The organism is Methylophilus sp. DMC14 (genome assembly GCF_056314085.1).
In genome coordinates this window covers 286340-343143 of record NZ_JBQUZA010000003.1, presented here as the reverse complement: position 1 = coordinate 343143, position 56804 = coordinate 286340, and the positions used below count along the sequence as shown (strand labels likewise).

Below are 56804 nucleotides of genomic sequence, written 5' to 3'. Positions count from 1 at the left end.
AGCTGCGCGCGCATCACGTGCTTTATCAGATCAATCGATTTTTTGTGCATAATACAGAAAAGGATCTTCAAGGCTACTGACGAATAAGGACAATAAGCGGGTACACATTGTAAGCGCGCCCATGCACGAGATAATAACGACATTGAGAATGTCGATTTTTTGCGGGAAAAATTTAACAATTTGCATAGGAAACCTGAGTGGGCGATAGTTTAGAATCTTCTCTCAAATGAGTAAACAGATTTAAACATTTTAAAACATCATTGAATGCTGATCACGGCTCAATGTATTTTATTTTTACCGGGATACCCAAATTTGAAACATGCCTGCCCTTGTTACAGCGGAAATGCTTATGCAGCCTGCTGCCAGCCTTTACACCAAGGCTTACCCGCCCCCGATGCCGAGCGTCTGATGCGCTCTCGCTATAGCGCTTATGCCCTCAGATTGCCTGACTATATTTTACAAACCTGGCACACTGAGACACGGCCGAATAGCCTGACACAAGCAGATTTGCAGGGAATTAAATGGTTAAAACTCGAGGTGCTTGCGCATCACCAACAGGATGCCACCCATGCTGAAGTCGCTTTTGTGGCGACTTATCAAAGTGGTCAGCAAAAGAAGGCGACCATGACTGAACACAGTCGGTTTGAATATCTAGACGGGCGCTGGCTGTATTGCGGCCAGGTAGAGGCTTAAAAACGGCTGCTACGCCCTGATGCAAACAGATTAGTGCGCAGGGCCGTAATCACTGACCAATCGGGCAAACAGGGGACTGACCGGTGCCTGCCTGGACTGCAGTTGAGTCTGACTCAACCAGTCGATAATCGCCAGATTGAGTTCATAAGGGGAAATGCGGTCATCCCCATCTTGGTCCAGCCTGTGGAGCAGACTGCGCACCTCTGCTTGGCTGAGGTCTTTCAACGCGCGCTGCAAGGCACGCTGATCCAAAAAGCCACAGTGTTCCAAATCGATGCGCGAAAAGATGTTTTGTGTGATCTGCGCACTCACAGTACAAAGAATACTCGCCATGTCGCCACCTCCTGCTTGATGTCATCATCACCAGGTCATTGTAAGCGCGGCATAACGGCAACGGTGTATCGTAATGTAGCGGTTTGTATCGAATGGCGATTGTCCGGCCCAGGCATGACCGGACAATCGGAGACTAATGCTCGCGCACCAGCACGCCAACCCGCGGCGCCCAGCCGGCATTCGCCTGCTTCTTGGCGGTGACCAGCGTCAACATCGAAGGGTCATACACATCGACGTTATGGGTCACCGGCGTCGTGAGCAGGTATTGTGCCTTGGTCGCCTGCAGGAACCTGGCCACGCGCTTGATGTTGAAAATATCCAGGTGTGCAAACGGCTCGTCAATAAAGACAAACCCACCTGGCCGGGTTTCTTCCATCATCAGCGCCACCAGCAAAATCAGTGACTTCATGACCTGCTGGCCGCCAGAAGCATCCCCATCATTCATGCCAGACAAGCCTTTGTCGTCAAAACCAAACCGCACTTCGAGCCCGGCTTGTGACAAGGTCAGATCATCTGCCTCCAGCGCGACCGGCGCACAATCGACGTCGACATCGGCCATTTTGGCCAGCTCTTTAAGGTTTTTGCTGTACTTGCTCACCGAGTAACGCAAGCGGCCAATATAGGCTTCACGGGCATGTTCGGTTTGCGTTTGTGCAGCCCGGTTGTCACGTTCGCGGCTTTCAACATCCTCTTTTTGCGTCAGGTAATCCGCCTGCATTTTGTCGCGCATAGCGATTACATAAGGGTCGGTCTCCCAACTTTGCGTTTCCAGTCGCTTGGCTATCTGTTCAATTTGAATATCCACCAAGCGTGGGCTCTCCCACTTTTCGAGCAGCTGCTTGTTAGCAAAAGTTTCCTGCCAATCTGCGGGCAACTTCTGCTGGTCGTGACGGATACGCTCCAGCCGACGCTCTTGTTCAGCCCAGCCTTCCCGGTTTTCTTTATCGACAATGTCTTTTTGCAACTGGGCAATCTTGTTGCGTATGCTTTCCTGGGCGCGGATAGAATCGCGGATACGCTCCTCCAGCTGAGTATTCAGTTGTGACACTTCATACAATTTCTCGCCGACTGCCTGCCGTTGTGCCTTGACGTCCGCATACTGTCGCTCAATGCTGGCAAACTGCTCGGCACGAGCTGCCAGTTGCGCGGCCGCATCGACCCCGGCCAGCGCATTTTTGAGGGTTTGAATCTGCTGTCGCAACGGATGCAGTTCATCCTGCAAGACATTGATCTCGGTTTCGATCTGTTGCAGGTTCTGGCGCAAACTGTCCAGCCTGGCTTTACCAAACCTGGGTTCATTCGGGGCCGCATGCCGGCCACCACGACGCTCACGCAAGTAGCCCTGACGCGTCACCCAGTCTTCACCGCGTGGCAAGGCAACGCCGGCGGCAGTATCTTCCACCCGTTGCGTACGTTCCAGCATCGCCAGCATCCAGGGCGCCACCGGTTGTTTGAGTTTTATCACTTCCAGCAAAGAGCCTTTGGGCGGCAAACCGGCCAACTGTCTTTCCGGCACAATCAAGTGACGGTACTTCAGACTTTCACCCAGGGCAAAGGCCGTCTCGGCCTGTTTTTCACTGTGCAGCATGATGACATGCGCAAACGGTGCCAATACGGCCTCAACGGCTGTTTGCCAACCGGCATCGGTCACTTCCAGAATATCGGCCAGTGTGTCATGCGCAATATTGGCCTTACTCAGCGCCTGCCTGAACTCCGTCACTTCGTGTGGATCTGCCCGGCGCCCGCTGCTCAGGTTTTCCAGGGTATGTTGCCATTGCTGCTGCTGTTGCTGTTTGGCCCATAACCGGTTTTGCAAGGCACTACGCTGCTGCTCAAGCTGCCCCAGCTCGGTCGTTGCTTGCACCACGTCGGCACTCAATGCCGCTTGTGCTTCAAGCTGCTTCTTCTGCTCGAGGACCGCTTCCAGCTTGCCCTCTTCCTTGTTGAGCTGGTTAACCTGCTGGCTCAAGTCGGCTTCATGCAGACGCGTGGCTTGCTGCTGGCTCTGCAAATGCTCGGCCTGGGTTTTGTGATAGTCCAGTTCACTGGTCTTGGCCGTCAGGTCTGCCTGCAGACCTTCACGCTCTTTACGGTTGGCATCTAGGCTGCGGGCTGCACGCTCCGCTTCTTCCTGCAACTGGTAAAACTCCAGCCGGGGTTTCACCTCATCCACCAGCAAGGCCTGCTCCTGGGTCAGCTGCTGCCATTCGAGATAGCGGTTCACACGCTGCTCCTGGGTTTGCAGGCTGTGTTCCAACGCCTTAAGGTTGTTTTGTGTGTATTGCAACTCCTGTTCGGTGGCCCGCTGATGCTGCCTGGCCTCCTGATAGCGTGTCAGAATCTCCTTGTCACCAAACACATCAAACACCAAATCGAGCAGCTCACGCGGCTTGTATTCACACAACTTGTCGGTCTGGCCTTGCTCGAGTGACAGCACACGGGCAATGGCGGGCGACAATCCGGCCTCATGCAGCAGACGCTGATAGTCACGTACCCCAAACTCCTGGCCCTGTTGTGCTATGTCCTTGAGTGCCACTTCACCATCGGCCACCCAGTAATGCCGCACCCAGTCACCGCCTTTTTTCTCGATATGGCAAGCCAGTGTGATTTTGTCCTGCATGAACGGAATGCCGAATGGACGCTTGCTGCTCCCGACAGGGCGACTGTTGTCTACCACGCCCAGCAACCAGCAAAAATCTTCGCCGTTGCGGCGCACATAGCGCTTGTAATCCCGCTTTCCTGAACCAGAGCCTGAGCATTCCAGCGCCAGCAAAGTACGCATGGCATCCAGCAGCGTGGTTTTGCCCGAGCCATTGGGCCCGACAATAGTAATAATGGAAGCATCCAGCGGCACCACAAAACGTTGCCAGTAATCCCAATGTACGACTTCCAGTCGATTTAGCCTGAACATCTTATTGATCGTCTTTCTGTGTTCATTGATTTAAGAAGTTGCCTGACCCGCGCCAGCGCTCTGCGACTGTTCGCGGATCAGATCACCCAGGGCGCCCTGGATGATGCGCGGGGCCATTTCGGCATAGTCAAACACCAGGTCGAGTAAAGGACCTTCATAAATAATCTTGTTACGGCGTTCGATGAGTCCCAGGCGCGATAACTGTGGCAAGGCAAAATTACTGATACGGCCTTTGCCGCCTAGCAACTTGCCAAAATCCTCAAGCAACACGTTTTCGGGGATGCCGCGTGACAACTCCTCTGACGGCTCGGTTTTAACCAGCGTGCCAAACAACTCGCCTTGAGACTCCAGTGCGGCTTCCCGCCCCAACTGACGTTCGCGCTTGGGCAGGATAATCAAGGCCCACAGCACCACGGTCAAGGCTAATGTATCTTTGGGCAACCCAATATTGTTACTCAGCCATTGCTGACCATCATCCATCACGGCACGCTCTGCGTCCTGGTGCAGACCTACCGCCACGTGGCTGGCATAAGGGTTGTCCAGCAAGCGCAAACCGCAAGCCTTGAGGTTGTTTTCGAGCGAGACCCGAAAGTCCAGGTCGAACAGCACGCGCCTGATGACTTCATCAGAACGCGGTAAATAACGATGAGCAATCAGTCTGGCGGCCAGTTGTTCGCTTGTTTGTTGCATGCGGTTAACCCTCCTTGGCTGGCGTATGTTTAATTAATTGACCGGCGGTCATGGCGGCCACCTCGTTTCGATGTACGGCTTGCAATGGCGCATCCAGTGCGTGCGCTAGACGGAACGGTTGTTCTGCCAGCGCATTCAAGTCGGCATCCTCATGTTTTTCACCTAAAAAGGTCAGCAGGGAATAGCGGTAAGACGCCTGGGCAAAGCCACCACCAACGACCACGTCTGGCAATGCGCTATCGTCCTCGAGTTGTGCCAGCACACGCGTGAGGTCGGTGAGTTGTGGCGGGTAAGAAAAGGCTTCGGTTTGCGCAGGGGTGACTTCCACATCCGGGGGCATGACAGAGACTTTAGGCACTGCCACTTCACGTTCTAGCACGTCATCGGCAATATCCAGCATCACGTCGGGCAGTACAAACAGCGGTTCTGGTGTCACCGCCATCCGCGCGCCTATTTGCGCCAGCGACTCAACGCTGCGTTGCTGCAACCAGGCGGATAACTCAGTGGAGCTCAGGCCGCCTTGCGACAGCATGACCCGCTGCCTGGCCACTTTGGCCAGTTCACGCTGAAAGACCGAGGCCATATTGAGTAAACGCGACTGCTGGCTGGCAATTTTATGCACAATTTGCCAACCGGCATCATCCATGCCGTTTTCTGAAATGGTATTGATCAGTGCCGTAGCTTTTTCAATCCAGGGTTGCGCCTTGCTCAATCTGGCCTGCGCCGACTTGAGCCTGAACTCGGAACCTGATGCAATCGCTTCCTGGAAAAAATGTTCGTATTCGGTGAGTTTGGCCAGCACGTGACTCAAGTGCTCGGCACTGAGTTCACCGACGGCACTGCCGCCCGCCGCCTGCGACATCAGGTAGCCCAACTCGTCATCGGCCTCGCCAAACCGCAACAAGCCACTGATGGCAGACAACACCATGCGGCCCGCGGCAGAAATCTGGTATACGCGGCGGTCTGCGTCCCATTGCAGCAGGTCGTGGCTGCGCAAGCGGTGCAACACGGTTTCCAGCTTGGTAGCATCAATAAAAGAAAGGTGATTTTGCAACTGGGCTGGCGTCCACTCGGGCAACTCTGCCCGGGCTGCAATTTCACGCATCACGGCGAGGCGAATCATGACTTCATCACGGCCGCCGCGGAACAGCCCGATCAGCACATCGATGATGTGTGAGGACTGCAACAGGGGAAACAATGCATCAATATCCTGAACATAGACTCCCGGTTTGAGGAACTCCTCAAACGCGTTTACATCAATGACTTCTGACATCTATTACAGGCCCTGCTTTAAGCTTTCCATGATAAATGGATCGAGATCACCATCGAGCACGCCTTGCGTATTGCCGATTTCAACATTGGTACGCAAGTCTTTGATCCGGCCTTGATCCAGCACATAGCTACGGATCTGGTGACCCCAACCAATATCGGTTTTGGCATCTTCCAGCGCCTGCTTTTCTTCATTACGCTTGCTGAGTTCCAGGTTATACAAGGCGCCTTTCAGCATATTCATCGCTTCTTCTTTGTTTCTATGCTGTGAACGGTCATTCTGGCATTGCACGACCACCCCCGTTGGCAAGTGGGTAATCCGCACGGCAGAATCAGTCTTGTTAATATGCTGACCACCGGCACCACTGGCGCGATAAGTATCAATGCGCAAATCTGCAGGATTGATTTCAATTTCAATCGAATCGTCCACTTCCGGGAAGATTTGCACGCTGGCAAAACTGGTATGTCGCTTGGAGTTGGCATCGAAGGGCGATTTACGGACCAGGCGATGCACGCCGCTTTCGGTACGCAAGGTGCCAAACGCATAATCCCCAGTCACTTTAATCGAGGCGCCTTTAATCCCGGCAATGTCGCCTTCAGACTCCTCAAGCACCTCGACTTTGAAACCTTTGCGTTCTACGTAACGCAAATACATGCGCAGTAACATGCCGGCCCAGTCTTGTGCTTCAGTGCCACCGCTGCCAGACTGAAACTCAATAAAGCAATTGTTGGCGTCCATCGGCTGCGAGAACATGCGCTTGAACTCCATCTCGGCAACGATTTTTTCTATCTTCTGGGCATCAGTCTCCACACTCAGCAATGTGTCGTCATCACCCTCTTCACGCGCCATGTCAAACAATTCACGGCTATCGGACAATGACTGAGACACATCATCCAGCGTCATGACCACGCTTTCAAGCATGCGTTTTTCCTTGCCCAGATTTTGTGCTTTTTCGGCGTTATCCCAGACTTTAGGATCCTCGAGCAGGCCGTTAACTTCGGCTAAGCGTTGCTGCTTGTTCTCGTAGTCAAAGATACCCCCGAAGCGCTTCGTGGCGTTGGGTCAGGTCGCTCAGTGCATTGGCAATACTATTTAGGTGTTCGGCTTCCATTTTCTGTGAGTATAAAAATGTAAAAACCAGCATTATAACGCAGCTATGCCCTTGGTTCAGGCGTAACTTACGCTGCCCACACTCAGACGGCCCCATATTTTTGTCACAATTGTTGTCACAAAATAGTAAAATTACTGTCACAAAACTTTTGAACATATAGGGAGTCCTCAATGGCGAATGCCACTTTCGGCCGCATCATGGCCGCGATCAGTCCCAGAAACGATAACTATTTTGTCCTGTTTAACCGTTTGGCTGATTGTGCAGTCCGTGGCTCCAAAGTCCTTGCGCTGATGGCGGCCGTTGTTGATCAGGCAGGCTTTGAAACGCATTTTGCCGAAATCCGCAAAATCGAATCCGAGGCAGATGAATACACCAAGGAAATTTTGCTTTCGCTGCATAAAACCTTTATTACCCCGTTTGACCGCCGCGAAATCCGTGAACTGGCGATGGCGCTGGATGACATCATTGACTTTATGGAAGCGATTCCGCAAAGCGCCGAGATTTATGGTCACAGCAAGTTCACCCCCGAAATGGTCGCCCTGGCACAGATCTTACTAAGGGCAGCAGAAAAGGTAAGGGATGCGGTGCATATGCTGTCAGACATGAAAAATGCCGAACGCATTCTGCGCACCTGTGAAGAGATCAGCCAGATCGAAGGCGAAGCCGATCACATCATGCGCTCAGGCATGCACAGGCTGTTTGCCGAAGACAGTGACGCACGCAGTCTGATCCGCTCACAAAAACTCTACGACCTGTTTGAAGAAGCGGTCGACAGCTGTGAAGACGTCGCTGACGTGATTCACGGTGTCGTGCTAGAACGCATCTAGGACAACACCATGGATCATGTGATTTTGGTCATGGCAGTGCTGGTCGTAGTCGCGCTGATCTTTGATTTTATGAACGGCTTTCACGATGCCGCCAATTCGATTGCGCTCATGGTATCTACCCGTTTACTGACGCCACAGGCGGCCGTCATCTGGGCCGCGTTCTTTAATTTTGTTGCCTTTCTGTTTTTTGGGCTACATGTGGCCGACACGGTTGGCAAAGGCATCATAGACCCGAACATCGTCAACAATACCGTAGTGTTTGGTGCCTTGTTCGGGGCGATTGCCTGGAATGTCATTACCTGGTGGTTCGGCATCCCCTCCTCGTCCTCGCATGCATTGATCGGCGGTCTGATTGGCGCAGGCATGGCCCACTCCGGCACCCAAGGCGTCATTTTAGGCAGTAAGCTCATCAGCACCGGCATTGCCATTATCTTGTCGCCGTTATTTGGCATGTTGCTGGCGCTGTTGCTCTCTATCGGCATCATGTGGGCATTCCAGAAATCTTCGCCCTATAAAATCGAAAGCCGCTTTAACAAGCTGCAATTTATCTCTTCTTCTTTATTCAGCCTTGGCCATGGCGCCAACGATGCGCAAAAAACCATGGGCATCATTACCGTGCTGCTGTTTGCTAATGGCTATCTGCAAGGTGACTTTCATGTGCCCTTCTGGGTGGTGATTGCCTGTCAGCTGGCCATGGGGCTGGGCACACTGTTTGGTGGCTGGCGCATAGTGCGCACCATGGGCATGGGCATCACCAAAATCCGCCCCACTGGCGGCTTCGCAGCGCAGACCTCCGGCTCGATTGCGCTGTTCCTGGCCACCAGCCTGGGCATTCCGGTATCGACCACGCACACCATTACCGGCGCCATTGTCGGCGTCGGCCTCTCGCGTCGCATGACCGCGGTGCGCTGGGGCCTGGCGTCACGCATTGTCTGGGCATGGGTGCTGACGATTCCTTGTGCCGCCATCATGGCAGCCATTGCCTACCATATTGGCGAAAGTGTGCTCTAAGCCGGACGTAAGCTAAAAAAGACCTGCCCAAGGTCTTTTTTAGCTTTTGTCACATTTCTGTCATATTAAGTTTTTATGATTCCGTCATCACAAACAAACCACACTCAAATACAGGAGTCTCTAGATGAAAACCCGTTTGTTCCGCAATACCATGATAGCCGCACTGGTCGCACAGGCCTTTACCTTCGCGAACACCGCAGCGGCTGCGGACAAAATCATCAAAATTGATGGTTCCAGCACGGTTTACCCAATCACCGAAGCCGTTGCCGAAGAGTTTCAACGCAGCAAAGGCGTGAAAGTCACTGTTGGCGAATCTGGCACTGGTGGCGGCTTCAAAAAATTCTGCCGCGGCGAAACCGATATTTCCGATGCTTCCCGCCCGATCTCACAAAAAGAAATCGATGCCTGTAAAGAAGGTGGCGTTCAATTTATCGAACTGCCTATCGCTTATGATGCACTGACTGTGGTTGTGAACAGCAAAAACGACTGGGTGAAACAAATCACCGTCGCCGAACTGAAAAAAATCTGGGAACCAGGTTCCAAAGTGAAAAACTGGAAAGAAGTGAACGCCACTTACCCAGACAAAGCCATCAACCTGTACGGTCCAGGCACGGCTTCCGGTACGTTTGACTACTTTACCGAAGCCGTTAACGGCAAGGCAAAAGCCAGCCGTACAGATTACACACCGTCAGAAGATGACAACGTACTGGTGCAAGGCGTTGCCGGTAACGTGGGTGGCATGGCCTACTTCGGTATGGCCTACTATCAAGAAAACACTGACAAGCTGAAAGCGGTGCCAGTGGTTGCCAAAGAAGGGGCTAAACCTGTTCTGCCTTCTGAAGCGACTGTGATGGACGGGACTTACCAACCATTGTCACGCCCACTGTTCATTTACGTGAACGCGACAGCCGCAGCGTTCAAACCAGAAGTGAAAGCGTTTGTGACTTACTACCTGGAAAATGCGCCACAACTGGTGAAAGAAGTGAAATACGTGCCACTGCCAAAAGAAGATTACGAAGCAGTGAAAACACACTTTAAATCGCTGAAACCAGGCACAGGGTTTAACGGCACATCAGAGGTCGGTATCAAAATTACTGATTTGTTGTCCCGAATCAAGTAACGATGACAAAGGGGCTGAAATGCCCCTTTTTTACTGACAAGCCGGCCTGAATAACCGATTATCCGCTAAAATCCACCCCTGACAGATCACACTATGGCGACTCAAGCAATGCAAGTACCTGCGCAACTGACTATCAGCCCAAGACTGGCGAAGAACATTCGCCGTAACGTCAAAGAACGTATTATTGAATTCATCCTGATGACCGCCGCGCTGGTCGCAGTGGCAACCACGTTTGCAATTGTGGGGGTTTTGCTGTTTGAATCATTGAGTTTTTTTAAAACAGTGTCTGTCGTCGATTTTTTAACCGATAGCCAATGGACGCCACTGTTTGAAGATGCGCACTACGGCATCATGCCGCTGGTTTCCGGCACTTTGACCACCTCCGCGATTGCGCTGGCCGTTGCTGTGCCAATTGGCACCGTTTCGGCAATTTTCCTGTCTGAATTTGCTTCACATAAAACCCGTGAAACCATCAAGCCGATTCTGGAATTGCTGGTGGGTGTGCCTACCGTTGTCTTTGGTTACTTTGCCTTGTTTTTTGTCACCCCCATGCTGCAAGCCATTTACCCTCAGCTACCCAGTTTTAACATGCTGGGCGCCGGCATCGTCATGGGCGTCATGATTATTCCTTACATTGCTTCCATGTCCGAAGATGCCATGCGCGCCGTGCCCATGAGCATGCGTGAAGGTTCTTATGCCATGGGTGCTACCCGTTTCCAGACCGCGATTAAAGTGGTCACACCCGCCGCAGTCTCAGGCATTGTGGCGGCCTATATTTTGGCGATTTCTCGTGCAGTGGGCGAAACCATGGTGGTTGCCATTGCGGCAGGCCAACAGCCTAACCTGACGTTTAATCCGCTAGACAGCGCGGCCACGATTACCGCCTACATCGTACAAGTGGCCATGGGTGACTTGCCGCATGGCAGCATAGGCTACCAGAGTATTTTTGCCGCCGGCCTGGTACTCATGATCATGACACTGTCTTTCAATATCGTGGGTCACTGGGTACGCAAGAAATACCGCGAGAATTACTAAACAAAGACTCGTAAAGTCTGCCCGTTGTCTTATTACTGAAATATCACCACCATACACTGCCGGTAACCCTTGCTTACCGGCACTTGCGGAAGTTATACCAAATGGAACATAAAGCCTCAGTCCTCGAAAATCTGGCCGAAGTCCGCGCCATGATTAAACGTCATAAGCGTAATGATGCCCTGTTTGCCGCCATCGGCCTGATCTGCCTCATGCTGGGCCTGATTACGCTGATGCTGCTGTTCTGGCAACTGATTGCGGATGGCTATCCAAAATTCAATCTGGACTTTTTGACTGAATTCCCGTCACGCCGTGCGGCCAGAGCCGGCCTGCTGTCTGCCTGGGTAGGTTCTTTGCTAGTGATGTCCGTTACTTTCCTGACCGCAGTCCCTGTCGGGGTTGCTGCTGGCCTTTATCTCGAAGAATATGCGCCGAAAAACTGGTTTACCGACCTGATTGAAATTAACGTGTCCAACCTGGCCGGTGTGCCTTCGATTATCTACGGCCTGCTGGCGCTGGGTCTGTTTGTCTACATGCTGGACTTTGGTCAAAGCATCCTGACCGCAGGCCTTACCCTGGGGTTGCTGATTTTACCGATTGTCATTGTCTCAACCAGAGAAGCGATCCGCTCTATCCCGCTGTCTATCCGTGAGGCGGCCTACGGCGTTGGCGCAACCAAATGGCAAGTCGTCTATGACCACGTGTTTAAATACTCTTATGGCGGTATCCTGACCGGTATTATTATTGGCATGGCACGTGCGTTGGGTGAAACAGCCCCCATCATTACTATTGGTGCGCTGACCTTTATTGCCTTCCTGCCACCCAGCCCGATCACGCTGGAGCCGCCTTTCCTGAATTTCGAATGGTTATCTTCAGGCTTTACTGTGATGCCGATTCAAATGTTTAACTGGTTGTCCCGCCCTGACCATGCGTTCCATGTCAATGCGGCAGCCACCGGGGCGCTGATCATCATCGTCACACTGTTAATGAATGGTACAGCCATCTGGTTGCGCTATAAAATCCGTAAAAATATTAAATGGTAATGCCACACAAGAATTAGGAAACTTCATGGCCACTGTCACTACTGCAATTAAAGCCGAAGCACGCGATTTAAACTTTTTTTATAGCAACGGCGCACGCGCACTCAAAGGCATCTCCATGCCTTTGTACGAGAACAAAATCACCGCGCTGATTGGCCCTTCAGGCTGCGGAAAGTCCACTTTCCTGCGCTGCTTCAACCGTATGCATGATTTGTATCCTGGCAACAAATACCAGGGCCAGATCGTGATGCATCCAGACAACACCAATGTGCTGGATTCAGGCGTAGACCCCATTGAAGTGCGTATGCGCATCAGCATGGTGTTTCAGAAGCCTAACCCCTTCCCAAAATCCATCTATGAAAACGTGGCTTATGGCCTGCGTGTGCGTGGTGAAAACAACAAACGCATTATGGATGACAAGGTTGAAGAAGCTTTAAAAGGCGCGGCGTTGTGGAACGAAGTCAAAGACCGCTTGCATGACCTCGCTTTTAACCTGTCTGGTGGTCAGCAACAACGGTTATGTATCGCCCGTGCCTTGGCCACTGATCCAGAAATCATGCTGTTTGACGAGCCCACCTCTGCGCTGGACCCGATCGCAACAGCCAACATTGAAGAGCTGATGGTCGAACTGCGCAGCAAACTGACCATTCTGGTGGTGACGCACAACATGCAGCAGGCAGCTCGTGTGTCCGACTACACCGCTTACATGTATCTGGGTGAGTTGATCGAGTACGATGATACTGACAAGATCTTCACCAACCCCAGCCGCAAGGAAACCGAAGACTACATCACCGGCAAGTTTGGTTAATTGCCCGTGCTATAAAAAACGCCGCAGATTGCGGCGTTTTTTATGCGCGTTAATCATGCGCTTTCATAACACGTGTTGCGCAGTGAGCCGCCTTCAGCCCAACGGCTAATCCAGCATGCTTGGACTCCAGAACGCCTGCGAGACATAAGGTGAGGTCAACAATTGCTGAATCACCGCTTCCAGCTCGGCTTCACGGATGGCACTGGCCAGCAACATGGCCTCAATTTCAACACAATCGTTACCAAACGCATGCATCTGCAAATGCTTGGTCGGATATTTGGCTTGCTCCAGCGTGCTTTCAAGCAAGCTCATCGCCTCTTTCTGATAACGGCGCGCAGCAATCACATACACCGTCGTTGTCGCCTCCACATGCAAGGTATTGATGGGTTTGCGGTTGATCTGATTGACGACCGGGCGTAACAAGGTATTGGTCGCCAGCACAAACAAGGTACCCAAGAAGGCTTCCAGCAACAGGTCAGCACCGGCACACGCCCCCACGGCCGCAGAACCCCATAGCGTAGCCGCCGTATTCAAGCCTCGCACATTGCCCTCTTCACGCATGATCACGCCCGCGCCCAGAAACCCGATACCGGAGACCACATAGGCCACCACGTGCACCGCACCATCATGCGACATAAGCCGGTTGGCCATATCCACAAAAATGGCGGCGCCAATGGCCACCAGCACATTGGTGCGTAAACCGGCGGTGCGTTGGCGATATTGCCGCTCAAAGCCGATAATAGCCCCGCAAACAAAAGCCGTCGACAAGCTTAACAATGAGTCGAGCAACGACACCAGATTAATATTTTGCATCGCTTGCAACGTCATGCGACATCCCTTTTCCTAACAACACTCTTGTCAAAACAACGCTTGGTCTGCGTGAAGACCGTCCAATAAAAAGCGCCACGAAACTCGTGGCGCTTTGATCAGACGCTTAACCAGGATCAGATGATGATCTTGGTTCAGGCGGTACGACGCAACCCTGGTTCAAGGACAAAAAAATCAGGATTCAACGCTGCCAGCGGCTGTTTCAGTTTTTCAATCTCGGCGGCAGGCGCGTGCACTTCGAGACGGATAATTTTGGCCAGTTTCAGTGCCTCGGCTAAGGGGGCGGCCACATTTTCAAGATGTGCAAGCAATGATTCAGCGTCCCGGTAGCCTTCACGGCAATGCGCGATATTACCATTGAACGAAAAAGCATAGTGCAGGCAACCTGCTTCCTGTCGTGTTTTTTCCACGAATGTTGCGCCCAGTGCTTTGAATGCTGCCAGATGTTCGGCTTGTACCTCAAAATAAGGCACCAGCGTGCAGCATTGATCGGTTGTAAACATGTTTGATTCTCCTGATGTGTTTTATATTGAGTTTGTTAAACACAAACTTGCACACATCTTGGCTGGGCAATGCCCGAGCGTCAAGCGTCAATCTTCCCGATCGCAGACAAAGGCGCGCATCGGCGTATTAAGCCGTTGCGGAAGCGGCCAGACTCAAATGGGAGAGCACCAGGCGCTGGTAGCACTCAATCAACTTGGTCGCCTGCGCATCGCTGGACCAGACTTGCTCCACATAGCGCTTGCCCTGTTTACCGATGCGTTCGCGCAATTGGCGATCAATGAGCAAGGTTTGGACTTGTTCGGCGAAATGCAGTTCGTCATCTTTGGCAATCAGGGCGCCCTGCTCCTGACGCAGGATAGAAGCCGTGCCCAACTCGGCAATCGCGACCACGGGCGTGGCCTGCGCCATGGCTTCAAGTAGCACCAGCCCTTGAGTCTCGCTCTTGGAGGCAAACACAAAAATATCTGCCGCCTGATAGGCCGCATTGAGCCCAATGGCACGGTCCAGGTAGCCTAGGAACATGACATGCGGTTGCAAGCCCTTGTCGCGGCTCATTTTCTTCAGCATTGCTTCTGCCGGGCCTTCACCCGTGATCACCAGCAAGACTTCAGGATGATCCTGAATCACCAGAGAAAGCATTTCGAGCAGGAACTGGATATTTTTTTCATGTGCAACGCGGCCAACAAACAGCAACAACGGACGCTGAGCGGGAATGCCATACTTCTCACGGAATGCGGCACCATCACCGGGAATAAAACGTGAGGCATCCAGCCCGGTCGGGATCACGGTAATCGGTGTTGTCACCCCGTATTGTTGCAACACATCACGCATTTGCGCCGAAGGCGATACCACGGTATCCACCTGCTGGCATTGCTTGCGCGAGACCGATTGTGCAATCCGCACCGCCAGACTGCGAGGCACCCAGGGCAAATAGTGGTGCATGTAGTCCTCAAAAAAGGTGTGGTAGGTCTCTACCGCAGGCACCTGCAATTGTTTGGCAATTTTAAGCCCCGCATAATGCGCAATAAACGGCGTATGAATATGGACCAGGTCGTAGTCACCCGTATGCAAATGGCCGGCATAGTCCATCAAGGCGGACCATTTCATCAAATAATCTTCGGGATCAAATACGATCTTGCGGGCATCGATGCGCGTAATCCACTGCTCGTCTTCTGTTTGAGACTGCTCAATCGCGACCGGATATTTGGGCGCAATCAGATGCACCACATGGCCTTGCTGGCGCAAGCTTTGCGCAAATGTGCGGATGCTGGTGGATACGCCATTGACGCGTGGAAAGTAGACATCTGAAATCATTAATATTTTCATGACAAATGCTGTATTGCACAGATTCCATATTAAAAACTTTACAGAGTCTAACAACGCTTCATGATGGTTTTATGACCAAAATCACTTTCATATCAATGTCATACAGACTTCATGCAACTGTCACTTAGCAGGCGCAAAGTGCGCCTATGTTACTGCGAGCCTTACTCATCACCTGTTGCCTGTTATTCGCCCTGCCTGGTGAAGCGCATGCATGGGGATTGTATTCGCATGTGGCTTACACTCACCAGTGGTTACAAAGCCTGCCGCTACAAACACTGCCCTTGCTTCCTTTGTCCTGGCTGAGCGTGATCCAGCGTTACCCTTCACTGGTGATGGCTGGCGCCTGTCTGCCCGACCTGGCTGTGGTTTCTCGCTCATTCAGCAATAGCCATGGCTGGGGCATCGGCCAGCAGCTCCTGCAAAGCAAAAATGAGCGCCAGCGTGCATTGGGCGTGGGCTATAACCTGCATCTGCTCACAGACGTAGTGGCCCACCAGCACTTTGTGCCGACGTTTGAGGCCAAATGGCAACACCACAGCCTGCTCACGCACGCCGGGGCCGAATGGGCCATGGATGCCTATTTGCACCAGCCCGAGATTCCGACCCCTGGCAAACTGTTGCGCATACACCGTAATACCATCGTCGACACCCTGAGCCAGGGCCTGCATTGTGATGCCAGCATCGTGCAGCGCGCCGTCAGCCGCCTGGCCAGTGCCGACCAGGCCTTGCGTTTTTCTCGCATCCCGAATTACCTGTTACAACGTTATCGCAGGCTGGATAACGAGTTTGAACACAAACTGGCGTATTACCGCAGCCAGGTCTCGCTCGCCCTTCACGATATGCCGCAGCTGCTCAATGGCCACTTTCCGTCTTTGCATGCTGAACATATTCACCTGAGCATGGAGCAGCTGGATGACTGGCGCCGCAAATGCCTGCAAGATGCCCGTTTAAGGCCTACGAGGGCGATCCAGGCCTTTGAGCAATATCAGCACCAATGGTTTAACCAGCCTGATTGCTGACGCCACTCAATCAGGCCGCTCAAGCGGTCATCCATACCGCATGGCTTGAAACTTAACGTTTAAACGCCATCTAAGCTAAGACCTCCTCATAAAAGATTCCAGCTCAACCATGCCTCCCCTGCGTTTTTTAATCATCACCACAACCCTGGTCGGGTTACTGCATTACTACATTGGCAGCCGGTTGTTGTCTGGCCTGGACTGGTCAAGCACAGTGCTATGGCTGGGATGGCTGGCACTGGCACTCTCCGCCTTGCTACAACCTGTCGCTTTCCTGGCACGGGGCTTACGTAGCGAAACCCTCCGAGACCGAGTGAGCTGGATCGCCATGACGGTGATGGGGCTATTTTCGTCTTTGCTTGTATTCACTGTGCTGCGGGATGGATTGCTGTTGGCCGTCGCCGGCTTACATGCGACAGGAGTCGTTAAGGTTGACTTTTTATGGCTGGAACGGCAAACCGCGTTCGCTACCTTGCTGATTGCCTGCGTCATCAGCCTGATTGGGTTTTTTCACGCACGTAAACTGGCTCGCGTCATCCATGTCAGCGTGCCGTTACGCAACTTGCCGGCCGCCCTGCATGGCTTCAAGATTGCACAAATCAGTGATATTCATGTCGGCCCGACCATCAAGCAGCCCTATCTGTCACGCATCGTACAAGCAGTCAATGCGCTGGAAGCGGATTTGATCGCGATTACCGGCGACCTGGTGGATGGGCGTGTGCATGAACTGGCGGAACACACGCGCCCACTGACGCAGTTATCAGCGCGCCATGGCAGCTTTTTTGTCACCGGCAATCATGAGTATTACTCCGGCGCCCTGGCCTGGATTCATGAACTGGAACGTCTTGGTATACGCGTTTTGCTCAATGAGCATGTGCAACTGCTACACGGAGAAGCCACATTGGTGGTGGCGGGTGTGACAGACTATACGGCTGGCAGCTTTTACGAGAATCACCACAGCGACCCTCAGGCCGCCATTGCCGGTGCGCCTGCCGCGGCGCCTAAAATCCTGCTCGCGCATCAGCCACGCTCTGCCGAAGCCGCCCAGGCGGCCGGCTTTGATTTGCAGCTATCCGGGCATACACATGGTGGCCAGTTCTGGCCCTGGAAATACTTTGTGCCCTTGCAACAACCCTATGTTGCCGGGCTGCACCGCCTGCAAGACTTATGGATTTATGTCAGTCGCGGCACCGGCTATTGGGGACCCCCCAACCGCTTTGGTTCCCCTTCTGAAATTACCTGCCTGACCTTGATGCCTGCACAGGATTAACTGCGCGCGCCTGCCGTTCGCCGCATGCGCAAATCGGGCACATAAGTCGCCAGTATCAGCACCAGGGCAGACAGCAAATAAAAGCTGCGCAAGGGGTAATCGGTGACAAAGCTGGCGGTGGCTGGCTTGGCCGCCAATGCCTGGTAAAAAGCTGGCTGGTCTACGCCTTTGACATAACTGCCTTTAAACTCGGCCGCCAGTGATTTTAAATAGTCTTCCTCCAACTGCGACAACATGCGGTCATACTCGGCATAAGCCACAGGAGGGTCTGGCTCATCCTGGCTGGGGTCGGCATAGGTCACGCCAACAGCCCCCGCGTTATTGTTGTCGCTCACCGGCCAGTCCCCGACGCGTTTATTGGCAGAGTTATAGCGCGGAATCGCCACTTTTTCTGCGCCGCCAACGCCGACAAAGGTGAAAAACTCCCCAATCTGTACCCCGCTCAAATCCTGTTTGATCGTCACATTGACGCGCGGCGCTTCATCGCCATCCGTGAAAAACAGCATCTGCGCCGGTTGATTGAGCGCATCATAGACATGGGTCGCCGCATGCACAGCAAAGCTCAGGCGGCTGTTGCCTTTCCAGGCCATGCGCCATTCCAGGTGGTCGATGCCGTCGGTAATCACATCCAGGTTTTTGCATACCTCCAGCGGCGTTTGCAGCATGGCGATATTATCCGAGGCAAAAATGCCCAGGCTAAAGTATGTGCCGCAAGGCGATCGCTGCACCAACTGCTTCATTAAATGCTGGCTATAGGCCAGGCGACTCACAGTCTGCTCATTCAGCCGTTCATCCTCTGCATTCATGCTTTGTGACACATCGGCAATCATCAAATAATGCTGCACCTGCTGCTTGAGCTGGACCTCAGGCTTGAGCAGCGCCAAGCCGAGCAGGCCGAGGGCCAAACCGTAGCAGACCGGCTCATAATGTTTGCTTAACCACGCCCACCCACGCATCAGGGTAATCCTATCGGTAAGTTACTGAGTTCCATATGCGATTGCTCCTTGCTACCAGCTTCCATGCCACGTGCCATGACCGAATGCAGCAGCGACAAGTTAAATTTTGCCGTCTGGTCATCCGGTTGCAAACGCAAGGCCTGCTCATAAGCAATTTTGGCCTGGCTAAACGCATAGCGGGCTTCATCCTGAAACGAGCCATCTTCGTTGACCGTGCGTACGAGGCCGGACAAAAACAGGTTGTTGCCAATATTAAAATGGATATGCGGCAGTGCATTGGCAGGCGGCGATGCCTCAAGGACCTGGCCATAGGTTTGCACCGCATGTTTGTAGTCGCCATGCTGACCCTGGTCATACGCCGCAGTAAATTTCTGCAAATAAGCCTGGCCGCCCGTTTTAATCACCTCGCCAGCGGCGATCTGGGCGTTGAGTGCGCGTGCAGCGTGTAATTGCCAGCCAAAATACAGTGTTCCTGCCAGGCCTGCCAGCGTCAGGCCCAGCCAGAGTGTATTGGCATGTTTGCGATAGATGCTCATTCGTATACCTTTATCTGTTTAATCAACAACAGGGCCAGCCCCAACAATAACGCTACGATGATCAAATCCCTGGCGTAATCATGGCCCGGAATCATGATGTCGTACTGAATCAGGTTCTTTTCCTTGGCGTCAATCTCACGCAAGGCGGACTCGAGTGCGGTGGCGTTATCCGCTTCAAATGCCTTGTATTTGATATTGAGCGACTGAAAAAAACGGTCCAGCGCAATCGCCTCGGGCAGATGGTCATCGTCATAGCTGTTTTGCGTAAAAATGCTGATGTCATCCGGCTCACGCAACACAATCCAGTACAAATTGAGCTTTTTACCCACCAGCTGTTTGCGGATCTGGTATTTGACGCGCGGGCTTAGCTTACCGGCGCCGTCGGACAGCAGCACAATGGCGCGTGATCCGGTACTGGGAATCTGCTCGAACAGGGTCACGGCATGCGTAATACCCGCCCCGATATTGGTCTGGTTAATGGCGGGCCCCGTCGCTGCCTGGATCGCAGCATGAATGCCGTCGCGATTGGTGGTGATTTTCATGCCATACAACGCTGAATTGGTAAACCCCACCACCCCCATCATGTCATCAGGCCGTGAGTCAATAAAAGCGGTAATCAGTCGTCTGGCCGCCGCAGACTTGATTTCAGCGGCGCGCCCGCCCACGCTTTGACCGGCAAATGGATGATCCATGCTAACGCTGCGGTCAATCACAAACACGCTTTGCGCACCTTTACCAATTTTCTTTTCCTGATGGCTATCGCCCTGCAATCCGGCCAGGGCTAGCACCAGGCACAATAACATCAGACTCGTTGCGACCTTGACCAGCAGATGAATGCGCTCGGAGAACGGATCGTCCGGCACCATCTCCAGCCACGAATACGTTTGCGCATGGCGGCTGGTCAGCAAAAACGGGACGGCAATCACCGGCAACAGGAGTAAAAACCAGGGACTCAGGCTGTGCATCAGACGCCCCGCTCACAACTGCGCAACTGACGTGTCAACATCTTGCATTGCTGCAGATAATCGGCTGCCGCAGGCAGCTGGTCATCATAAAGCAGCGTATTGGATTGCGCATAAAACTGCTGAATCTGGTCGGTATACGCCGCAAATGCAGGCTGTTTGGTGACAAACATGGGCACCTGACTGGCCAGCATCTGCTGGCCAAAATGCTGGTTAAAGGCTTGCTGCATCGCCAGTGCCGCCCGGCTTGCCCCCTCCTGGGTGGCGGGCAAGCGTTGCAGCCGCCGATACGCCTGAGCGAACGGGCCATTCAGCATAGGCAACCAGGCCCAGCTGGCATTGCGGTATAGCAAAATTAAACTGCCCAGCAAAGCCAGCCCCCCACTGACCAGCAAGCCTAGGCTTAAGGGGTGTGTGTCTAGTAAGGCTGCGCGGTGCTGGCCCAGCAAGGTAGGTTTGGCCGGTTGCATCCGGTCAGGCAGTTGCGCCATCAGCCAAAAGCGCCAGGCGGGTAGCGTCACGCTGGCGCCACTCGTAAACACAATCTGTTCGGGCGGTAAGGCTAATTGCACGGGCTGGCCGCTGCTGGCAAACACCTGATACTCAAACGTCAGCGTATACACCGTTTTGCCCGCTTCTCTGGCATGCGTCTCTTGCACCTGCCTTAACTCGATACCGTTACGCTGCACGCCCTTGATTGGCAACTTGTCTGACAGCAGTTGCAGCGACTCAGGGACAGACAGCGTGATACGCCGTTGCAGGACATCGCCAATCTGAATGCCTGCATAGTGCGCAGGATTTTGTAGATGCAACACCTGGATGGCCTGGGCTGCAGAGGAGGCGACCGCTTGAGGGGCAGCTGCATCCTCTTTGGCCAGGGATTCGGCCTTGACTGGTGCCATCCAGATCAAGCCGGTTAAGCAAACTATCAAAAATGGATTCATCGCCACACGCTATTGAATAAGTTGTTCAAAATAATCGGAAAGCATCGCCGCTTCAAACGCGCCTGTGACATACAACGGGCGAATCTCAAACCTGGCGAATAATTGATCCAGCGCTTGCTTGCGCTGCTCAAACTGCGCCACAAAGCGGGCCCGCAAAGCGGGCCGGAAAAAAATGGTTTTTTGCTGCCCGGTCTCGGGATCTTGCAAATTGCCAAAGCCCAACCGTGGCAAGCGCTCATATTCCTGCGGATCCCATAACACCAGCGGGATCACCTGATGGTTAGACAGGCTGTTCAGACTTTGCTCAATCAGCGACAAGGGCAGGTGAAAATCCGAGATCCAGAACACCAGTCCTTTTTGCTGCCCCAGCCAGGCCGTCGCCTCTACAATCCCTTGTCCATCCTGAGGCCCCGCCTCAACTTCTGTCAGTTGCGCAATGGTGTCAAAGGATTGTTGCGCGTGGTGCCCAGGCGCCAGGCTGAGCTCTGGCAGCACTCGATGCTGGTAGCAGACCATGCCGAACAAATCGCTGTTTTCATGGGCAGAGCAGGCAACCGCAGCCGCTATCGCCTGCAAGGTTTCATACTTGCTGACGTGCCCCTTGAACTGCATGGAACTAGACAAATCACACAAGGCATACAGCGGCGTGGAAGCCTCTTGCTTGAAAACCCGGATCTGGATCTGTTCATAAGGGTCACGCAAGGTTTGCCGCAAATCCAGCCGTCTGGCATCTGGATAATCAACCAGCGAGACATGCTTGCTGAACTCATCGCCAATGCCGCGCTGAACCCCCTGATGCGCTCCGCTATGCACACTGGCTGAACGCCACGGCACCTGGTAAAAAAAGGACTGTACTTTATCGGGTATCATGGTCTGGCATCATGCGGCTTTGGCCCGTTCCGGGACGCTGACCGTGGCAAGAATCTGCTGGGTCAGCTCACGGGACAGTTGCGTACGGCGGCTCTCGAACATCGGATTCAATACCAGGCGGTGCGCGATGATTTCATGAAAGACGGCATGGATATCCTCTGGATACAAATGCTCGCGCTGCATGAGCCAGGCATGCACACGCGCGGCCTTGAGCAGCATCCCCATGCCGCGCGGGCTGGCGCCGGTATGAATCAGGCGGTTAATATCCACACTCTCCAGACGCACGCCGAACGCTGCCGGGGATTGCGTCGCCTGCCATAAATCCAGCGCATACTCCTGTAACACGTCACTGGCCTGAATATGGCTTTGCAGCACATCTGAAAACGAATTCAGCTGATCATAGGCCAGCACGCCGGACTGGACTTGCTGCGTGAGGCGCTCTGCATGCTGGAATTTGACATCAAACATCAAGGCCTTGCGCAAGTCGCGATCGTCTGGAATATCAATCGGGATTTCCATCATGAACCGGTCGCGCGCCGCGGAAGGAATCTCGAAGGTTTCATTTTTCTCGACCTGGTTACGGTCCGCAAAGACCAGCATATGCGGCAAGCGGTATTCTTTTTTGAAGGCGGTGACATGACGCTCGGCCATGACCCGCAACATCAAGGCATGAACTTGCGGGCGGGCACGGTTGATTTCGTTGAAGAAAAAGACCGACAGTTGCTCACCGGCTCGCAGCAATGGCCCCTCTTCGACCTTGGGGCGACCATCTTCACCGAGAAAAGTATGGTAAATGAGGTCATTGGGCATCAGGTCTACCGTGCCCTCAATCCGCTCATAAGCGCCGCCCAGCCCCCGCGCAATCGATTGCAGCAAGGTGGTTTTCCCCACCCCCACGCCGCCTTCGAGCAAGACATGACCGCGGGCAAAAATGGCAATATTAATGGCGCGGATGGCCTGGTCCTGACCCACCACCACTTTCTTCACTTCATGCTCCAGCGTCAGCGCATGATCGCGCCAGTCCGCCAGTTGGCTTGCTACAGATGCAGATGTCATTGTCTATCCCTTGTTAAGCAATGCAGCCAGGGCTATGATGCCTATTGGGCCGCTGAAAAGATGAATGAACCCCTGCTTGCATTTTAGCCAGTCACACGATAATATGCAGACAGGTCTGTTCACTTTTTTCCAGTCTACTTCAGCCAACAAAAAAAAAGCAAGCGAATTTTAGGGGTCACCGGGTGAATTTTTTAGCGATTGTGAATCAGACCAGGCAGTCCATGACGCGCAGGGGCATGACCTATGCCAGCCAGGCGCTGTGGCGCTTGGGGCTGCGGCAATGGGCAAAACATGCCCCGTTTTACCAGTTGCGTGATGCACTGATGGATTGGAACCAGCAACGCATTCAACGCAGCGGCAAGGCGGTTGCGTTAAATGCGCAGGATATTGCGGCATTGCGGCAATTACTGGAGCAGGCGCAACAGCAATCCAGTGCAGCCCTGCCAGCCGCCCTGCTCGACCAGTGGTTCTTCCTGGCCGTTGGCGCCATACAGGTGCATACACAAACTGGCTCAGCGCGGGCATGGCAATTGTTTGAGCAGTCTGTGCATAGCCAATTGGGCAGCACAACATGGCAGCGCAGCTGGTCATTTGGCGCACTGGTCAGCCTCTGCGTGATCTGGATGAGCTTGAGTACGGCACCACACAAGCCTGTCACAGAAGAGGCCTCCCCATTAGAGACCGCAGTCAGCCAAGCTGGCGGCGGCACGGCGGACCCGGTGACATTGAGTTTACTCAATCTGGCCTACCAGAAAATGCAAAGTGGCAGTTGCCAGTTACCGCAGGCAGCGATGTTACCAGAGGCCCAGCGTCAGGCCTTTTTGATGTTTGTGACTGAAGGCAAGGTGGATGTGGACCAAGTGGAGCATTTAAGACAAGCCCTGGGCTATGTCAGCTGCTTGTATCCGCAAGAGTTGATGCGTCCGCAGGGACGGGATCGTTTACCAAGAGAATAAAAATACTAGCCCTGAATCGGGAAAAAAGGGATATACCAGATGAACATGCGAGATAAAATTCTGAACATTGCAAGCACACTGTTTGACAGCCGCGGTATCCAGGCTTCTGGCGTGGATACCATTATCCTCGAAGCCGGGGTCGCCAAGGCGACGCTATACAAACACTTTCCGAGCAAAAATCTGCTGATTACCGCCTATTTGCGTGACAAATCGGACAAGTTTTATGCCTGGCTTACCGCTCAACTCACCTCACGCAAGGCAGAGTCGCTGGAGTTATTGCTGTTATTGTGTGAATTGATGGAGCAATGGATCAGCCAGCCCGCGTTTCGCGGCCTGCCCTTTCACATTGCCGCCGTCGAATTTCCTGAGCAAGATCATCCTATCAATCAATACTCAGTGGTGCTGTCCAAGGAGTTGCAAGGCTTTTTATGCAAGATTGCCCGCGACGCAGGGGCCAAAGACCCAGAGGCGCTCGGCCAGCAGTTGACCATTCTGTTTGAAGGTGCCGCCCTGGTGGAGCGCCTTACGCCCAATACCGGTGCCGCCAACCGCGCCAAACTGGCGGCAATGACCTTGGTACGCAATGCCGTTTAACCATGCTCAGTCGTTGTTTAGGTCGGCATGAAGTCTTGCGTCAATAACCGGCTCATGGTACTGGCTATCGACGCAAGCGCCTCCTGACTCGCCCCATGTACGGCTTGTATGGTCATGCCCTGATGGACAGTCATTACCAGTTTGGCCAGCAAGCCCACCTCTACACTAGCCGCAATTTCTCCCGCTTGTACCGCAATCGCAAAGCGCTCGCCTAACTTCTGCTCCATGGTCATGCGATAGCCATTCAATAAGGTTTTTATGGCTTGGGCTTCGGTGCCACAAGCCAGTGCACCTTGTGTAACCAGACACCCCGCAGGATGGTGGGTTTCAGCCAGCATAGTGGCGGCTTGCGTAAGGATGCGCTCTATCACCTGTCGCGCGGTCGGCTGGCTCAGCGCAGCTGCCAGAAAGGCGGCAGGCCCCTGCACGTATCGCTCGACGGCCTTCTGGAACAATGCCTCCTTGCTGCCATAGGCCGCATAAATACTCGCCTTGTTCATCTGCATCGCTTCCATCAGCGTACTCATGGACGTCCCTTCATAGCCATGTTGCCAGAAGGCATACATCGCTTGTTGCAGGGCCGTATCGTAATCAAAGGCTGCTGGCCGTCCACGTTTTTTTGTGTGCTTAATTCCGTCATGCGTCTGCTTTCATCTATCACTTAATTAATATTATACCATTTGGTAAAAAACATGTTGACATGCTTTTTAGGCTGCAATATTATTTATTTACCAATTGGTAAATAATTTAACTGACTCAAAAAAGGAAGATCAAGATGAACGTTTCCACACAAACCGTTGCATTCATTACCGGCGGCAATCGCGGCATTGGGTTTGAAACCGCAAAAAAACTGGGCGAACAAGGAACGAAAGTGATTATTGGTGCCAGGGATACCAGCAAGGGCGAGCAAGCCGTAGCCTCCCTGAAACAAATGGGCATAGACGCAGAATATTTGCATTATGATGCCGAGCTGCCTGCCTCCCCGCAAGCCGTGGCTGCCGCACTAGAGGCCAGGTTTGGCAGGCTGGATATTCTGATCAACAATGCGGGCATACTCAAAGAAGCCCTGGTCGGCCAGAATAATAGCCTCACCGTTGACCAGGCGACGCTAAAAAACACGTTTGAAGCCAACTTCTTTGCCGTGGTCGCATTGACGCAAGCCTTGATCCCGTTGTTGCAACGCTCGCCTGCTGGCCGCATTGTCAATCTCTCCAGTATTTTGGGCTCACAAACCTTGCATAGCACTGCAAACTCGCCGATTGAGGTCGCCAAAGGGCTGGCTTACAACGCCTCCAAGTCTGCCTTAAATATGTTTACCATTCATTTGGCACATGCCTTAAAAGACAGCCACATCAAAGTCAATTCAGCGCATCCAGGCTGGGTTAAGACCGAATTGGGCGGTGAGCATGCGACGATGGAAATCAGTGATAGCTGGAAAACCTCGGTCAGACTGGCGACGCTCGACGCTGATGGCCCTAGCGGTGCCTATTTTCATGAAGACCAGCCATTGCCATGGTAAGCCTTGAACCACGCCAGCGGGCGTTCGCACGCAAGCTTCTGTTTGCGGCCCTGATGTCGTGTGTGACCGTGCATGTGGTTTGCCTGGTACTGTTTTATTCGCAGCCAATGTCGTTCGGATTGGCTGTAGAAACATGGCAATTTTGTCTGCGTTTTGTTTGGCCCACCGTGTTTATCAGCATCTTGCTGATTGCCCCATGGCTGCTGCGCCTGACCGAATGGCTCTTGCCCTCCCCTGAATAAACACACCCGCCCTGCCTTGCAGGGCTTTTTCTTCGCTGCAATCCCTGCTGTATTTTTTAAGCAGACACAGCTTGATATATTTCCATATTTATGGAAATATAGAAACATGAATAAAGAACAAGCGCTCACTGCACTGTCTGCCATTGCCCAATCAGCACGACTGGACATTTTTAGATGCCTGGTCCAGGCAGGGCCGGAAGGCTTGGCGGCCGGTGTGCTGTCAGACTCATTACAGATTGCGAACAGCACGCTGTCTTTTCATTTGAAGGCGTTGACCCATGCCAACCTGATTTGCGCCCGCCAGGAAAGCCGTTTTATTTATTACACGGCCAACTATGCACAGATGAATGGCTTGCTGGCTTATCTCACCGAAAACTGCTGTGGTGGCGATAGCGCCTGCTGCCCTGAGCTGCAATGTTTACCAATCTCCAAGGAAACCCAATGAAACGTATGCACCTGCATGTCCGCGTGACCGATCTGCCACAGAGCATCCGTTTTTATTCGACGCTATTTGGGATTGGTCCTAGCGTTGAAAAGGCAGACTATGCCAAATGGATGCTTGAAGATCCGCGCGTGAATTTTGCCATCAGTGCCCGCGGTCAGGAACCAGGGCTAGATCACGTTGGCATCCAAGTAGAAACCGCCACCGAACTGGAAGTGATTCAGGCACGATTGCAAGCCGCAGACATGGCGGTGTTATCACAAACCGACACCACTTGTTGTTATGCCAAATCGGATAAACATTGGGTGCAGGACCCCTCTGGCCTGGCCTGGGAAAGCTATCTGACGCTGGAAAGTGCACCTACGTTTAACGATGCAGGGAAAACAGCGGCTTCAGCCCCCTGCTGTACCCCGATGGCACAGCCAGTCAGCATTCAAATCAAAAAGAAGGATGTTTAAGCCGATGACAAATCAAGCTTCAGGTATTGGAAATTTTGAGCGCCATCTGACCTGGTGGGTACTGGCGTGCATTATCACCGGCATCGCGCTGGGCAAACTTGCCCCAGATTTCTTTCAGGCGCTGGGAGCGTTGAAATGGGCAGAGGTGAACTTGCCCGTGGCCGCCCTGATCTGGCTCATGATTATCCCCATGCTGCTCAAGGTGGATTTTGGCGCCATGCGCGAGGTATTGGGCCATGCCAAAGGCATCACGGTCACCCTGGTGATTAACTGGCTGGTGAAGCCGTTTTCCATGGCCTTGCTCGCCTGGCTGTTCATTCGTCACCTGTTTGCCGACTGGTTACCCGCCGAGCAGATTGACAGTTATATTGCCGGGCTGATTTTACTGGCCGCCGCACCCTGTACGGCCATGGTATTTGTCTGGAGCAATTTATGTCAGGGCGAGCCCAAATTCACCTTGTCGCAGGTGGCCATCAATGATGCGATCATGCTGATCGCGTTTGCCCCCCTGGTCGCACTCCTGCTGGGCCTCTCCAGCATTATCATCCCCTGGCAAACCTTGCTGGTGTCAGTGAGCCTGTTTATCGTTGTGCCATTGATCTTGAGTCAACTACTACGGCGTTGGCTGCTGGCAAAAGGGCCTCATCGATTCGCAGCCACCCTGCAAACCATCCAACCCTTTTCCATGGCGGCATTATTGTTGACGCTGGTGTTGCTGTTTGCTTTCCAAGGTGGGCAAATCCTGTCGCAACCTTTGGTGATTGCCTTGCTGGCGGTGCCGATTTTGATTCAGGTCTATTTCAACGCCCTGCTGGCCTACTGGCTGAATAAACAATTCAAGGTCGCCCATTGTGTGGCGGGCCCCTCTGCACTGATTGGCGCGTCTAACTTTTTTGAACTTGCTGTGGCGACAGCGATTGCTTTGTTCGGGTTTGACTCGGGCGCCGCACTTGCAACAGTGGTCGGTGTGTTGATAGAAGTGCCAGTCATGCTGTCTATCGTCGCCATCGTGAACCGTTCTAAACATTGGTATGAAAGTGTGTAATATGCGCATCCTGTTTTTATGTACCGGTAACTCCTGCCGCTCCATCATTGCCGAAGCCACCTTTAATCACCTTGCGCCGGCAGGCATGCGGGCACAAAGTGCCGGCAGCCATCCTACGGGTGAGGTGCATCCTCGCTCAATTGCCCTGCTGCAGGCCAAAGGCATTGCCACAACAGGCTATTTCAGCAAGTCCTGGGACGAGATTGGGGAAACACCTGACATTGTCATCACCGTCTGTAGCAACGCAGCCGGTGAAACCTGCCCTGCCTATCTAGGCAATGTGCTTCGTGCGCACTGGGGGGTGGATGATCCAGCCAAGGCGACTGGCACCGAGGCTGAGATTGCGGCCAGCTTTGAGCAAGCCTACCGGATTCTGCGCACGCGTATTGAAGCCTTCCTCAAGTTGGAAAGCACAATATATCAGGACAGAGTAGCACTACAGGCCGTCTTGCAGCAGATAGGTCAACTCAGTTAAGTAGCGCGTATGCTAGGTGGCAGCGCTTAGAAAGGTTTACGCGGTTCAAGGTGGCGGAAAATAATCCGGCCTTTGTCCATGTCATAAGGGGACATTTCAATGGTGATTTTATCGCCAGCCAAAATACGGATTTTGTGTTTGCGCATTTTGCCACCGGTATAAGCGATCAACTCGTGACCATTATCCAGCTTCACCCGATAACGGGCATCAGGCAAAATTTCCGTCACTGCACCCTGCATTTCGATTAATTCTTCTTTAGCCATCGCTATCCCCCTAAAAAATAAGTCGTTTCAAAATAAAAAAGCCCGGAAACTCCGGGCTTTTCTCGGAGGCTGCATACACAGCCTTGCCGAAAACCATTGAATTACTCAATGATTTGAATGTTTGCCGCTTGTTTGCCTTTAGGGCCTGTTGCCACTTCAAAGCTCACGCGTTGGTTTTCTTTGAGTGTTTTGAAGCCAGCAGATTGAATTGCAGAGAAGTGCGCGAACAAATCTTCGCCGCCGTTATCCGGAGTAATAAAACCAAAACCTTTAGAGTCGTTAAACCATTTAACAGAACCTGTCACCATAATAAATCCTTGTACAAAAAATAAAAATGCGGGCGGTTGCCCATTAAAACGAGGATCAAGATGGCGAGAAGTAACGATAGAACCAAAAGATAGAACCGGGGAACAACAACACTACTTGAACTTCGTGAGTTGGTACTATGCACGTAATATCAAATATTAGCAACAAGTATTTGACAAATTGAAAGATGCCGCGACAATCTTCGTCAAAAACAGCATATTGCCTTGATCAAGGCTCAGGCTTTGCGTGCCGCATTGGGCCTCATTCCCAAGACTGCGGGATCGCGCTCACCAGATAATCCATAAATGCGCGTACCTTGTTGGTCATGGCGTACTTGTCGCGATAACAGGCATAAAACTCTAAGGGGACGCTCTCGGCTGCCATCGCCTCCGGCTGTTGGGCGGAAGGCTGAAACAGCGGGATCAGCGTTCCCTTTTTAATCGCGTGATTGACGACGAATGCGGCCAGGCGCGCAATTCCCGCCCCCGCCAAAGCAAGTTGAAAAAGGGAGTCGATATCATTGCAAACGATGCTAGGGATGATTTCAGGCTCGTATAACATGCCATTGCGGTTAAAACTCCAGTTCAACAAGCGTCCATCCACCGGGATGCGGAACAACAGGCAATCATGTTGCGATAAGTCTTCTGGGGCCTGAGGCAGGCCTTTGCGTTGCAGATAGTCCGGTGCAGCACAAAATAGCACGGGGACGGTCGCGATTTTCCTGGCAATCAGTCCTGGCTCTAGCTGCTGTTTGAAACGGATGCTGATATCGATATCCTCTGCCACATGATCCAGGCTACGATCAGACAGAATCAGCTCCAGAGACACTTGCGGAAAACGGCGGCTAAATGCCGGGATCAACGGCATTAAGACATGACGGCCAAAAGCCACCGAGGAACCAATCCGCAAGCGCCCCTGCGGTTGCCCGTGAAACTCGGTAATGGCCGATTGTGCCCTGGCCAGCACGTCTACCAGATGCTGGACCTCTGCATAATAAAGCGCACCACTTTCTGTCAGCGCCAGCTTGCGTGTGGTTCGCATCAACAAGCGCGTCCCCAATGACTTTTCCAGCCGCTGGATATTCTGGCTGGCCGCTGCCGCCGTAATGCCTTGCAACCGCGCACCCGCCGCAATACTGCCGGCCTGTACCGCTTTTACAAAGCTTTCTATGCTTCTTAAGGTATCCATAAACTATCGAATAGCATGATTGATTCGATAGTTTAACTTTATAGTGATTAAATCTTCAAGCCTCTACCCGGCAACTGTGTGAGGTTTTATAGTGTCAGCACACATTAGGAGAACCACCATGAATCAAACCAGAACGACTTTCCGCAAGATCCCCAAGCAATTTACGCCTTATGTCTTTGCCTTTTTTATGGCAGGCATCATGGCCTTTTTGATGTCTATGGTCATTGTAGCTGCCAACAGTGGCTTACAGGCCGGTTATGTGGCGCGTGTCATCCATGCTTATACACTCGCGATGCCTGTCGCTTTCTGTTGTGTGCTGATTGTGCGGCCTATTGTCATGCATTTGGTGAATCAGTTGGTCGAAACCCATTGATGGCGTGAACTGCCACAAACAAAAACGGATACCAAGGTATCCGTTTTTACGCATGCTAACGCATGTGTATGGCGATTAAAACAGCGGCGCGTACAAAGCGACCAGCGTGTACCCAATCAAGCCCCCTGCCAAGACATCACTCGGATAATGTAAACCCAGTACCACACGTGAGATGCCGACTAACACGACAAACGGATAAACGACAGGAAACAATTGCGGGTAATAATGCACGGCCACCATGCCAAACGCCACCGCGTGCAAGGTATGCCCTGATGGAAAACTGAAGTAATCCAGCGGTGTGCCACTCAACAAGACATCCTGACGCACTTGAAAGGGTCGTGGACGGCTGGTGCGATGTTTTAACCATTTATAGACCAGTGTACCGCTCAGTCCTACGGTCAACATATGCAGGCAGACGTAAAGCCCGTGCTGGCCCTGGCTGATGGCAATCACCAGCATGAGCAAATACCAGAACATGCCATCCCCCATACGCGAAATGGCGCGAAACAGGTTGCGTATCAGGCGATATTGTCCGGTATGGCTGACTTTGACACACAGTCGGCTATCGACCGACTGCACCCATCCCAGTGTTTGTTGTAGTTTCAGCATCGCAGGTCCTTTCCGGGGCTTCCCCCGACTATGCTTGTTGGGTAAGCCTAGTCTGAACCGGATGCTTTAAATTAGCGTGAAAGATTGATGAATTAAATATGACGGGTGCTTATGCCAAGGATGAGCCCCTGTACATTCACGCAGGCTTTATTTCCAGAGTACCCGATAGACAAAGCCCGGGAATGACAACACAAGAAACAGGCATAGCGTGACACTGTAAAACTCCCAGCCTTGCGGCCAGACTTGTCCCATCACATAACGCTCAACCAGGTAGCCAATCAGCAGCGTGATGAAGTAGGCAGGCAACATGGCGGCAAAACGCTGCCATAGCTGCTGAATATTGCCGATCAAACCCAGCCACTTATCCGAAATCCAGGCCAGGTTTGCCAAAAACAACATCAGCAACAAAAAAATGAGTTTGGTAGCCATTTTATTGCAGACTCATCAGCAAGCTATGCCCGCAGACGCCTAATAGAATTTCAGGGAACAAGCCCAAGCCCAGCAACGCCAGGGTATGCACACTGAGGATAAAGCGCATATCCATCGGTGCGGACAGCGGTGTATGGTCTTCCGGTGCATCGAAATACATTTTACGCACGATGTTGAGGTAGTAAAACGCACCAATGGTCGCCATCAGCACGGCAAACACCACCTGCCAGGTGAACCCGGCTTGCCAGGCGGCCTGCAATACGGTGAATTTGGCATAAAAACCAATGGTAGGCGGGATACCGGCCATGCTGAACATAATGATCAACATGAGGAAAGCAAACCATGGATGGCGCTGGTTAAGCCCTTTGAGATCATTGATCTCTTCGGCTTCAAAGCCCTGACGGCTCAATAGCAGAATGATACCGAAGCCGGCAATTGACATCAGGACGTAGGCACTGATGTAAAAGAAGCTGGAAGCAAAACCATTGGCATTGGCACTCATCATGCCGAACAGGATGAAACCGACATGCGAAATGGTGGAATATGCCAACATACGCTTGAGGTTGGTCTGCACAATCGCGCTAAAATTACCGATGATGATGGACAACACCGCCATTAACATCAGCATATCCTGCCAGTCCATGGCTAGCGGGTGCAGGCCTTGCACCAACAGACGCACGGTCATCGCATAAGCCGCCAATTTTGGCACGGAGCCAATTAACAGTGTCATCGGAGTTGGCGACCCCTGATAGACATCGGGCACCCACATCTGGAACGGGACAGCGCCAAACTTGAAGGCAATACCGGCAACCAGAAACACCAGGCCCATGATCAGCACCGGGCTCTTGGGCTGCTGACTAATGCTGTTGGCAATATCACTCACATCCAGGCTGCCAGTCATGCCATACAGCATACTCATGCCATATAGCAGCATCCCTGAAGCGAGTGCACCTAACACAAAGTATTTCATGGCCGACTCGGACGCTCTTGGATTATCGCGATCAAAGGCTACCAGAGAGTAGAGGCACAGTGACAGCAATTCCAGGCCCATATAAATGGTCAGCAGGTTGTGGCCTGACACCATGATCATCATACCGAGCAAGCCAAACAGGACCATGGCATAAAACTCACCACGATAGAGGTTACGGTCTTGCAGGTATTTGCGCGTATATACCAGGATCAACGAGGTGCCCAGATACATCATCATTTTGATGACGTCTGACAAGGTATCGTCAATAAACATATGCGAGAAGGCAAAGCCCACCGCTGGTGTATGTGTTTTAAAAGTCAGGAAGGCGGCCGCAAGCAAGGTCAGCTGACTTAATCCATAAATCATGAAGCGGTTTTGTGGCAGGATGAACAAATCCAGCAACAAAATAAACATGGCCATGCCCAATACAACCATTTCCGGCAACAGGGCGAGCAAGTCAAATTGCATATTATCCATTTTTTAAAATCCTGCTTTTAATAGCCTGTGACGGGCAATTTGGAAATCGCCATATGTTTCAGGAACTCTGTGCTGGTTGCCTGCATCACTTCGGTCAGTGCTTGTGGATAGACGCCGAAACCAATCACCAAGATGGCCAGAATACCCAAGATCAGGAACTCACGTTTGCTGAGGTCGCTCAGTTCGGCCACGTGATGATTCGTCACATTGCCAAAGAACACACGCTTGGTCATCCACAGCGTATAGGCTGCACCAAATATCAAGGTCGTCGCGGCAAAGAAAGCCACCCAGAAATTGAATTTGACTGCGGCCAGAATCACCATAAACTCGCCCACAAAGCCGGAGGTGCCAGGCAAGCCACTGTTGGCCATGGCAAACAACACAGCGAATGCGGCAAACACAGGCATCTTGTTAACCACGCCACCATACGCGGAAATTTCACGGCTATGGACGCGGTCGTATAACACACCTACGCTCAGGAACATCGCAGAAGAAATAAAGCCATGTGAAATCATTTGCACCAAGGCCCCCTCAAGCGCCAACTGGCTAAACATGAAGAAGCCCAAAGTGACAAAGCCCATGTGCGAGATCGAAGAATAAGCAATCAGCTTCTTCATGTCTTTTTGCACCAGCGCGACCAGTGCGATGTAGACCACTGCAATCAGCGACAGCGCGACCATGGCTGAAGTGAAGTAATGGGCTGCATCCGGAGCAATCGGCATGGCAAATCGCAGAAAGCTGTAGCCGCCAAGTTTCAGTGCAATGGCCGCCAGCACCACAGAACCACCCGTAGGTGCTTCAACGTGCGCATCCGGCAACCAGGTATGCACTGGCCACATCGGGATTTTCACCGCAAACGCCATGAAGAAGGCAATGAAAATGTATATTTGCGCTTGCAGGCTGAGCGGTAATAAATAGTAATCAGCCAACTCGAAACTGCCAGTCTGGTGATACAGGTAAATAAAAGCGACCAGCATCAACAAGGAGCCCAGCAAGGTATACAGGAAAAACTTGATGGTAGCGTAGACGCGGTTAGGCCCGCCCCAGATGCCAATCACCAGGAACATCGGAATCAGCATCGCTTCCCAGAAGACGTAATACAGAATCGCATCAAGCGCGGTGAACACACCAATCATGATCCCGCTCATGATCAGGAAGGCCGCCATGTACTGTGCCACATGTTTGGTAATCACTTCCCAACCTGCCAGTACCACAATCACCGTGGTAAAACTGGTTAACAGCACCAAAGGCATTGAAAAGCCGTCCACCCCCAGGTGGTAATGCATATTGAAGGCCGGTACCCAGGGCAGCAACTCTTCAAACTGGAAGAAGCCGTCGTGAATATCAAACTGCGTGTACAGCGGCACAGTCACCAGAAAACTGACCAGGCTACCTACCAATGCCAGCCATCGAGTCAATGTGGCCTTTTGGTCACCGCCTAGCAACAACACCAGCACGCCAGACAATACCGGCAGCCAGACGGCCAGACTTAACCAGGAAATACTTGTGAGGTCGGCTTGCATCATTAGTTAATTTTGATAAAGAAAGTCATAAGAAGGAATACGCCAATAATCATGGCAAAGGCGTAGTGATAAATTAAACCGGATTGCAGCGTGCGTATTTTGGCAGCAATCTTGCCCATGGTATTGGCGGTGCCGTTGACCATGGCACCATCAATCAACGTGATGTCACCAAACTTCCACAACAAGCCGCCCAGACAGCGTGAACCTCCGGCAAAAAACTTCTCGTTAAAGCTGTCAAAACCGTATTTGTTTTCAAGGATGTTGTAAATCACGATAAAGCGGGCTTTGATTGCAGCAGGGATATCCGGACGCTTCATATAGAAGAACCATGACAGTGCCACCCCGGAGGCCGCCAGGAAAAATGGCAGACTGGTAAAGCCATGAATCGCCATGCCTGCCGGACTATGCATGAACTCATGGTAGTGATGGGCGAGGTGCTCCATGGCAGGATGCGCTTCAGGATTCACAAAAATCACATTTTTGAAGAAATCACCGTACAGCATCGGTTCCAGTGCAATGTAACCAATCACCAGTGAGGGGATCGCCAGCAACGCCAATGGCAAGGTAACGACCCAGCCTGGCTCATGCGGATCATCGTTTGGTCCCAGGCCATGATGATGCTCTTCGTCATGTGCATGATCGTCATGTGCATGATCGTCATGATGCGCGTCGTCATGGTGTGCGTCTGCCTGTGCGACATGTGCATGGTCATCATGTTTGGCATGGCGCCACTTTTCTTCACCGTGGAATACCAGAAAGTACAAACGGAAAGAATAGAATGCAGTCACGAACACACCGGCAATCACAGAGAAGTAGGCAAAGCCACTGCCGGGGATGTGAGAGAGCTCTACCGCTTCGATAATGCTGTCTTTGGAGTAGAAACCGGCAAAGAATGGCGTACCAATCAAGGCCAGGGAACCAACCAACGAAGTAATCCAGGTAATCGGCAAGTATTTTTTCAGGTTACCCATGTTACGGATATCCTGATCGTGATGCATGCCCATAATCACAGAACCGGCACCTAGGAATAACAACGCCTTAAAGAATGCATGGGTCATCAGGTGGAAAATGGCTACAGAATAGGCTGATGCACCCAATGCAACAGTCATATACCCGAGTTGCGACAAGGTCGAATAGGCCACCACGCGCTTGATATCGTTCTGGATAATGCCCAGGAAGCCCATGAACAGTGCAGTGATCGCGCCAATCACCATCACGGTCGACAAGGCCGTGGTAGACAATTCATATAAAGGTGACATGCGTGCCACCATAAAGATACCCGCAGTCACCATAGTGGCAGCGTGAATCAGCGCAGAAATTGGCGTTGGACCTTCCATGGAGTCTGGCAGCCAGACATGCAGCGGAACTTGTGCAGATTTACCCATGGCGCCAACAAACAATAACAGGCAAGTGACTGTCATCAGGGACCAGTTGCAACTACCAATCAAATTAACTTGTGTATTGGCAAACTCAGGGGCGCGCTGAAAAACGGTGGCGTAATCCAGGCTACCAAAGTAATACAGCACCATGCCTATACCCAACAGGAAGCCGAAGTCCCCTACCCGGTTAACCAGAAAGGCTTTCAAATTGGCGTAAATGGCGGTGGGACGTGTAAACCAGAAACCAATCAGCAGGTAAGACACCAGACCGACCGCCTCCCAGCCAAAGAACAACTGCATGAAGTTGTTGCTCATGACCAGCATCAGCATGGAGAAGGTAAACAGCGAAATGTAGCTGAAGAAGCGGCTATAGCCTGGATCTTCTTCCATATAGCCGATGGTATAAATATGCACCATAAGTGACACAAAAGTCACCACGACCATCATCATGGCACTCAGGTTATCAATCAGGAAGCCCACTTCAAAATGCACGTCACCGGAATTGAGCCAGGTATACACCGCTTCGTTGAGCGTGAAGCCATTCAGGGTCTGGTTAAAAATGTAGGCAGACAAGGCGAATGCCGCGCCGACGCCAGCGATGGTCAACACATGTGCGGCCCAGCGCGGTAAGTAATTCCTGAAGAGGCCAACAGCGGCCGCAGCCAGCAAAGGCAACATCGGAATCAAGATCAGGATTTGTTTTATTGTCATCACGCTTAACCTTTTAATTGATCCAGATCATCGACGTTGATGGTACGCAGGTTGCGGAACAATACGACCAGAATCGCGAGACCAATTGCAGACTCCGCCGCAGCCACCGTCAAGATGAAAAAGACGAATACCTGACCACCAATATCATTGAGGTAATGCGAAAAAGCCACAAAATTCAGGTTAACGGCCAACAACATCAATTCAATTGCCATGAGCAAAATAATGACGTTTTTGCGGTTGAGGAATATGCCAATCACACTGATGGCAAACATCAGCGCCCCCAAAATCAGGTAGTGAGACAAACCGACCATGATTATTTACTCTCCTCTGCAGACGGTGCTGGCACTTCAACTTCAGCAGGCATAGAGATAATACGCAATCTGTCGTTACGCTTCACTTTGACCTGCTCGGCCGGATTCATGGATTTGTTGTCTTTACGCTCGCGCAAGGTCAACACAATGGCGGCAATCATCGCCACCAGCAACACGACCGCCGCTAGTTCAAACGGCAGCAAGTAGTCGGTATACAATACCTTGCCCAACGCAGCCGTATTACTGAAGCCTGCCGGTGCAGACACCGCCTGACTTGGATTGAGGTTTTTGGCGGAAAGCACCATCACCATTTCGGCCATCATGACCACGCCAAAGGTCAACGCCAATGGCAGGTTAGACCAGAAGCCTTCACGCAATTTGTCGATATTGATGTCCAGCAGCATCACCACAAACAGGAACAGCACCATCACCGCCCCCACGTACACCAGAATCAGGGCAATGGCGAGAAACTCAGCTTCAAGCAACAACCAGATGCCTGCCGCCGTAAAAAATGCCAGCACCAGAAACAGTGCAGCATGCACGGGGTTACGCGTAGTAATCACGCGGATGCCAGAGAACAGCAGAATCGCTGCCAGCACATAAAAAACAATATCGGTAAATAACATTTAGGATTCCTGTCCGCGCTTATCGATAAGCTTTATCCTGGGCGCGGTCTGCTGCAATTTGCGCCTCGTATTTGTCACCTACTTCGAGCAACATTTTTTTTGTATACAGCAGGTCGCCGCGCTGCTCGCCGTGGTAGTCAAAAATCCGTGTTTCCACGATGCTATCCACTGGGCAGGATTCTTCACAAAAACCGCAAAAAATGCACTTGGTCAGGTCAATGTCATAACGCGTGGTACGGCGGGTGCCATCATCACGCTGCTCGGATTCAATCGTAATCGCCATCGCCGGACAGACTGCTTCACACAGCTTGCAGGCAATGCAGCGCTCTTCACCGTTAGGGTAGCGACGCAACGCGTGCAAGCCACGAAAACGGTTGGACTGCGGTGTACGTTCTTCCGGGTATTGAATAGTAATTTTCTTGGCGAAGAAATAGCGTCCGGTCAGGGCCATGCCTTTAAGCATCTCCCATAACATCAAACTGCCTAATGTATTTTTAATTGCGTTCAACATGGTAAGGTTTCCAAATACGTTGTCCGTGCGATTGTCCAGTTAGTGGAATAAATAAGCCCACTGGGTTTGCATCATGCCACCGACCACAATAATCCAGACCAGCGTGATGGGAATAAATACTTTCCAACCCAAACGCATGATCTGGTCATAGCGATAACGTGGAAAGGTAGCGCGGAACCACAAGAACAGGAACAACAGGAAAGCGACTTTTGCCAGCAACCATACAATACTGTCTGGCAAGAACGGCACCGGGGATAACCAACCGCCCAAGAACATCAATGCGGCCAGCATGGACACCAGCATCATATTGGCATACTCAGCCAGGAAGAACACCGCAAAGGCCATGCCAGAGTACTCCACATGGAAACCTGCCACGATTTCAGATTCACCTTCGGCGACGTCAAACGGTGCACGGTTGGTTTCAGCCACCGCACTAATAAAATAGACGACAAACAGCGGGAACAACGGCAGAAAATACCAGTGCCAGAAGCCTCCTTCTTGTCCCATCACGATCTTGCCCAAATTCAGTGAGTTGGCACACATCAAGACACCGACCAGTGTAAAACCCATGGCAATCTCATACGAGACAATTTGTGCTGCGGAACGCAGGGAACCCAGAAACGCATATTTTGAGTTAGAGGCCCACCCGGCGATAATCACGCCGTAAACAGCCACCGAAGTCATCGCCAGTATATAGAGTAAACCTGCATCGACATTGGCCAATACCAGTGTGGCATCAAAAGGCACCACGGCCCAAGCTGCAAACGCCGGAGCAATTGCCAGTACTGGGCCAATAAAAAACAATGCTTTATTAGACGCAGTCGGCAGGATAATTTCTTTAAACAGCAATTTGAGGCCATCTGCCAATGGTTGCAACAAACCCCAGTAGCCCACACGGTTGGGACCGATACGCACCTGCATGTAACCAATCACTTTACGCTCGGCCAGTGTGAGGTAGGCAACGCCTATCATCAATGGCAGCACAATCGCCACAATTTTAATCAGTGTCCACACGACCAGTTGTACGTCTGTCCAGTAGGAACCAAATAATTCAGCAAAGAAATGCATGTTATGCCATCTCGGTCAGTTGTTTTTCGTAAATTGCCACTTGTTCGGCAGACGCTTTTTCAATGGTGATGTCCCCCATCAAATCGCCCAGACCCGCAGTGAGTGGATGCGCTGCAGCCACACGCACACAGCCTTTGGCAACGTGGTTATCCAGACGCGCTTTAAGCACAGCACTGCCTTTATCCTGACGGGCGACAACGATGTCGCCATCTTGCAAGCCAAGCTCTGCCAATTGGTCAGCATGCATCCGCGCCATCGGACGGATGTTGTATTTGGTTTTTTGCAGGGGCGCAGAACGGCGCACGATCGGGTCAGACTCGTATTGTGGCACTTCACCAATTCGCTGCAGGCCTTGTTTCTTGATATTCACCTGAATTTCTACCAGCTCTTTGAGGTTGTTGTTGAGACTGCGCCAGACCACGGCCGAGGGCTTCTCACCATTAAAGATGGCATTTTTCACTTCGTCGGAACTGTTGTATTCAAAGCCAGGCAAGTCCAGCGTATTTGCCAGCACACGCAGGACTTTCCAGCCTGGGCGCGCTTCGCCGAGAGGACGCGTCACGGCCTGGAAGCTCTGTACACGCCCTTCCATGCTCATAAAGCTGCCTGAGGTCTCGGTGAACGGCGTGATCGGTAGCAGGATATCGGCGTTGTCGAGTGCTGCAGACTTGTACGCCGTCAAGGCAATCACGCACTCTGCTTTTGCGATGGCATCGGCTGCCAGTGCGGCATGCTGACAATCCAGCTCAGGCTCGATATTGAGCAATAGATATGCTTTGCGTGGGACTTCCAGCATGGCGCGCGCGTGCATGCCAGTGGCTGTAGGCATGACACCCATCAAATGCATGCCGGTGCTGTTTGCCGCTGGCGGTAAAATACCGCCTTTCGCACCGCTGATGCCGCCAATGGCTTCAGCCATACTGTACATCTCGGTAAAACGGGGATCACTCAAGGCCATATTGCCTAGAAAAATACCAACCTTGGGTGCAATCAGGATCAAGTCGTCGCTGATACCCGCCAGGCACTCTGCAATTTTTTGCGTATTGGGACGTACCTGGATTTCTTCGAGTAACTTGTTCAGTGTGGGTGGCAAGCATAGCGACAGTTTTTGCAAGCCAGACATGGCTTTGAGGATCTGACCCAACACATTCACCATGTCGTTCGGGCGCACAATGACTTTATGTGCAATGTCCATCAATGGATCGTTATCGAGCGGGCTGACAATACATAATTCAGCCCCTCTGGAAACGGCTTTGCGGATACGTTGTGCCAGCAAAGGATGTTCATTGCGGATATTCGAACCAATCAGCAGGATGCGATCCAGCTCTTCGATTTCCTGAATATTGCAGCCCATCCATGGGGTGCCGGTACGTTTGCCATCCAGGCGGAAGTCTGTCTGACGCAGGCGGTAATCCACGTTGCCACAGCCCAGGCCATCTGCCAGCTGCTTGATCAGATAGCCTTCTTCCATGGTGCTATTCGGAGAAACCAGCACGCCCAAGGCATCACCGCCATATTGTTTGGTAATGTCTTTGAGCTGACCCGCTGCAAACTCAATGGCTGTTTTCCAGTCAGTTTCCTGCCATTGCCCGTTGTGCTTGATCATGGGTACCTTGAGGCGGTCCGGACTGTTCAAGCCCTCGTAGGAGAAACGGTCACGGTCAGACAGCCAGCACTCGTTAATCGACTCTTTTTCACGCGGTAACACACGCATGACTTTATGATCTTTGACGTGGACTTCAATGTGCGAACCCAAGCCATCGTGCGGCGCAATCGAAGGTCTGCGCACCAGCTCCCAGCTGCGTGCAGAGTAACGGAAAGGCTTGCTGGTCAGCGCGCCCACCGGGCACAAATCAATAATATTGCCGCTGAGCTCAGAGTTCACAGACTGGTCAACATAAGCGGTAATCTCGGCATGCTCGCCACGATTGACCAAGCCTAGCTCCTGCATGCCCCCCACTTCTTTCAGGAAGCGCACACAGCGGGTACACTGGATGCAACGGGTCATGTCAGTGCTGACCAGCGGACCAATGTTTTTATTGAAGACCACTCGCTTTTCTTCGGTATAGCGTGAGCCAGAAGCGCCATAAGCGACGGCAATATCCTGCAAGTCACATTCACCGCCCTGGTCGCAAATTGGGCAATCCAGAGGGTGGTTAATCAGCAAAAACTCCATCACGCTTTGCTGGGCTTCCACGGCAGACTTACTGCGGGTGTAAATCTTCATGCCGTCCGCCACCGGGGTGGCACAGGCAGGCAATGGCTTATTGAATTTTTCTACCTGCACCAGACACATACGACAGTTGGCGGCCACCGACAGCTTTTTGTGGTAACAAAAACGCGGGATGGCGATCCCTGCCGCATCGGCCGCATCAATAATGGTGCTGCCATGTTCGACTTCTAGAGGTTTGCCGTCAATTTCGATGTTTAGCATGTGATTACCGTTAAGCTTAAAACCGTTTATTTACCATCTACCATGGATTTGCCATGCTGGATGTAATACTCAAATTCGGGACGGAAGTGCTTGATGAAACTCAACACAGGCGTTGCTGCAGCATCGCCCAAAGCACAGATGGTTCGGCCAGAAATGTTGTTACTTAAATCAGTCAGCAAGTCGAGATCTTCCATCTTGCCTTTGCCATCGACAATACGCTCGATAATGCGATATACCCAACCGGTTCCTTCACGGCAAGGCGTGCATTGCCCACAGCTTTCTTCATAAAAGAAATAGCTTAAACGCTTGAGTGTTTTCACCATGCAGGTGGTTTCGTCCATCACAATCATGGAACCCGCACCCAGGCTGGAGCCGGCTTTGCTCAAGCCATCATAGTCCATGGTGGCATTTTCAATGGCGCTCGCTGGCATGACCGCAGTGGAAGGGCCGCCAGGAATCACCGCTTTGAGTTTGCGACCTTTCCAAACACCGCCGGCCATGGCCAGCAGGTCCTTAAAAGGTGTCCCCATTTTAATCTCGTAGTTTCCTGGTTTTTCAACATGACCAGACACCGAGAATAACTTACTGCCGCCAGAATTAGGCACGCCTAAATCTGCAAATGCCTGCCCGCCATGCTGCATGATCCAGGGGATGGAGGCATAGCTCTCGGTATTGTTGACGTTGGTCGGCTTGCCAAATACACCATAGCTGGCAGGAAAAGGCGGTTTGAAACGAGGCTGGCCTTTTTTGCCTTCAATCGACTCAATCAGGGCCGTTTCTTCACCGCAGATATAAGCACCGTATCCATGGACAGCATAGAGATCAAAGCTAAATTCGGTGCCGAACAGATTTTCACCCAGGTAGCCAGCTTCACGCGCCTCAGCTAACGCAGCCTCAAAAATCTCATAATCCTGCCAGATTTCACCGTGGATATAGTTATACCCCACGCGTGCACCCAGCGTATAAGCAGCAATCGCCATGCCTTCAATTAACTGGTGCGGGTTATAACGGATAATGTCACGGTCTTTAAATGTGCCTGGCTCGCCTTCGTCTGTGTTGCAAACCAGATATTTGGTACCGTCGTAATAACGCGGCATAAAGCTCCATTTGAGGCCGGTCGGAAAGCCTGCACCGCCTCGACCACGCAGATTGGATACTTTGACCTGGCTGATGATATCCGGGGCCTTCACTTTTTCGGTCACCAAGCGCTTGAGCTGGGCATAGCCGCCTAATTTCTCATAAGTTGCCAGGGCGGCAGGATTGTCTTCGCTAAGTGTGCGCAAAGTTACCAATGTCTGTCCAGCCAAATCAGTTTTGACCACTGGTTTACTATTCATGGAAGCATTTGAAGTCTTAGCCATATTCCGTGTCCTAGCCCTTGTTTAGCTCGTTAATGAGGGCATCCACTTTTTCGGTGGTCAGAAATTCATGCATTTCACTGTTATTCACATGTAGTAACGGTGCGCCACCGCAACAGCCCATACACTCGCCTTCTTTCAGGCAGAATTTACCATCCGCTGTGACTTCGTTGAAGCCCACACCCAACTTGTGCTGCAAGTGCTCGACAATCTCATCCGAGCCACGCAACATGCAAGAAATATTGGTACAGACGGTAATTTTGTATTTTCCGACTGGCTCGAGATCATACATATTGTAGAAGGTAGCGACTTCTAACGCCGCGATTTCCGGAATGCGCAAGTACTTGGCTACTTCGGAAATACTTTCCTTGGATAACCAGCCACGCTCCATCTGGACGATGCGTAATGCAGACATCACCGCTGCCTGACGCCTGTCAGCTGGATATTTGGACAGTTCGTATTCAATCTTTTCAATCGATTCTGCACTGAGCATGCTTTTACCTTACTATCTTTTCGATCCGCGCTATCACGTTGTTCGGATTATCTGTCGATCTCACCGAACACAATATCCTGTGTCCCAATGATGGCTACCAGGTCGGCAATCATGTGACCTTTGGTCATCTCATCCAATGCAGCCAAATGGGCAAAACCTGGCGCACGGATTTTCAGGCGGTAGGGTTTATTGGCACCATCTGACACCATATAAATCCCGAACTCGCCTTTGGGATGCTCAACCGCGGCATAGGCCTCCCCTGCTGGGACATGGAAACCCTCGGTAAATAACTTGAAGTGGTGGATCAAGTCTTCCATATTGGTTTTCATGCCTTCGCGGCTTGGCGGGGCAATCTTATTGTCATCTGTAATGACTGGCCCTGGGTTCTTGCGCAACCAGTCTATGCATTGTTTGATGATACGGTTGGATTGACGCATTTCTTCCACACGCACCAGATACCGGTCATAACAGTCGCCATTGACGCCAATCGGGATATCAAAGTCCATCTTGTCATAGACTTCATAAGGCTGTTTCTTGCGTAAATCCCAGGCAATGCCAGAACCACGCAACATGGCACCGGTCATGCCCAATGCCAATGCGCGCTCCGGCGTCACCACGCCAATACCGACCGTCCGCTGTTTCCAGATACGGTTATCGGTCAACAGGGTTTCATATTCGTCGACATAGGTCGGGAAGCGATTGGTAAAGTCTTCAATGAAATCCAGCATGGAACCCTGACGATTTTCATTAAGCTTGTTGATTTCTTCTGCGCTACGGAATTTGGTGGTTTCATGCTGCGGCATTTTTTCTGGCAGGTCACGATAGACGCCACCCGGGCGGTAATATGCCGCATGCATACGGGCGCCAGACACAGCCTCATACACATCAAACAAATCTTCACGCTCGCGGAACGCGTACAGGAAAACCGTCATGGCGCCGACGTCCAGCGCATGTGCGCCCAGCCACAGCAAGTGGTTGAGAATACGGGTAATTTCGTCGAACATGACGCGGATATACTGCGCGCGCACTGGCACCTCAATGCCGAGCATTTTTTCAATCGCCATGACATAGGCGTGCTCATTGGCCATCATGGAGACATAATCCAGCCTGTCCATGTAAGGCACACTTTGCAAATAGGTGCGGTTTTCAGCCAGTTTTTCCGTTGCCCTGTGCAGCAAACCAATATGCGGGTCCGCACGCTGGATCACCTCACCGTCCAACTCAAGCACCAAGCGTAATACCCCGTGCGCCGCCGGGTGCTGCGGGCCGAAGTTCATTGTGTAGTTCTTAATTTCAGCCATGGTGCGCACCTTCATCACGAATAACTCGCGGCACATTATTCCGCAACTCGACAGAGACCGGCTGATAGATCACACGCTGCTGTACAGGGTCATAACGCATTTCAACGTTACCAATCATGGGGAAGTCTTTACGGAAAGGATGACCAACAAAACCGTAATCTGTCAGCAAGCGACGCAAATCGGGGTGATTTTCAAACATGATGCCGTAGAGGTCAAAAGCTTCACGCTCAAACCAGTTGGCGACCGGCCAGATATCGACCAAGGTCGGAAACACAGGAAAGTCATCGTCAGCTGCAAACGCACGGATACGCACACGCTGATTCAAACTGACCGAAAGCAAATGCAGCACCACAGCAAAGCGCTGACCTTCCCAGCGGCCATCGCCATACTCCAGATAATCCACCCCACACAAGTCAATCAGTTGCTCAAATTTGAGCTCCGCATGGGTTTTCAATTTTTCAGCCACGGCCAGCAGGTGTTTCACATGAACTTCCACCGTGAGTTCACCCAACTGTTGCTCCAGCCTGACCACACCCTCACCCAAGGCCAACTTGAGCTGTGCAGACAAATGTTCGAGTTTTGCAGACATAGTTAATTTCTAGGGCTTAGTATGTTGTCAGAGCGCGTCACCATCAGGTTCTGGCAATCGTATTGGTACGCTTGATTTTCTTTTGCAGCTGAATAATGCCGTACAACAAGGCCTCGGCAGTGGGAGGGCAACCAGGCACATACACATCCACCGGCACAATCCGGTCACAGCCGCGCACGACTGCATAAGAGTAGTGATAGTAGCCGCCGCCATTAGCACAACTGCCCATGGAAATTACCCAGCGCGGTTCTGCCATCTGGTCATACACCTTGCGTAGCGCAGGCGCCATTTTGTTCACCAGCGTACCTGCCACAATCATCACGTCTGACTGACGCGGGCTGGGCCGGAACACAATCCCGAAACGGTCAAGATCGTAACGCGAAGCGCCGGCATGCATCATTTCAACCGCACAGCAAGCCAGGCCGAACGTCATCGGCCACAATGAACCAGTACGGGTGTAATTAATCACCGTATCCAGCGTGGTGGTAACAAAGCCTTTTTCTAATACGCCTTCAATGCTCATTTTGCATCAATCCCATTCAAGGGCGCCCTTCATCCATTCAAAGATGAAGCCGACCACCAATACAAATAAAAACACCATCATTGCCCAGAAGCCAGCAGGCCCAATTTCTTGGATCACCACCGCCCATGGAAAAAGAAATGCAATTTCGAGATCAAACAGAATAAACAGAATGGCGACCAGATAGTAGCGCACGTCAAACTTCATGCGCGCATCTTCAAAGGCTTCAAAGCCACATTCGTATGGAGAGTTTTTTTCCGCATCAGGTTTGTGCGGAGAGAGAATTTTACCGGCAAGCAACGGACCAAGACCAACGCCCAGCCCCACCAGGATAAACATCAAAATCGGGAAATAGTTTTCTAACACTGATTTGCCTTCATCGATCATGTTAACAAGTTATTTCAATGCAGCTAGCCGCCCATTAAAACACTCCCAAACCATCTATTCCCTGCCAGAGCAAAGTTGCAAGCAACTCTATCTGGTGCCGTCGGCGAGACTCGAACTCGCACGACTTTCGTCACTACCCCCTCAAGATAGCGTGTCTACCAATTTCACCACGACGGCCAATGTTTAGTTAGGAATATCTTTGGGTGTATTTTCAACCGGCTTGGCCACTTCTGCAGCCTCACCTTTGGCCGGAGCCTGTTGGGTCACTGTGGATTTAACCACACTACCAGAACTTGCTTTATGGCTGGACATAAAGGCCAGCGTCAAGCTAGTTGCAAAAAACACTGAAATAAAAATCGATGTCAGCTTGCTCAGCAAGTTAGAGGACCCAGACACGCCGAATAGACTGCCGGAGGCTCCACTGCCAAAAGCGGCGCCCATATCGGCACCCTTACCATGCTGCAATAAGACCAGGCCAATCACGGCAGCAGCTGCCAGCACATGAATGACGAGAATGACGTTTTCCATATTTCTTTAATCCATTAAGTAATAACGATTTGGCTTTTGGCTCTTTCGCTATCTAGATGACGCTATTTTCAGGGACGGCCTGACATATTTTTATAAATTGCTCTGCATCTAGCGAGCAACGACCGACCAGCGCGCCATCAATTTCCTTCTGATTCAACAATTGTACCGCATTTTGCGGGTTTACGCTGCCCCCGTAGAGGATTTTTAGCGTGTCAGCCGCGGTTTTATCAGAGGCGGCAACCGTCTCTCGAATAAACTGATGCATGGCGACCGCCTGCTCCGAAGTGGCCGCCAGCCCGGTGCCAATCGCCCAGATCGGCTCATAAGAAACAATGCTGCCAGCAAAGGCCTCACCGCCAAATAAGCGGATGATGGTTTCCAGCTGCTTGCCAACCACACGTTCCATGACGCCTGCTTCACGCTCCAGCAGCGTTTCACCCACACATAAAATAGGTGTTAAGCCATGCCGTTTGGCCATCATGAATTTTTCAGCGATATTTTCATCGGACTCACAATAAGCCGTGCTGCGCTCCGAGTGGCCAATAATCACATACCTGGCGCCAAAATCGGTCAGCATTTGCGCCCCTACTTCACCGGTGTAGGCACCTTCCTCATATTTCGCAACATTTTGTGCGCCCCAAGCGACAGAAGTTCCCGTCAACAAGGTTTGAATTTGCGCCAGATAGGGATAAGGCACGCAGACCACAACCTCCGCGCGCGTACAATCGGCCAAGGCTGGCAGGTAGGCCTGAATCAATTGCTGGTTACGCATGAGATTGCCATGCATTTTCCAGTTGGCAACCACCAGTTTTCTTGAGGCGAGGGATATTGGAGTAGATGAAACAGTGCTGGTGCTAGACATGCAGAATTAAGCTCGCAGAGGCATGATGTGGATGCATATATAACGGGCCAGAGAGGCCCGCAAATATTCGGTTGTGCGGATTTTACGCTCGCGCCTCCTGAGCAGCAAGCATTAGTCGCCAAGTAGAGCGTGTCTACCCCGTCAACACAAGATAGACACGAGTACGATCAGGCACTCAAGAAGGGATAGTCGGTGTAGCCATGCTCGGTACCGCCGTAAAACGTTTTGGAATCAGCCTCATTGAGTGGAGCATTTTTTGCAAACCGCTCAACCAGATCCGGGTTGGCAATAAACGGAACACCATAAGCGACTGCATCTGCATGGCCACTGGCAATCGCCGCATTCCCGCGCGCCTTGTCATAACTCAGGTTTGCGATATAACCGCCCTTAAACAATTTACGCATCGCCGCAAAATCAAATGGCTCAGCTTTGCCACCGCCATGAATGCCCCCTTCCACCACATGCAGATAGGCCAGCTTGAAGCGATTCAGGGCATCCGTGACATGATTGAATGTTTGCTGCGCCTGGCTATCATGCATATCATTAAATGGGTTCACCGGTGACAAGCGCACCCCCACTTTGTCTGCGCCTATTGTATCCACCACCGCCTGCACCACCTCGAGCAGTAATCGCATACGGTTTTCTACCGGCCCGCCATATTGATCCTGGCGCTGATTGCTACCGTCGCGCAAAAACTGGTCTAGCAGATAACCATTGGCCGCATGCACTTCTACACCATCAAAACCCGCTGCAATGGCACATTTTGTGGCATGAATATAATCCTGCACGATGCCAGCCAATTCGGACACCTCCAGTGCGCGCGGGGTCACGTAATCTTGTAAACCCTGGTAGGTAAATGCCTGGCCGGCAGGCTTAATTGCTGAAGGCGCCACTGGCAATGCCTGATTGGGTAACAGGCTGGGGTGTGAAATACGGCCTACATGCCACAACTGAATGACGATTTTTCCGCCCTTGGCATGCACAGCATCAGTCACTTTTTTCCAACCAGCCACCTGCGCATCAGTATAAATGCCTGGCAAAGCAGGATAGCCATGCGCCATCGGTGAGATCGGGGTCGCTTCGGTAATAATCAGCCCGGCAGTCGCCCGCTGCTCATAATAGGTGACATTCATTGCTTGTGGTACACCGCCCTCGCCTGCACGGTTACGTGTCAGTGGGGCCATTGCAATACGGTTTTTGATCTCAATGCTGCCCAGTTTGCCCGGGGAAAATAAATCCAATGTCATACTCGCTCCTCATTCCCTGCATACAATAAACACTGCGCGGACAAAACGTCCGCGCATGGATTTAAAATTATTTTGCTTTCACACCTTCAACCAACAAGGTTATTTCAATGTCGTCACCGACCGGCGCATTTGCGCCCGTCGCCCAGCCAAAACCATAATCAGAAGCTTTGATGGTCAAATGCCCCTCAAAACCTGCGCGCTGGCCACCCCATGGATCGGCGCCATAGCCCAACACTTTCACGGGAATATCCACCAGTTTGGTCACGCCATGCATGGTCAGCTTACCCTGCATCACTGCCTGCGTCTGGTTGCTGGCCGTGATCTTGGTGCTCTCAAACAAAATCTGGGTATATTTGCCCACATCCAGATACTTATCCGCCTTGATATGTTCATCACGTTTGCCAAACCCAGTATTCACACTGCTGACATTGATCGCAGCACGTACGGTCGCCGTATTCAGATTGGTAGGATCCAGGGTAATGACGCCACTGACATCATTAAAAGTCCCTGAAGTTTTGGAAACAACATGACGGATACTGAAATTGGCAAAACTGTGGGTGCCATCGATATTGTAGGTATCGGTCACCGCCCAGGCCTGAGTAGCAATCATCAAGCCGAGCGTCAAAATTAACTTTTTCACTGAGTTCTCCTTGTTAGATCGTGAATTAGGATAGGTTTTTAATGAGGCCGTAGTTAAGCGGCTTTCGCAAAACGTAACGCAACACTGGCCACACGTTCACCCAGGTGCTCTGCCGTGAGCAGGTCACTCTGAATCGGCGCCAAGTCCGGGCCCTGGTCAGCATTCGCCTGCGCCATGGCACCTAAAAAGCTGCCCAGACGGTTTAAGTCGTTGACCGAACCATTACTGTTATTGTTCCCCGGCAGCAAATCCTGGCCCACCCAAATCATGCCATGCTGCGCGGCAAACACAGCCAACTGGATCAAGGTACTAAGCTTGTCACCACTCTGGCTGGCAGAAGTGGTAAAGCCAGCCGCAATCTTGTCTTTCCAGTCACGGGTATACCAAGCCTTGGAGCTCGCATCCATAAAAGTTTTAAACTGGCCTGAAGCCGAACCCATATAGGTTGGGCTGCCAAAGATAATGGCGTCGCTGGCCTTGAGCAGATCCCACTGCTGCTGCGCCTCATCCACAGTTAACAGATTGACGGTCACACCCGCAACCTTTTGCGCGCCACGGGCCACGGCTTTAGCTTGCTCAGCGGTATGACCATACCCACTGTGATAAACAATTGAAACTTGAGTCATGTCATTGCTCCTTTAAAAAATGTAAAACGATTATTCGACTATTTCAGGCAGATCAAACCATAATATTTCGCTGTCTTGCGCAGCAAGTATCGAGAGAGAAACCGGGGCATCTACCTTGAGAGCATCCCCAGTCTGCAACTGTTGACCATCGATCACCACTGCGCCGGCTGCAATATGGAGGTAAGCACAACGTCCCGCATTGACCTCAACCGGCAAAGCAGCCTCTGCTGTCAGTACCGTGGCATACAATGACAGATCCTGATGTACTTTTAATGACCCGGCGCGGGCATCAGACGAAGCAATCAAGGCCCAGCGGTTTTGCTTGTCAGCCAGCGGGATGGTTTTATCTTCATACGCCGGGGCCAAGCCTTGCGTATCAGGGGTGATCCAGATTTGTAGCAAATGGGCCGTGGTCTGCGAGGAGGCGTTCATCTCACTATGACGGATACCCGTCCCTGCACTCATGCGCTGTACATCCCCCGCGCGAATCACTGCGCTGTGGCCCATGCTGTCAGTATGGCGCAACTCACCCGCCAACATGTAGGTAATAATTTCCATGTCCTGGTGGCCATGCATACCAAATCCCGTGTCAGGGGCGATTTTGTCGTCATTGATCACCCGCAACACCGAGTAGCTCATATGCTCAGGGTCGTAATAACTGGCGAAAGAAAAACTGTGAAAGCTTTGTAACCAGCCATGATTAGCATAACCACGACTATTTGAAGGGCGAACATGCAACATTTATTCACTCCATTTGAAAGTTTAAATGTATGATAAAAAAACACTTAATCTTTAGATAGCAAAACATTTTGCATCACTTGTTCAGATTTTTTGATGAAGCTGTTAGCACTTAAACTGCGATGAACCACCCCGCCCTTTTTCAACCTTATCCCTTCAGCTATGGCCATTAAACTGAGTCTGGAAGCCCTTGAAGTCATTGATGCGATTGACCGCAAAGGCAGTTTTGCCGCCGCGGCAGAGTCGCTATACCGCGTCCCCTCGGCACTCACCTACACCATCCGCAGACTGGAAGAAGATTTGGGGCTGGAGCTTTTTGACCGCAGTGGCCACCGCGCCACGCTGACCGAAGCCGGTGCCGAACTGCTCAAAGAAGGCCGTTATTTGCTAGATGCCGCCCATGCGCTGGAGCGCCGCGTACAACGCGTTGCGACCGGTATTGAAACTGATATTGCCATTGCGATTAGCGATTTGTTCGACTTTGACCCGGTACTCAATCTGCTACAAGCCTTTTACCAGCAGGGCTTTGGCACCCGTGTGAAGCTGGTCCGTGAGGTCTATGGCGGGAGTTGGGATGCATTACAGACGGGGCGGGCTGATATCTCTATCGGCGCTCCAGGAGATGCGCCGCCTGGCGGCGGCTTCTCTACACATTTGCTCGGACAACTGGAATTTGTGTTTTCTGTGGCCCCGCATCATCCGCTTGCCGCATTACCAGAGCCGCTCAGCGCCAGTGATATTGTGCAGTATCGGGTTGTAGCGGCCGCAGACAGTTCACGCAACCTGCCCCCAAGGACCTCAGGCATTCTTTCTGGCCAGGATGTACTCACCGTGCCTGACATGCAGACAAAATTAAAGGCGCAAATGGCAGGAATTGCCATCGGCTATCTACCCAAATTTATGGCACAAGCGGCCGCTGCGCAGGGCAAACTTGTGCTAAAACAGGTATCAGAACCGAAACCGGTGGGGCCTACCTTTATTGCCTGGCGCCAACAGCGGCCCAGCGAAATGGGCAAAGCCATGCAATGGCTGCTCAAAGCCTGTTGCGAGATTCCACTGGAGCAATTGCTTAGCAAATGATTTATCATCCTTGCTGTCGCATTGATGGGATCCAATATGTCGCAAGAACAACTACCTGAAGAATTTGCACCACTCAACCGCATCGCCATCAAAGCCATGCTTTGGCTCAATGGGTTCGCGCATATTATTATCGGCCTTGCTCTGGCTACCTCTGTGCTGATGTTTACCTGGCTATTTTTCCTCGACGTGAAGGAAGCGGCTTACGCACACAATCTGGTTCATGGGTTTTTGCGTGCCTTGGGCACCTTGATGTTGCTGTGGTCAATCTCTGCCCTCATCTCGGCAGAAATTCGCTACCTGCGCGGCCACAAATTACTGGTAGAAACCTTTGTCGAGGTGGTGCTGGTCATGTTTTTGCGCAAACTGATTGTGCTACCTGTACAAGATGCCACACCGACTTATGAAGAAATCGCCATCTGGCTGGCCGGCGCATTTGTCATGGGCCTGGTGTACATACTGATCCGCCTCGCCGATAAAAATAGTAGTAGATAAGCATGCAAGACGAAGCATTTATGCGCATTGCCATCGCGCTGGCAAATGAGGCAGCAAACCTGGGCGAGGTCCCGGTCGGCGCGATTGTGGTCAAAGAGGGGCAGATTATCGGCAAAGGCCGCAACGCCCCCATCAGCCTCAATGACCCCACCGCCCATGCGGAAATCCAGGCCATGCGTGAAGCCGCGCAGCACTTAGGTAACTACAGACTGGTTGGCTGCACTTTATACGTCACCCTTGAGCCGTGTGCCATGTGTAGCGGCGCCATACAACATGCCAGAATTGCGCGCCTGATTTACGGTGCCAGCGACCCCAAAACGGGTTGTTGCGGCAGTGTAGTGAATTTGATGGCGGAGCAGAAACTCAATCACCACTGCGAAGTCAGTCACGGCGTCTTGGCTGATGAGTGTGGTGGGCTACTTAGCACGTTTTTCAAACAACGTAGATTAAAACAATCTAGCTAAAGAGTGATTAGCTTAAAGCTCTCCCTCCATCACTGACGAAATTCAGCTTAAGGGCGACGGATGTGTCCTTAGTTTTCCCAGTATTTAACAAAGCACCTCTCTAATACTCAGCTTGGTTATTTTTAACCACCATTTTATTAAATAAATGGCTGAAATTAGCCAAAATCTCCAAAAAACTCCTTTCCACCATAATCAAATATCAATATAGGTTATTGATATTATTCATAAAAATAAAAATAAAAATTAATGGAACAATATTTGCGATATGAAAATGTTTTTTTATAAAAACACTTTTATATTTCAGGGATAAAGAGATCAATAAATATGAAAAGAAATACTTTAAAGCCACTGGCACTTGCCATTATCAGTGCTTATGCTGCTCAAGCTGGATTTACAAAAGCAGACACAGTAGACTTGGGTAACGTGGAGGTAATTAGCACCACTCCATTAAAGAGCATTGGTGTTCCTGTCGAACAAATTCCGGCTGCAGTACAAACTGTCAAAGCAAAAGATATTGAAAAATCACAATCTTTAGATATTACCGATTACATGAATCGCAATATGCGAGGTGTTTATGTAAATGAGGTACAAAACAATCCATTACAGCCTGACTTGAACTATCGTGGTTTTACTGCTTCTCCTTTACTTGGTACACCACAAGGATTGTCTGTATACATGGATGGTGTGCGCATGAACCAAGCGTTTGGCGATATCGTAAGCTGGGATTTGATACCTAGAATTGCGATTCAAGGTATGCAGATGATGCCTGGCTCAAATCCATTGTTCGGCTTAAATACTTTAGGCGGCGCCCTCTCCATTCAAACCAAAGATGGCAGGAGTGCACCTGGTGGAGCAGTCCAAACAACATTAGGCAGTTATGGCCGCAAAGTCGGTGAGTTTGAATATGGTAGCATCAAAGACAATATTGACTACTATGTTGCCGGTTCATTTTTCGACGAAAATGGTTGGCGTGAAAAATCCGAGTCTGATTACCAGCAACTGTTTGGTAAATTAGGCTGGCATGGCGAGAAAACCGATTTAAAACTGACCTATGCTTTCGCCAATACAGACCTGAACGGAAACGGTTTGGTCCCTGAGAGCTTTGCCCGTCGTGACTACAATAGTGTATATACGTACCCAGATAATACAAAAAACAAATCTCACTTTGCAAACTTAGAGTGGTCACATTACTTCACCGATAATGTGCAACTTACAGGCAACACGTACTACAGAAATATTAAGTCGCGTACTTACAATGGTGATATCAACGATGAGTCATTGCCAGAATTTGTTGGTGATGGTGGTCAACGCGTTCTTCCTACAACATTCGCTGCTAACAGCCCTTATACACTTGCGGGTAATCAACTAGCTTGCCGACAGCAACTGAGTGCTGGTGGAGAGCCAGGCGAAAAATGCACAGGCATTATTAACCGTACACGAACGGAAACTGACAATATGGGTATATTTGGTCAAGTTTCAGTCTCCAATACCTTATTTGATAAAGATAACAAGTTTATTGTTGGAAGCGGCGTAGACTATAGTCGAATTAAGTTTAATCAGTCGGCTGAGTATGGTTCTATTGATGCTGATAGAGGGATTGTAGGTTCTGGATTTTATGCCAACGCGTCTACACTTGGAAATCTTGACGGCAAGCTGGATGATCGAAGTGCGAAACTTAAAAGTAATGTGGCCACTTGGAGTCTATTTGGAACAGATACATTAGCATTGATGGATAATTTGCATCTGACAATGTCAGGCCGATATAACTATACGACTATCAGAAACAAAGATGGTCAACTTCATCCAAATGCTGGCGACCCTGATGGTAACGGTCCTCAACCATTCCAGATTCTACCTGGCGAAGATGAAAATGCTTCATTAAGTGGAAAACATAACTTCCACCGCTTCAATCCAGCGATTGGTCTGACCTACAGTCCACTTCCTAACCTGAACACCTATATTGGCTACAATGAAGGTAGTCGTGCACCAACTTCGATTGAATTGAGCTGCGCCAACCCCGATGCCCCATGTAGCTTACCTAACTCATTTGCAGGTGATCCTCCACTTAAACAGGTGGTATCTAAAACTTGGGAGGCAGGTCTGAGAGGTAACAATTCTGGCGTTTTCTGGTCTGCAGGGCTCTTCCATACCCGCAATCAGGATGATATCTTGTTTGTAGCGGCCAATGCCAGCCAAGGCTATTTCCAAAACTTTGGTCAAACCTTACGTCAAGGTTTTGAGGGCTCGATTGCAACCAGCTTCGACGCTCTCAATGTAGGGGCTAACTATACCTTCTTGGACGCAACCTATCAGAGTGCTCAAACATTGATTGGCAATACGAATAGCAGTCAAGACGCTAATCATGAAATAAGCATTAAATCAGGTGATCGTATTCCTTTAATTCCAAGAAACATTCTCAAAGTTTATGCCGATTATCGAATCAATGATCAGTTTAGCGTAGGGATTAACAGTCTTTCAGTTTCTGGCACAAACATTCGTGGCAATGATAATGGCGATCACAAAGCGGGAGGCTCATATCGTGGGGATGGTGAAATCGCTGGATACACCATCTTTAATGCGACGACAACCTATCGTATAAAGCCTGAATGGATTATGTTCGCAAGAGTAAACAACATCTTCGACAAAGAGTATGCAACAGCAGGCCAGTTAGGACAAAATCCTTTCAATAACGCTGGGACATTAAACTTAGCCTCACGAAGAACCACCTCAGTAGGTGAAGACTTTATTGCTCCTGGGGCTCCACGTACTGCTTGGATTGGCGTTCGTTATGAGTTTGGTGGTAAGAAATCCGTTGCCGCGTACGACAAAGACTAAGCTTCAAACAACATTAGTCTAATATTTATTAATTGACGCTTTTGCCAGGTCAATTCATCGCCCGATGAGCATCATCGGGCGTTTTTATTTTGTCGATTAAATGCTTAAAAACTGATTATCAACTAGCGCTAGCTTAATAACTCTAGTCATTGCCAATGGCAGAATTACCGCTCAACCCAAGCCTTTGCTCATATCTAGAATACTTAATAATTAATTCACGACTAAATGCGAATGCACCTTGCCTGCATGACAACCTATTAAAATTCAAGATGTTTCATGTGAGTCACGACTAACTAAGTCGCTATAGATATTTTTATTAAACGGTTAATTTACCGCACCCAAAACACAGATTATTTTCCTAGCTTGATATCACAAAAGACTAGGCCTGCTGTTGGTCATACCAACAGCAGGCCTAAAGACTGAAAACCAGAGTTATCTGAGAGTATTAACTTTAGTCGCGGTTGCCTAATACTGCCAACAAGATATTCAACAGGTTCACAAACAGGTTGTAGATATCCAGATACAGATTCAAGGTCGCCATCACATAGTTGGTCTGACCGCCGCGCACGATCTGGTTCACGTCGTACAAAATGTAGCCGGAGAAAATCAGCACTGAGACAC

At 51.4% G+C, this 56804-nt stretch carries 63 protein-coding genes and 1 tRNA gene (1 of these 64 cut by a window edge); 22 read left to right on the top strand and 42 right to left on the bottom strand.

The window, feature by feature from the left end; genetic code table 11:
- Positions 1-312: 312 nt before the first annotated feature.
- The gene (locus tag ACT53C_RS08650) at positions 313-693 is read left to right on the top strand and encodes a YchJ family protein (protein WP_476145563.1); all 381 of its coding nucleotides are present in this window, start codon (positions 313-315) and stop codon (positions 691-693) included.
- Positions 694-723: 30 nt separating this feature from the next.
- On the opposite strand, the gene ACT53C_RS08645 is transcribed toward ACT53C_RS08650, so the two are convergent.
- The 5 genes from ACT53C_RS08645 to prfB all read right to left on the bottom strand — a co-directional run bounded on the left by ACT53C_RS08645 (position 724) and on the right by prfB (position 7008).
- A complete protein-coding gene (locus ACT53C_RS08645) occupies positions 724-1026 on the bottom strand; it encodes an EF-hand domain-containing protein (protein WP_194748130.1) in 303 nt (100 codons plus the stop codon).
- Positions 1027-1159: 133 nt separating this feature from the next.
- Positions 1160-3937 (bottom strand): ATP-binding protein, encoded by a 2778-nt coding sequence (locus tag ACT53C_RS08640; RefSeq protein WP_476145562.1) that lies wholly within the window; start codon positions 3935-3937, stop codon positions 1160-1162.
- 30 nt (positions 3938-3967) lie between these two features.
- Positions 3968-4627, bottom strand: coding sequence for a hypothetical protein (locus tag ACT53C_RS08635; RefSeq protein ID WP_476145561.1), 660 nt, complete (start codon positions 4625-4627; stop codon positions 3968-3970).
- 4 nt (positions 4628-4631) lie between these two features.
- Positions 4632-5900 carry a hypothetical protein gene (locus ACT53C_RS08630; protein ID WP_476145560.1) on the bottom strand — a complete coding sequence of 423 codons (1269 nt, stop codon included), beginning with the start codon at positions 5898-5900 and terminating at the stop codon, positions 4632-4634.
- 3 nt (positions 5901-5903) lie between these two features.
- Positions 5904-7008, bottom strand: a protein-coding gene (gene prfB, locus ACT53C_RS08625) for a peptide chain release factor 2 (RefSeq protein WP_476145628.1) whose coding sequence is annotated in 2 segments (ribosomal slippage) — positions 5904-6926 and positions 6928-7008 — 1104 coding nt in all. Because the reading frame shifts where the segments join, the coding sequence is not laid out codon by codon here.
- Between the two features lie 170 nt (positions 7009-7178).
- On the opposite strand from prfB, the gene ACT53C_RS08620 reads away from it, so the two are divergent.
- The 6 genes from ACT53C_RS08620 (at position 7179) to pstB (ending at position 12846) form a co-directional block, all read left to right on the top strand.
- On the top strand, positions 7179-7835 hold the full coding sequence (locus ACT53C_RS08620; protein ID WP_194748138.1) for a DUF47 domain-containing protein: 657 nt from the start codon (positions 7179-7181) through the stop codon (positions 7833-7835).
- Between the two features lie 9 nt (positions 7836-7844).
- Positions 7845-8846: an inorganic phosphate transporter gene (locus ACT53C_RS08615; protein WP_476145559.1), complete on the top strand. Its 1002-nt coding sequence runs from the start codon at positions 7845-7847 to the stop codon at positions 8844-8846.
- A 124-nt stretch (positions 8847-8970) separates the two neighbouring features.
- Positions 8971-9966, top strand: coding sequence for a PstS family phosphate ABC transporter substrate-binding protein (locus ACT53C_RS08610; protein ID WP_476145558.1), 996 nt, complete (start codon positions 8971-8973; stop codon positions 9964-9966).
- A gap of 108 nt (positions 9967-10074) precedes the next feature.
- On the top strand, positions 10075-11001 hold the full coding sequence (gene pstC, locus ACT53C_RS08605) for a phosphate ABC transporter permease subunit PstC (protein ID WP_194748465.1): 927 nt from the start codon (positions 10075-10077) through the stop codon (positions 10999-11001).
- A gap of 101 nt (positions 11002-11102) precedes the next feature.
- Complete coding sequence (gene pstA / locus ACT53C_RS08600; RefSeq protein ID WP_194748144.1) at positions 11103-12041, top strand: phosphate ABC transporter permease PstA; 939 nt, start codon at positions 11103-11105, stop codon at positions 12039-12041.
- 25 nt (positions 12042-12066) lie between these two features.
- A complete protein-coding gene (pstB, locus tag ACT53C_RS08595; protein WP_194748145.1) occupies positions 12067-12846 on the top strand; it encodes a phosphate ABC transporter ATP-binding protein PstB in 780 nt (259 codons plus the stop codon).
- A gap of 105 nt (positions 12847-12951) precedes the next feature.
- Here pstB and ACT53C_RS08590 read toward each other — a convergent pair whose 3' ends face one another.
- The 3 genes from ACT53C_RS08590 to ACT53C_RS08580 all read right to left on the bottom strand — a co-directional run bounded on the left by ACT53C_RS08590 (position 12952) and on the right by ACT53C_RS08580 (position 15504).
- Positions 12952-13674, bottom strand: coding sequence for an MgtC/SapB family protein (locus ACT53C_RS08590; protein WP_228518754.1), 723 nt, complete (start codon positions 13672-13674; stop codon positions 12952-12954).
- A gap of 134 nt (positions 13675-13808) precedes the next feature.
- A complete protein-coding gene (locus tag ACT53C_RS08585; protein ID WP_313988280.1) occupies positions 13809-14177 on the bottom strand; it encodes a putative quinol monooxygenase in 369 nt (122 codons plus the stop codon).
- A 127-nt stretch (positions 14178-14304) separates the two neighbouring features.
- Positions 14305-15504: a glycosyltransferase gene (locus tag ACT53C_RS08580; protein WP_476145557.1), complete on the bottom strand. Its 1200-nt coding sequence runs from the start codon at positions 15502-15504 to the stop codon at positions 14305-14307.
- Positions 15505-15650: 146 nt separating this feature from the next.
- Between ACT53C_RS08580 and ACT53C_RS08575 the strand changes: the two genes are divergently transcribed.
- Both ACT53C_RS08575 and ACT53C_RS08570 read left to right on the top strand, forming a co-directional pair.
- A complete protein-coding gene (locus ACT53C_RS08575) occupies positions 15651-16523 on the top strand; it encodes a zinc dependent phospholipase C family protein (RefSeq protein ID WP_476145556.1) in 873 nt (290 codons plus the stop codon).
- A 109-nt stretch (positions 16524-16632) separates the two neighbouring features.
- A complete protein-coding gene (locus ACT53C_RS08570; RefSeq protein WP_476145555.1) occupies positions 16633-17790 on the top strand; it encodes a metallophosphoesterase in 1158 nt (385 codons plus the stop codon).
- On the opposite strand, the gene ACT53C_RS08565 is transcribed toward ACT53C_RS08570, so the two are convergent.
- From ACT53C_RS08565 to ACT53C_RS08540, 6 genes are read right to left on the bottom strand one after another with little or no spacing between them, the layout of a single operon-like run.
- Positions 17787-18746: a vWA domain-containing protein gene (locus tag ACT53C_RS08565; RefSeq protein ID WP_194748150.1), complete on the bottom strand. Its 960-nt coding sequence runs from the start codon at positions 18744-18746 to the stop codon at positions 17787-17789. The genes ACT53C_RS08570 and ACT53C_RS08565 overlap by 4 nt on opposite strands.
- The gene (locus ACT53C_RS08560) at positions 18746-19282 is read right to left on the bottom strand and encodes a hypothetical protein (RefSeq protein WP_476145554.1); all 537 of its coding nucleotides are present in this window, start codon (positions 19280-19282) and stop codon (positions 18746-18748) included. Before ACT53C_RS08560 ends, ACT53C_RS08565 begins: the two co-directional genes overlap by 1 nt.
- Complete coding sequence (locus ACT53C_RS08555; protein WP_194748152.1) at positions 19279-20247, bottom strand: vWA domain-containing protein; 969 nt, start codon at positions 20245-20247, stop codon at positions 19279-19281. The genes ACT53C_RS08560 and ACT53C_RS08555 overlap by 4 nt, the downstream gene beginning before the upstream one ends.
- A complete protein-coding gene (locus ACT53C_RS08550; protein WP_476145553.1) occupies positions 20247-21176 on the bottom strand; it encodes a hypothetical protein in 930 nt (309 codons plus the stop codon). The genes ACT53C_RS08555 and ACT53C_RS08550 overlap by 1 nt, the downstream gene beginning before the upstream one ends.
- Before the next feature lie 21 nt (positions 21177-21197).
- The gene (locus ACT53C_RS08545) at positions 21198-22058 is read right to left on the bottom strand and encodes a DUF58 domain-containing protein (protein WP_194748154.1); all 861 of its coding nucleotides are present in this window, start codon (positions 22056-22058) and stop codon (positions 21198-21200) included.
- A 9-nt stretch (positions 22059-22067) separates the two neighbouring features.
- Positions 22068-23114: an AAA family ATPase gene (locus ACT53C_RS08540; protein WP_476145552.1), complete on the bottom strand. Its 1047-nt coding sequence runs from the start codon at positions 23112-23114 to the stop codon at positions 22068-22070.
- 182 nt (positions 23115-23296) lie between these two features.
- Between ACT53C_RS08540 and ACT53C_RS08535 the strand changes: the two genes are divergently transcribed.
- Together ACT53C_RS08535 and ACT53C_RS08530 are read left to right on the top strand one after the other, a co-directional pair.
- A complete protein-coding gene (locus tag ACT53C_RS08535) occupies positions 23297-24070 on the top strand; it encodes a hypothetical protein (RefSeq protein WP_476145551.1) in 774 nt (257 codons plus the stop codon).
- Between the two features lie 39 nt (positions 24071-24109).
- On the top strand, positions 24110-24664 hold the full coding sequence (locus ACT53C_RS08530) for a TetR/AcrR family transcriptional regulator (protein WP_194748156.1): 555 nt from the start codon (positions 24110-24112) through the stop codon (positions 24662-24664).
- Positions 24665-24681: 17 nt separating this feature from the next.
- Here ACT53C_RS08530 and ACT53C_RS08525 read toward each other — a convergent pair whose 3' ends face one another.
- Positions 24682-25230 carry a TetR/AcrR family transcriptional regulator gene (locus tag ACT53C_RS08525; protein WP_476145550.1) on the bottom strand — a complete coding sequence of 183 codons (549 nt, stop codon included), beginning with the start codon at positions 25228-25230 and terminating at the stop codon, positions 24682-24684.
- 209 nt (positions 25231-25439) lie between these two features.
- Between ACT53C_RS08525 and ACT53C_RS08520 the strand changes: the two genes are divergently transcribed.
- The 6 genes from ACT53C_RS08520 (at position 25440) to ACT53C_RS08495 (ending at position 28845) form a co-directional block, all read left to right on the top strand.
- The gene (locus ACT53C_RS08520) at positions 25440-26183 is read left to right on the top strand and encodes an SDR family oxidoreductase (protein WP_476145549.1); all 744 of its coding nucleotides are present in this window, start codon (positions 25440-25442) and stop codon (positions 26181-26183) included.
- The gene (locus ACT53C_RS08515) at positions 26177-26425 is read left to right on the top strand and encodes a DUF2798 domain-containing protein (RefSeq protein ID WP_476145548.1); all 249 of its coding nucleotides are present in this window, start codon (positions 26177-26179) and stop codon (positions 26423-26425) included. Before ACT53C_RS08520 ends, ACT53C_RS08515 begins: the two co-directional genes overlap by 7 nt.
- A 106-nt stretch (positions 26426-26531) precedes the next feature.
- A complete protein-coding gene (locus ACT53C_RS08510) occupies positions 26532-26870 on the top strand; it encodes an ArsR/SmtB family transcription factor (protein ID WP_476145547.1) in 339 nt (112 codons plus the stop codon).
- Entirely contained in the window at positions 26867-27325 is a 459-nt protein-coding gene (locus tag ACT53C_RS08505; protein ID WP_476145546.1) for an ArsI/CadI family heavy metal resistance metalloenzyme, read from the top strand. Before ACT53C_RS08510 ends, ACT53C_RS08505 begins: the two co-directional genes overlap by 4 nt.
- 4 nt (positions 27326-27329) lie before the next feature.
- Positions 27330-28370 (top strand): ACR3 family arsenite efflux transporter, encoded by a 1041-nt coding sequence (gene arsB / locus ACT53C_RS08500; RefSeq protein WP_476145545.1) that lies wholly within the window; start codon positions 27330-27332, stop codon positions 28368-28370.
- 1 nt (position 28371) lies between these two features.
- Positions 28372-28845, top strand: coding sequence for an arsenate reductase ArsC (locus ACT53C_RS08495; RefSeq protein WP_476145544.1), 474 nt, complete (start codon positions 28372-28374; stop codon positions 28843-28845).
- Positions 28846-28871: 26 nt separating this feature from the next.
- On the opposite strand, the gene infA is transcribed toward ACT53C_RS08495, so the two are convergent.
- The 3 genes from infA to ACT53C_RS08480 all read right to left on the bottom strand — a co-directional run bounded on the left by infA (position 28872) and on the right by ACT53C_RS08480 (position 30602).
- Positions 28872-29108, bottom strand: coding sequence for a translation initiation factor IF-1 (gene infA / locus ACT53C_RS08490; protein WP_018985695.1), 237 nt, complete (start codon positions 29106-29108; stop codon positions 28872-28874).
- A 101-nt stretch (positions 29109-29209) separates the two neighbouring features.
- Positions 29210-29416 (bottom strand): cold-shock protein, encoded by a 207-nt coding sequence (locus ACT53C_RS08485; RefSeq protein WP_018985697.1) that lies wholly within the window; start codon positions 29414-29416, stop codon positions 29210-29212.
- A gap of 259 nt (positions 29417-29675) precedes the next feature.
- Positions 29676-30602, bottom strand: a complete 927-nt coding sequence (locus tag ACT53C_RS08480) for a LysR family transcriptional regulator (RefSeq protein WP_476145543.1) — start codon at positions 30600-30602, stop codon at positions 29676-29678.
- A gap of 118 nt (positions 30603-30720) precedes the next feature.
- Here ACT53C_RS08480 and ACT53C_RS08475 point away from each other — a divergent pair, with 118 nt between their 5' ends.
- On the top strand, positions 30721-30975 hold the full coding sequence (locus ACT53C_RS08475) for a DUF2798 domain-containing protein (RefSeq protein ID WP_194748163.1): 255 nt from the start codon (positions 30721-30723) through the stop codon (positions 30973-30975).
- Positions 30976-31050: 75 nt separating this feature from the next.
- Here the strand turns inward: ACT53C_RS08475 and ACT53C_RS08470 are convergent, their stop codons facing one another.
- The 23 genes from ACT53C_RS08470 to ACT53C_RS08360 form a co-directional block, all read right to left on the bottom strand.
- A complete protein-coding gene (locus tag ACT53C_RS08470; protein ID WP_313988330.1) occupies positions 31051-31584 on the bottom strand; it encodes a phosphatase PAP2 family protein in 534 nt (177 codons plus the stop codon).
- A 147-nt stretch (positions 31585-31731) separates the two neighbouring features.
- Positions 31732-32013: a DUF2818 family protein gene (locus tag ACT53C_RS08465; RefSeq protein ID WP_338654736.1), complete on the bottom strand. Its 282-nt coding sequence runs from the start codon at positions 32011-32013 to the stop codon at positions 31732-31734.
- A 1-nt stretch (position 32014) separates the two neighbouring features.
- A complete protein-coding gene (nuoN, locus tag ACT53C_RS08460; protein ID WP_275355794.1) occupies positions 32015-33460 on the bottom strand; it encodes an NADH-quinone oxidoreductase subunit NuoN in 1446 nt (481 codons plus the stop codon).
- A 17-nt stretch (positions 33461-33477) separates the two neighbouring features.
- The gene (locus ACT53C_RS08455; protein ID WP_194748167.1) at positions 33478-34986 is read right to left on the bottom strand and encodes an NADH-quinone oxidoreductase subunit M; all 1509 of its coding nucleotides are present in this window, start codon (positions 34984-34986) and stop codon (positions 33478-33480) included.
- Positions 34986-37073, bottom strand: a complete 2088-nt coding sequence (gene nuoL / locus ACT53C_RS08450) for an NADH-quinone oxidoreductase subunit L (protein WP_476145542.1) — start codon at positions 37071-37073, stop codon at positions 34986-34988. The genes ACT53C_RS08455 and nuoL overlap by 1 nt, the downstream gene beginning before the upstream one ends.
- Before the next feature lie 5 nt (positions 37074-37078).
- Positions 37079-37384 carry an NADH-quinone oxidoreductase subunit NuoK gene (nuoK, locus tag ACT53C_RS08445; RefSeq protein ID WP_194748169.1) on the bottom strand — a complete coding sequence of 102 codons (306 nt, stop codon included), beginning with the start codon at positions 37382-37384 and terminating at the stop codon, positions 37079-37081.
- A gap of 2 nt (positions 37385-37386) precedes the next feature.
- A complete protein-coding gene (locus tag ACT53C_RS08440; protein WP_476145541.1) occupies positions 37387-38010 on the bottom strand; it encodes an NADH-quinone oxidoreductase subunit J in 624 nt (207 codons plus the stop codon).
- Positions 38011-38029: 19 nt separating this feature from the next.
- Positions 38030-38521 carry an NADH-quinone oxidoreductase subunit NuoI gene (gene nuoI, locus ACT53C_RS08435; protein WP_228518756.1) on the bottom strand — a complete coding sequence of 164 codons (492 nt, stop codon included), beginning with the start codon at positions 38519-38521 and terminating at the stop codon, positions 38030-38032.
- A gap of 39 nt (positions 38522-38560) precedes the next feature.
- Positions 38561-39589, bottom strand: coding sequence for an NADH-quinone oxidoreductase subunit NuoH (gene nuoH / locus ACT53C_RS08430; protein ID WP_194748171.1), 1029 nt, complete (start codon positions 39587-39589; stop codon positions 38561-38563).
- Position 39590: 1 nt separating this feature from the next.
- A complete protein-coding gene (gene nuoG, locus ACT53C_RS08425) occupies positions 39591-42023 on the bottom strand; it encodes an NADH-quinone oxidoreductase subunit NuoG (protein ID WP_275355801.1) in 2433 nt (810 codons plus the stop codon).
- A gap of 26 nt (positions 42024-42049) precedes the next feature.
- Entirely contained in the window at positions 42050-43384 is a 1335-nt protein-coding gene (gene nuoF / locus ACT53C_RS08420) for an NADH-quinone oxidoreductase subunit NuoF (protein ID WP_476145540.1), read from the bottom strand.
- A gap of 10 nt (positions 43385-43394) precedes the next feature.
- On the bottom strand, positions 43395-43874 hold the full coding sequence (nuoE, locus tag ACT53C_RS08415) for an NADH-quinone oxidoreductase subunit NuoE (RefSeq protein ID WP_194748174.1): 480 nt from the start codon (positions 43872-43874) through the stop codon (positions 43395-43397).
- A 47-nt stretch (positions 43875-43921) separates the two neighbouring features.
- On the bottom strand, positions 43922-45175 hold the full coding sequence (locus tag ACT53C_RS08410) for an NADH-quinone oxidoreductase subunit D (protein WP_476145539.1): 1254 nt from the start codon (positions 45173-45175) through the stop codon (positions 43922-43924).
- Entirely contained in the window at positions 45168-45764 is a 597-nt protein-coding gene (locus ACT53C_RS08405) for an NADH-quinone oxidoreductase subunit C (protein ID WP_194748176.1), read from the bottom strand. Before ACT53C_RS08405 ends, ACT53C_RS08410 begins: the two co-directional genes overlap by 8 nt.
- Positions 45765-45807: 43 nt before the next feature.
- Positions 45808-46287, bottom strand: a complete 480-nt coding sequence (locus tag ACT53C_RS08400) for a NuoB/complex I 20 kDa subunit family protein (protein ID WP_018985714.1) — start codon at positions 46285-46287, stop codon at positions 45808-45810.
- Between the two features lie 6 nt (positions 46288-46293).
- Positions 46294-46650, bottom strand: coding sequence for an NADH-quinone oxidoreductase subunit A (gene ndhC / locus ACT53C_RS08395; RefSeq protein WP_476145627.1), 357 nt, complete (start codon positions 46648-46650; stop codon positions 46294-46296).
- Positions 46651-46763: 113 nt separating this feature from the next.
- Positions 46764-46848: transfer RNA gene (locus ACT53C_RS08390), tRNA-Leu, on the bottom strand.
- Positions 46849-46854: 6 nt separating this feature from the next.
- Complete coding sequence (gene secG / locus ACT53C_RS08385) at positions 46855-47199, bottom strand: preprotein translocase subunit SecG (protein WP_275355808.1); 345 nt, start codon at positions 47197-47199, stop codon at positions 46855-46857.
- Between the two features lie 52 nt (positions 47200-47251).
- The gene (tpiA, locus tag ACT53C_RS08380; protein WP_476145538.1) at positions 47252-48061 is read right to left on the bottom strand and encodes a triose-phosphate isomerase; all 810 of its coding nucleotides are present in this window, start codon (positions 48059-48061) and stop codon (positions 47252-47254) included.
- A gap of 167 nt (positions 48062-48228) precedes the next feature.
- Entirely contained in the window at positions 48229-49308 is a 1080-nt protein-coding gene (locus ACT53C_RS08375) for an alkene reductase (protein ID WP_313988362.1), read from the bottom strand.
- A 67-nt stretch (positions 49309-49375) separates the two neighbouring features.
- The gene (locus tag ACT53C_RS08370) at positions 49376-49948 is read right to left on the bottom strand and encodes a YceI family protein (protein WP_338654752.1); all 573 of its coding nucleotides are present in this window, start codon (positions 49946-49948) and stop codon (positions 49376-49378) included.
- A 53-nt stretch (positions 49949-50001) separates the two neighbouring features.
- Positions 50002-50574 (bottom strand): flavodoxin family protein, encoded by a 573-nt coding sequence (locus ACT53C_RS08365; protein ID WP_194748181.1) that lies wholly within the window; start codon positions 50572-50574, stop codon positions 50002-50004.
- 30 nt (positions 50575-50604) lie between these two features.
- The gene (locus ACT53C_RS08360; protein WP_476145537.1) at positions 50605-51315 is read right to left on the bottom strand and encodes a pirin family protein; all 711 of its coding nucleotides are present in this window, start codon (positions 51313-51315) and stop codon (positions 50605-50607) included.
- A gap of 159 nt (positions 51316-51474) precedes the next feature.
- Here ACT53C_RS08360 and ACT53C_RS08355 point away from each other — a divergent pair, with 159 nt between their 5' ends.
- The 4 genes from ACT53C_RS08355 to ACT53C_RS08340 all read left to right on the top strand — a co-directional run bounded on the left by ACT53C_RS08355 (position 51475) and on the right by ACT53C_RS08340 (position 56183).
- Positions 51475-52392 (top strand): LysR family transcriptional regulator, encoded by a 918-nt coding sequence (locus ACT53C_RS08355; RefSeq protein WP_379075544.1) that lies wholly within the window; start codon positions 51475-51477, stop codon positions 52390-52392.
- A 36-nt stretch (positions 52393-52428) separates the two neighbouring features.
- Positions 52429-52884 (top strand): phosphate-starvation-inducible PsiE family protein, encoded by a 456-nt coding sequence (locus ACT53C_RS08350; protein WP_194748184.1) that lies wholly within the window; start codon positions 52429-52431, stop codon positions 52882-52884.
- Positions 52885-52886: 2 nt separating this feature from the next.
- Positions 52887-53348 carry a tRNA adenosine(34) deaminase TadA gene (gene tadA, locus ACT53C_RS08345; protein WP_476145536.1) on the top strand — a complete coding sequence of 154 codons (462 nt, stop codon included), beginning with the start codon at positions 52887-52889 and terminating at the stop codon, positions 53346-53348.
- Positions 53349-53672: 324 nt separating this feature from the next.
- Positions 53673-56183, top strand: a complete 2511-nt coding sequence (locus ACT53C_RS08340) for a TonB-dependent receptor (RefSeq protein WP_476145535.1) — start codon at positions 53673-53675, stop codon at positions 56181-56183.
- A gap of 451 nt (positions 56184-56634) precedes the next feature.
- Here the strand turns inward: ACT53C_RS08340 and ACT53C_RS08335 are convergent, their stop codons facing one another.
- Positions 56635-56804, bottom strand: the final stretch of a protein-coding gene (locus ACT53C_RS08335) for a Bax inhibitor-1/YccA family protein (RefSeq protein ID WP_476145534.1). The gene runs 517 nt beyond the window's last position; 170 of the gene's 687 nt are visible here — the last part of the coding sequence; the start codon falls outside the window, past its right edge; it ends in the stop codon at positions 56635-56637.

Coding starts and splice junctions, on each gene's coding strand:
- pstB (WP_194748145.1), top strand. CDS start 12,067: ATGGCCACTGTCACTACTGCAATTAAAGCCGAAGCACGCGATTTAAAC.
- ACT53C_RS08410 (WP_476145539.1), bottom strand. CDS start 45,175: ATGGCTGAAATTAAGAACTACACAATGAACTTCGGCCCGCAGCACCCG.
- ACT53C_RS08510 (WP_476145547.1), top strand. CDS start 26,532: ATGAATAAAGAACAAGCGCTCACTGCACTGTCTGCCATTGCCCAATCA.
- ACT53C_RS08555 (WP_194748152.1), bottom strand. CDS start 20,247: ATGCACAGCCTGAGTCCCTGGTTTTTACTCCTGTTGCCGGTGATTGCC.
- infA (WP_018985695.1), bottom strand. CDS start 29,108: ATGGCTAAAGAAGAATTAATCGAAATGCAGGGTGCAGTGACGGAAATT.
- ACT53C_RS08440 (WP_476145541.1), bottom strand. CDS start 38,010: ATGTTATTTACCGATATTGTTTTTTATGTGCTGGCAGCGATTCTGCTG.
- arsB (WP_476145545.1), top strand. CDS start 27,330: ATGACAAATCAAGCTTCAGGTATTGGAAATTTTGAGCGCCATCTGACC.
- ACT53C_RS08525 (WP_476145550.1), bottom strand. CDS start 25,230: ATGTATGCCTTCTGGCAACATGGCTATGAAGGGACGTCCATGAGTACG.
- ACT53C_RS08635 (WP_476145561.1), bottom strand. CDS start 4,627: ATGCAACAAACAAGCGAACAACTGGCCGCCAGACTGATTGCTCATCGT.
- nuoK (WP_194748169.1), bottom strand. CDS start 37,384: ATGGTCGGTTTGTCTCACTACCTGATTTTGGGGGCGCTGATGTTTGCC.
- nuoG (WP_275355801.1), bottom strand. CDS start 42,023: ATGCTAAACATCGAAATTGACGGCAAACCTCTAGAAGTCGAACATGGC.
- ACT53C_RS08340 (WP_476145535.1), top strand. CDS start 53,673: ATGAAAAGAAATACTTTAAAGCCACTGGCACTTGCCATTATCAGTGCT.
- ACT53C_RS08645 (WP_194748130.1), bottom strand. CDS start 1,026: ATGGCGAGTATTCTTTGTACTGTGAGTGCGCAGATCACACAAAACATC.
- ACT53C_RS08630 (WP_476145560.1), bottom strand. CDS start 5,900: ATGTCAGAAGTCATTGATGTAAACGCGTTTGAGGAGTTCCTCAAACCG.
- pstA (WP_194748144.1), top strand. CDS start 11,103: ATGGAACATAAAGCCTCAGTCCTCGAAAATCTGGCCGAAGTCCGCGCC.
- ACT53C_RS08480 (WP_476145543.1), bottom strand. CDS start 30,602: ATGGATACCTTAAGAAGCATAGAAAGCTTTGTAAAAGCGGTACAGGCC.
- tpiA (WP_476145538.1), bottom strand. CDS start 48,061: ATGTCTAGCACCAGCACTGTTTCATCTACTCCAATATCCCTCGCCTCA.
- ACT53C_RS08365 (WP_194748181.1), bottom strand. CDS start 50,574: ATGACTCAAGTTTCAATTGTTTATCACAGTGGGTATGGTCATACCGCT.
- ACT53C_RS08565 (WP_194748150.1), bottom strand. CDS start 18,746: ATGCGTGGGTGGGCGTGGTTAAGCAAACATTATGAGCCGGTCTGCTAC.
- nuoN (WP_275355794.1), bottom strand. CDS start 33,460: ATGGATAATATGCAATTTGACTTGCTCGCCCTGTTGCCGGAAATGGTT.
- ACT53C_RS08585 (WP_313988280.1), bottom strand. CDS start 14,177: ATGTTTACAACCGATCAATGCTGCACGCTGGTGCCTTATTTTGAGGTA.
- ACT53C_RS08540 (WP_476145552.1), bottom strand. CDS start 23,114: ATGACATCTGCATCTGTAGCAAGCCAACTGGCGGACTGGCGCGATCAT.
- ACT53C_RS08640 (WP_476145562.1), bottom strand. CDS start 3,937: ATGTTCAGGCTAAATCGACTGGAAGTCGTACATTGGGATTACTGGCAA.
- ACT53C_RS08575 (WP_476145556.1), top strand. CDS start 15,651: ATGTTACTGCGAGCCTTACTCATCACCTGTTGCCTGTTATTCGCCCTG.
- ACT53C_RS08350 (WP_194748184.1), top strand. CDS start 52,429: ATGTCGCAAGAACAACTACCTGAAGAATTTGCACCACTCAACCGCATC.
- ACT53C_RS08355 (WP_379075544.1), top strand. CDS start 51,475: ATGGCCATTAAACTGAGTCTGGAAGCCCTTGAAGTCATTGATGCGATT.
- tadA (WP_476145536.1), top strand. CDS start 52,887: ATGCAAGACGAAGCATTTATGCGCATTGCCATCGCGCTGGCAAATGAG.
- ACT53C_RS08375 (WP_313988362.1), bottom strand. CDS start 49,308: ATGACATTGGATTTATTTTCCCCGGGCAAACTGGGCAGCATTGAGATC.
- ACT53C_RS08495 (WP_476145544.1), top strand. CDS start 28,372: ATGCGCATCCTGTTTTTATGTACCGGTAACTCCTGCCGCTCCATCATT.
- ACT53C_RS08455 (WP_194748167.1), bottom strand. CDS start 34,986: ATGATGCAAGCCGACCTCACAAGTATTTCCTGGTTAAGTCTGGCCGTC.
- nuoI (WP_228518756.1), bottom strand. CDS start 38,521: ATGTTGAACGCAATTAAAAATACATTAGGCAGTTTGATGTTATGGGAG.
- ACT53C_RS08475 (WP_194748163.1), top strand. CDS start 30,721: ATGAATCAAACCAGAACGACTTTCCGCAAGATCCCCAAGCAATTTACG.
- ACT53C_RS08570 (WP_476145555.1), top strand. CDS start 16,633: ATGCCTCCCCTGCGTTTTTTAATCATCACCACAACCCTGGTCGGGTTA.
- ACT53C_RS08545 (WP_194748154.1), bottom strand. CDS start 22,058: ATGATACCCGATAAAGTACAGTCCTTTTTTTACCAGGTGCCGTGGCGT.
- secG (WP_275355808.1), bottom strand. CDS start 47,199: ATGGAAAACGTCATTCTCGTCATTCATGTGCTGGCAGCTGCTGCCGTG.
- ACT53C_RS08400 (WP_018985714.1), bottom strand. CDS start 46,287: ATGAGCATTGAAGGCGTATTAGAAAAAGGCTTTGTTACCACCACGCTG.
- ACT53C_RS08610 (WP_476145558.1), top strand. CDS start 8,971: ATGAAAACCCGTTTGTTCCGCAATACCATGATAGCCGCACTGGTCGCA.
- nuoE (WP_194748174.1), bottom strand. CDS start 43,874: ATGCTCAGTGCAGAATCGATTGAAAAGATTGAATACGAACTGTCCAAA.
- ACT53C_RS08465 (WP_338654736.1), bottom strand. CDS start 32,013: ATGGCTACCAAACTCATTTTTTTGTTGCTGATGTTGTTTTTGGCAAAC.
- ACT53C_RS08515 (WP_476145548.1), top strand. CDS start 26,177: ATGGTAAGCCTTGAACCACGCCAGCGGGCGTTCGCACGCAAGCTTCTG.
- nuoL (WP_476145542.1), bottom strand. CDS start 37,073: ATGACAATAAAACAAATCCTGATCTTGATTCCGATGTTGCCTTTGCTG.
- ACT53C_RS08530 (WP_194748156.1), top strand. CDS start 24,110: ATGAACATGCGAGATAAAATTCTGAACATTGCAAGCACACTGTTTGAC.
- ACT53C_RS08580 (WP_476145557.1), bottom strand. CDS start 15,504: ATGAAAATATTAATGATTTCAGATGTCTACTTTCCACGCGTCAATGGC.
- pstC (WP_194748465.1), top strand. CDS start 10,075: ATGCAAGTACCTGCGCAACTGACTATCAGCCCAAGACTGGCGAAGAAC.
- ACT53C_RS08470 (WP_313988330.1), bottom strand. CDS start 31,584: ATGCTGAAACTACAACAAACACTGGGATGGGTGCAGTCGGTCGATAGC.
- ACT53C_RS08620 (WP_194748138.1), top strand. CDS start 7,179: ATGGCGAATGCCACTTTCGGCCGCATCATGGCCGCGATCAGTCCCAGA.
- ACT53C_RS08520 (WP_476145549.1), top strand. CDS start 25,440: ATGAACGTTTCCACACAAACCGTTGCATTCATTACCGGCGGCAATCGC.
- ACT53C_RS08485 (WP_018985697.1), bottom strand. CDS start 29,416: ATGGTGACAGGTTCTGTTAAATGGTTTAACGACTCTAAAGGTTTTGGT.
- ACT53C_RS08590 (WP_228518754.1), bottom strand. CDS start 13,674: ATGACGTTGCAAGCGATGCAAAATATTAATCTGGTGTCGTTGCTCGAC.
- ACT53C_RS08560 (WP_476145554.1), bottom strand. CDS start 19,282: ATGAGCATCTATCGCAAACATGCCAATACACTCTGGCTGGGCCTGACG.
- nuoH (WP_194748171.1), bottom strand. CDS start 39,589: ATGCATTTCTTTGCTGAATTATTTGGTTCCTACTGGACAGACGTACAA.
- ACT53C_RS08505 (WP_476145546.1), top strand. CDS start 26,867: ATGAAACGTATGCACCTGCATGTCCGCGTGACCGATCTGCCACAGAGC.
- ACT53C_RS08405 (WP_194748176.1), bottom strand. CDS start 45,764: ATGTCTGCAAAACTCGAACATTTGTCTGCACAGCTCAAGTTGGCCTTG.
- nuoF (WP_476145540.1), bottom strand. CDS start 43,384: ATGGCTAAGACTTCAAATGCTTCCATGAATAGTAAACCAGTGGTCAAA.
- ACT53C_RS08615 (WP_476145559.1), top strand. CDS start 7,845: ATGGATCATGTGATTTTGGTCATGGCAGTGCTGGTCGTAGTCGCGCTG.
- ACT53C_RS08360 (WP_476145537.1), bottom strand. CDS start 51,315: ATGTTGCATGTTCGCCCTTCAAATAGTCGTGGTTATGCTAATCATGGC.